This window comes from Algibacter marinivivus (genome assembly GCF_003143755.1).
GTDB lineage: Bacteria > Bacteroidota > Bacteroidia > Flavobacteriales > Flavobacteriaceae > Algibacter_B > Algibacter_B marinivivus.
The window spans coordinates 646,308-703,978 of sequence record NZ_QFRI01000002.1; the positions used below are offsets into that span (position 1 = coordinate 646,308).

Consider the following 57,671-nt stretch of genomic DNA (forward strand, 5'->3'; position numbering starts at 1 on the left):
TTACTGTTATTATGGATAATTTTGATTTCAATTTATTTATTCTTTTTATCTAATTTTTTAATAAAATCATCAACTTTAAAAAAATATTTTTCCACTAATGGTAAATCATCATCACTTAATTCCCACCACTTAATATCTAAAAGCTTCTCTATTTTTTCAGCCTCAAATCTATATTTAATAACATTTATGGGATTACCAACAGCAATAGTATAAGGTGGTATATCTTTAGAAACTACAGCTCCTGCTCCAATAATTGCTCCATCTCCAATTGTAACTCCATCCAAAATAGTAACATTCATTCCTATAAAAACATCATTGCCAATTGTAATTGCTTTAAATTCTTCTATTTTGTTATCATCGCTTAAAGTTATTCCATTTTGTTTTGCTGTTGAATAAAACATGGGGTGTGTAGAAAGACCTTGAGTAGGATGCATACCTCTACCTGCCATAAAATTAGCTCCTATAGAGCAAAATTTACCTATAGTAGTATTATTGATTACCGAATTTTCGGAAATGTAGGTGTAGTTACCTATTATCGTATCAGACAATCTTGAAGGCGGATATACTTTACTATTATCGCCTAAGTATGTTTTTGTTTGTACAATTTTATGGCTGTATTTTAATACTTTTCTCAAATCTGGAAATATTAAAAAAACCAGACTCCTAAGTTTATTTTTAATACTTCTTTTCATATTATTTTTAATTGGTTTTTCTTTAACCTTTTTATAGAAATCTTTAATTATTAAACCAGCACTTTTATGTTCTTCTAAAGTTATTGGTTCAACCTCTACATTATCTATTAATTCTGTATGATTGAATTCTGTATGTATACCATTATGAACGCCAGTATTATCAAACCCAAAATTTTGCACTAAAGACTTTTTAGGATACAAAGTATAACCATTTTTTAATAAAACTGATGCATGCCATTTAATAAACCAAGTGTTTAGTTTTCCGGAAACATTATCTGCCAATTGATTAGTTAAATAATCACCACCAAATTTATCAAAGACATTTGATAGACCTTTTCTTTTTAATTCATTCCAAAGGAAAATGGAATCATTATTAAAAGCCTGCCAAGATTTAGCCCAAGTTGCCCAACCCCAACAAAGTGGTACATTAAAAAAAAACGTTTCGGGTAAATTAGCATTATTAGGGTACATATAACCAGAAATATGCATAACCTCATCTTTATCTTGATAAAATGCTAATGCATCATTCATATATTTTAAAAACCCAAGAGAAGTCTCAATATCATCTTCAAGCACAATAACACTAGCATACTTATCTACTATTTCTGTTACACCATTAATTATAGATTGAGCTAAACCTTTGTTTTTATTGCTAATTCTTACTTCTACTCGTTTAAAGCGTTGTTCCGTATTTGCAATATTAATAACCTGATTGATGTTTTTTAGATCATCTTCAGTAGCATTGTTTTTTGCTCCATCGCAAAAAATGTATAAATCACTATTTGCTGCTTCAGGGTTTAAAGCAAGTGCGTCCAAAGTTCTTTGTGTATGTATTGGCCTATTATAGGCAAAAAGAACAATTGGTGAAAAACTCATAAAATGTTATTGTTTATACAAAAATGGGAAAAGTTTCTGTCTAAGCCTAACCACTGGAAAGTATTTTATACTCAGTTTTGTAAACAATAATCTTGGATTACTAAAAAATAAGTAAAACCAGTATGATGTATTCTTTATCAAACTATTCCTCTCCTGATATTTATTAAGCCACAATACATTAAGAATATGATCAATCTTTTCAAAAGCAATTTTATTTTTCAAAGACCACTTAATCAATAATTCATAAATATTGATTTTAGTTTTATTATATAATTTTTCATTATTAAAAACATTCTCTTCATGAACACCCCGCATTGCCAAGGGCCTATCAATCACACCTGTTTTTAAATTATATTTTAATGCCAATCGGTAAAACAGTTCAGTATCTTCTGCAACTTTTAACTTCTTACTAAAACCATCAAAGGAATCAAAAACCGAACGCTTAAGTGTTAGACCATCAATTGAAAAATGTCCTTTTCTGTAATAGAGTAAAGTTTCAAACAACTCTTCAGGTTCTACAACAGTTGTAATTGTAGTTATCTTAAGTTTTTCCGCTTCCTCTTTAGAGGCCTCTCTATAAAAATGAGCTCCAATAGCATTATAAACGCCATCAATATCTTTATTCTCATGAAAAAGATATGCGTCATTTTTAAATCTATCTTCTAAATAAAAATCGTCAGCATCTAAAAAAGCTATATAATCTGTTTTTGCTTTTTCTATTCCTAAATTCCTACTTTCAGAACGTCCTTTATTTTGATGATTTTTATGGTTATATATTTGAATTCTTGAGTTCTGCGATTGAAGATTTTCAACAATATTCAATGTGTTATCAGTACTTCCATCATTAACAATAACAACTTCGGAAACCTCAGGTTGTTGTAATGCCGACTGAATAGCCTTTTCTATAAAGCGCTCACCATTATAAACCGGAATTATTACAGATACTGAAAATTTCATATACTTTAAGAATGAAAAACACTTAACTCAAAACTCATGTATTAAACCTAATTTAACAAGTAGTTTTATTGTTTTTGATTTTCGTAAGTTACGCAGATTTCTTTCCAATTTATATCGCTCTTTTACATCAACAAAAAAGGCTGAAAATTCTGCATTTAAAACTTGCTCTCTTTCAAATTTAATTAAAGATTGACTTTCTTCTTTAGAACTTAACCCATCTGCATAATATATTGAAAACACATCTTCTATATACTTATAACTTGCTTGATGTTTACAGATTGCTAAAATTAAAAATTTCCAATCTGAAACAATTTTTAAATTTTCATCATAATATCCTAAAGACTCAAATAAACTCTTTTTAATAAACGTAGCTTGGTGTGCTGGCAAATCTTGATGCAAAAATTGAAATGATAATTGTTTTGGGCATTTTTTAATTCTAACTCCTTTCTTCTCAACAACTTTAATATCAAAATAAACAACATCTTTTTCAGTTAAATGTGCATTTATTTTTTCTAAAGCATTATAATTATCAAAATGATCTCCACTATTTAAAAAATATAAGTATTCGCCTTTAGCAACTTTAATCCCTTTATTCATGGCATGATAAATACCATTATCTGGCTCACTAACCCAAAAATCTAACTTCTCAGTATTTAATTCGATTATCTCTTTACTTCCATCAGATGAGCCTCCATCAATTACAATAAATTCAAAATTAGAGTAGGTTTGATTTTGCACACTTCTTATAGTGCGCTCTAATCCTAATTTGTCATTATAATTTATTGTGATAATAGATATTAACATCATTATTTTACTTAACTAAACTTTCAAATAATTTAATATAATTTTTAGCTTGAACTTTTTCATCATACTTATTCACAGCATCTTTTCTTATATCTTCAATGGAATAAGACACTCCGTTTTTTAAAAAGTCTGATATCGATTCTACTAAAGCATCTACACTAACTTCTTTTGCTAACAAACCATTCTTATTATGATTTATAATCTCTAGAATACCTCCCACAGGGAAACCAATTACAGGTGTACCACAAAGTAAAGATTCTAAAACTGTATTTGGTAAATTGTCCATTAATGATGGTATAACAAAAGCATCAGCAGCAGAATATACAGAACTTAACAATTCTTCATCATACACCTTCCCGTATTGGATAATGTTCTTAAAACGGTTTAAATCTTCATTTTTATTTCCTATTACAAATAATTGAATATTGGTTTGTTCTAATCTTTCAATAGCGCGGACTAAAAAATTTAAACCTTTTCTGTTTGCATCAATTAAATCTGCAACAAACAATATTACTTTTTTTTCTTGTGGAATATTTAAAAGCTCTCTAGAACTTGATTTGTCTCTAATTCTAAAAATATTAGAGTCAATTCCATTTGGTATTTTATGAATTAGAAATTTTTCGAAAAAATCATTTTGTTTCAATTGATTAGTCATCCAATTACATAGTGTTACAAAATGGAGATTATCAACGTTTGATAATGCTTCCATTTTTAAGTTTAAAACACTTTTAAATGTTGATACTTCTTCATCTAGAAAAACTCTTTTAATAGGAAACCCTTTTTTATCTATACCCAAATATTTTTCTTCATAATGCTCTCCTCCTGAAAAAGGATTCATATCGTGTAGCGTCCAAACTACTGGTTTCGTGTTTTTTTTAAAAAAAGATTGGTAATCTATAAAATCAGAAACCCAATGTAAATTTATTACATCTGCTTGTTTGTAGAGTTCGGACTCTGTTATATCATAATTTGAATTAGGAAAAGAAAATTTCTCTAAACCTTTAATTCTATTTTTTATGAATAGTTCTTCTTGAGTTTTTTTTGAAGGTTTTAAAAGTTTAATCCTTCTTAAAACACTAAGAACCTTGTTTTCTATTTTAAAGAATAAGGAATTATTGGTTTTTTGATGAAGCACATAAGACGCTTTGAAATTTGACATTTTCTTAGCCAATAGCAATTTGGAATCTACTTCCATATTTAGCAAACCAAGATGTAATCTTGCACATGCTTTTCCTGCACCTCCTACATCGCTTGTATTAACCAATAACACCTTCATTTATTAAATATTAATTTTTCATCTCCTCCTTTAATGCATAAATACACAAACCTGAAGAAAGCCCCAATAACTGTAATATCTTTCTAAAAATTAGATTAAAGTAATCAAAAATCTCTCTTATACCTTTTTTAAAGTTAAACTTCATTATACTAAATAGGGCACTTTTAATACTAGGTGATGGTATATTAGGCCAATAATAAGGATGTCCTAACCTATAATGAATTTTTTTATAAGGCATTATATTATGCGCAGATAAAAGGTCAGATAAGTTATTCATCCTAAATGCATACAAATGCCTTGGCGGATCTAAGGCGAAAGGACGCTTCTTTAACAACTCAATAAATGACACATTTTTAAAGTTATCCTTATATAGCTTTAAATAAAAATTTCTAACGTTTTTGGTTAATATAAGTTCAATACCTGCATTGTTATCCGTTTCTATAATTAAAACTCCATTATTTTTTAAAACTGAAGAAATACCATGTATTACCTCAGAAGGGTTTGTAACGTGTTCGATTACATGTCTAAAAAAAACAATATCATATTGCTTTTTATTATTAAGAAAAAACTCATTTAGGTCTTGCTTCACAATCTGGTTTAGTCCCAATTTATCCATTGCAAAACTAACAGAAACAGGATCTTTCTCAACCAAAATTGATTCAAGTCCGAATGTATTTGCTGCTTTTGAATAATAACCTAGTCCACCACCTAAATCAAGAAAAGATTTACCCTCCAGAGAATCAAACTTTAAATTAAGTTTTTCAACATACTCTTTCATAGAATGCAAAGCCCAATCCATTTTTTTTTCATCAAAAGCAACAGCTATGTCTTTATACATGCCGTTATAATAATTATTTAACTCACTAAAACTTGGCTGCTCATTTACAAAAGCTACTTTACAATAATTACATCTAAATATATGGTTAACATTATTCTTATTTTCAAGAACTAAATAAGGCACATTTTGAGTATTGCATACTTTACAAATCATTATTCAATTGTATTAATTCCTTTATTGACATTCCTCTATTTTCAACATTATTGTCTTTAAGATACGCTTCTATTTTACCACCCATAGTATAATCTAAAGCTAAAAAATTAGTATTTAAGGTGTCAGCAAATAAAACAGAATGAAATCGCATACAGATATTTAATTCGGATTGCTGCATGCTTTTTGCAATAGAGTCAACAGTTGATAATTTTTTATCATAACTCACTCTTAAGTCCTTCTCAAAATATGTTTTAATAAAGCGCCTTGAAAAGTCTCTATCATCACCCCCTAAAACAAAATTATGCATGTGATTAAATACTATTTTATCTACTTTAAACTCTTCAGCTTTCTTTTTAATTAAGTATGCCAATGCGTCTTCAAATTCTTTTTTAACTGAAACAAATTCTGTTTCAGACATATCTCCTCTTGCATAAAGGTATTCCCAATCTCGAAGATATAAGGATAATACTTTTTCTTGTTTAAGCGGTGTTGATTTTGGGAAACGCTTTAAATAAGATTTTGCGGGGTCTCCTATCATTTCAGTATTAGGTAAATTAAAATGCTTAGAAGCATAAACTTGACTCTTCTTATCTCTTAACTTAATCTCGTTAGAAAGCTTTAGTATTTTATGAATGGCTGATTTATATTTATCATGATTTATTGGCCCCAATCCACAACCATAAACCGTTCTTTTTTTATTATATTTTTTTGCAGTAGTAAATGATAATAAAGGGACATACAACTCATTCAAATCCATTAAAGGCCCGCCACCCATAATAACCTCATCACATGTTTTGCAATATCTTATAAACTCCAAATTACTAGTATTAACAACTGTAGCTTCAATTTGAAGTTCTTTTATAGTTTGATGGGTTATAAAAGGGTATAAACTACCAATAATTACATTTAAACTATCACCATATTTCTGCTTATAAGCTTCAACAATACTTCCTAAAATAGCTTTATCTCCAACTGTCTCTGTTCCATACCAACCAACAATCAATATACTATATTTGTTTTTTGGTAGTTTTGGTGTTCTTAAAAAACTAGATAGTTTTAAAACCTTATTCTCATTATGTAACTTTAAAAATTTCTTTTGAAATTTATCTTTATAAACTTCAACCTGTTCTTTATAAGTAATTTCAGCGTGATAATCATGAATACAATCATCGCACTCATTTAATATTATTCTCTTTTTTTCTTCAAGATTAGACTTATAAATTACAGAGGATGCTATTTCTATACCATTACCAATAGTTTTAGATTTTGGTGCACAATAAGCTAACTCTCCTTTGGCATTAATATTTATTCCTTTTTTATGATATGGACAACCTGTAGTTCTCTTACCTCCCAATAAAATATTTTGAATACTAGAATACGTTCGTTTATAAGTCTTATTTGTTTCATAAGCTCTTTTAAGTTTCTCAAAAAATAAGGCTAAATGATAACTTTCATCTGATGTAAAATTTCGGATAACCTCTTCTCTGTCTTCATTATATAAACGTTTAATAAACTCTGCCACTCTAAAACGTCCATAAATATTATTTGTTTTTGCAAAATCCAACAGCTCATCAATTTCCCAAACATTCTCTTTTGAAATTGTTGCTCCAAAAGAAATTGGAATTTTTAAATCATACTTTACATAATTTATAACTTCTATAGCTGTTTTAAAATTTCCTTCTCTACCTCTAATTTTATCATGTATCTCACCATAACCATCTAAAGACACCATAACACTAAAATTTATATTATGTTCTTTACATAATTTGTTTATTGCTTGTAGTTGTTGCTTCACCTCATCAACTTTAATACAATTGGTAATTATACTTAAGTATTTTAATTTAGGAAGGAAATCTATACACGCTTTATATAAATCAACTAAATCATTTCTCAAAGTTGGCTCACCGCCAGTAATACCTACTCCAGTTATTTCTGAATAAAGTCGATCAGAAAAAATGACTTTTAAGTCATCATAAGTTATTTCTTTATCCTGCTTATTCTTCCAAATATTACACATGGTACATTTGGAATTACAAATATCATTAGCATTAAGGTTTATGAGAACTGGCTTTTCTGTGTTGCTAATAAAATTTATTTCATTAAGTTTTAAACGCAGTAGCGTTTTTAGCTTTTGAAATATTTTTTTTATTTTTTTCCACATAGAAAATTTATCTGTAGAGACAATATATTTAGTTATTTAATCGGATTTAATACTCCATTTACAATCTAGTGCAACGCAACCAAAATCTACACCCTTATATTTATGAAACATACTACCTGTTTCTTCAATCCTAAAGTTTATAATATCAAATAAGCTTCTTATTTTCTTTTTATTTGGAATATGATATCCTACTATAACTCGATATTCACTAGGTAATAATACCGATTTAGGGAATTTAATATTTGAAAAATAGACTCCCTCTTTTTCTATGAAATTATTTAAATCTTCTACCGAAGAAAACACAGTCCTTTCGTTTTGATCTTTAATTCTAAAACCTATGGAACCGTATTCAATAATATCTTCAGTAACTCTTAGTTTCACTTGTAAAGTTATTTGATCTTCAAAACCAAACAAACCTGAAATATTATTGTCTTTGTCTCGCATTGATACTTCCAATATATCAGCGCCTTCATTTGGATTATCGTTTACATAGTGTGCAATATCATTAGCTACATCACTTTTTAAATAAAAATCTACGGCATCATTAGTATTACCCTCAAAAACAGTAGTTCCGTGTTGTAAAACTATAGCTTTAGTACATAAACTCTTTACAGCTGCCATATTATGGCTTACGAATAACACAGTTCTGCCATCACTATTACTGATGTCTTGCATTTTACCTATGGCTTTCTTTTGAAATTCAGAATCTCCTACTGCAAGTACTTCATCAATCACCAAAATATCTGGGTCTAAGTGCGCTGCAACTGCAAATGCTAAGCGCACTGTCATACCTGATGAATAACGTTTCACAGGTGTATCTATATAGCGTTCACAACCCGAAAATTCAACAATTTCTTTTAACTTTGATTGAATCTCCCTTTTAGTCATTCCTAAAATAGCTCCATTCAAAAACACATTTTCCTTTCCTGTCATTTCTGGATGAAAACCTGTTCCAACTTCTAATAATGATGCTATTCGTCCTTTAGTTTTAATTTCTCCAGTGGTTGGACCGGTTACCTTAGAAAGAATTTTAAGTAATGTAGATTTACCTGCTCCATTTTTTCCAATAATACCTACAACTTCTCCTCTCAGAACTTCAAAATTAATATCCTTTAATGCCCAAACATACTCTGAATCTCCTTTAATACTTCTATCGTTGCTTTCTCCTATTTTTAAATACGGATCTTCCTTTCCTCTAATTCTGCTCCACCATCTATTTAAATCATGACCAAGTGTACCTGTTCCAACTAAACCTAAACGGTATTGTTTTGAAAGATTTTCTACTTTTAAAATGATATCTTTTTCCATTAGATAGTATCTATAAAACTCTTTTCGGTTTTATTAAAAATGATTATCCCTATCAGAAAAAGTAAGATGCTTACTAGAGCTGTATACATCATTTTTGATAGTGAATAATCTCCAACTCCTAAAGTCATGTATCTAAAAGCTTCAATTATGGTCGTCATAGGATTGAACTCAACCACCCAAGAAATATTTGGTAATTTTTGTTTAAAATACGATAATGGGTACATGACTGCAGAACCATACATAAGCAATTGAACACCAAAACTTATTAAGAATTTTAAATCTCTATATTTGGTGGTCATTGAAGATATAATCATTCCTAGACCTAAACCCAATAACCCCATGAAGAATATTAACAATGGTAAAAAAATCATGGCTTTTTGTGGACTAGATTGTGCTGCTTTATCAGTAAAAAAAACATAGTAAATATAGAATCCAATAAAAACTAATATTTGAATTCCATATTTAACCAAGTTTGTAAAAACCACAGATAGTGGTACGATAACTCTTGGGAAATACACTTTCCCAAACAAGCTTTGGTTTTGCCCAAATGTATCACTAGTTCCTGTTAGACACTCTTTAAAATAATTCCAACATGTAATACCTGCCAGGTTGAATAAAAATGACGGCACCCCTTCTCCAGTTGGAATATTAGCCATGTTATTAAATATCAATGTGAAAATTACCGAAGTAAAAAGTGGTTGAATAAAATACCACAGCGGACCGAGAATAGTTTGCTTATAAACTGTAATGACATTACGTTTTACAAACAAGAAAAGCAAATCTCTATAAAACCAAATCTCTTTAAGATTTATGTCAATTAGTTTTTGCTTAGGGGAAATGGTATAAAGCCAATTTTCGTTTTTATTAATCAATTTGTAATTAAATTTTTAAATTTTAAAAAAAGATTTAATATGTGACATAAATGTCTTTTTAACATCATCGTCATTGTAGCCATTACCATAACTTCCATAACCGTAGCCGTAGCCGTAGCCGTAGCCGTAGCCGTAGCCATATTTACCTTTTTGGTCATAACCATTGTAAACAAAGCTTAAGTTCTGTATTTCTCCTTTGTTATATTTTGTATTAATAAGGTTTATCATACCTTTTTTAGTATAATCTTGCCTAACAACATAAATAGTAGCGTCTGCATATTCTGTAAGCTCTAGAGCGTCAGCAACAAGACCAATAGGCGGGGTATCTAATACTATATACTCGTAAGTTTTTTTGAGTTCTACAATTAAATCACCCATTCTTTCTCCAATTAATAATTCCGAAGGGTTTGGAGGTATAGGCCCCGAAGTAATAACATCTAAATTTGGAACTTTAGTACTTTGTTTAACACCTTCAATATCTTTTTGTCCAATTAAATAGTTAACAACACCAATATCATTTTTTATATCAAAATCACCAAATATCTTTGGTTTTCTTAGGTCTAAACCAACTAAAATTGTTTTCTTACCACTCATTGCAAAAACTGTTGCAATATTTATGGAACAAAATGTTTTACCCTCACCACTTACAGAAGAAGTAACCATGACAGTTTTTGTCCCTTCTAGATTATGCTTTTTATAAAAGTATTGTAAACTGGATCGAATAGATCTAAAGGCCTCTGCTATAGTAGATTTTGGTTTTAAATGTACAGCAAGGTTATTATTTAAATTATTTTTACCAACAACACCTAACAAAGGTATAGAGGACAACTTTTCTAACACTTGAGGGTTATGTAATTTGTTATCTAAATAAGTCAAAAGAAACGCTAATAATAACGGTGGCAATAACCCTCCAATTATAGCAAACAAATACCGAGAACTTAATTTTAAATCTATTGGGGTTGCTCCAGTATCTTTTGCAGGATCAATAACAAATATATCTGAAACACTAGCAGACTTTATAATATCGGCTTCTCCTCTTTTTGCCAAAAACACATTATATGTTTTTTCACTCAAAGCGTATTGCCTTTGAATATCAAATAATTTTTGTTGAGCTTCAGGCAACTTTCTTATTTTAGCATCCTCTACAGCTATTTTATTGTTAATTAATTGTCGCTCTCTTTTTAACTCATTTGTTACTGAGCTTATGTTTTCCAAAAGCACTATTTTTAAGCCCTCAATTTGCCTATTTAAGTCAGCAAAAATTGTAGCATCTTTTCTAACTGTTGAGCCGTATTTAGATTTCTGAACAGATAATTCGTTAATTCTAGATACATTTGAAAGTATATTTCCCTCATCGATTCCAGAAACAGCAGGAGCAGGAACTTCCGTAAAACTATTACTGGTTTCCAAGTAATTTTTCAAACTTGAATAATAAGCTAATTTTCTATTTATCTCTTCTTTACTTGATTCTAAATCTGTTAGCTTAGTATTAATTGCTAGACTTTTATCATCTAAATTAAAAATCCTATTTTTCTGCCTGTAATTATTTAAAGAATCAGCATTCTCACTAAGTTGCGTTTTCACTCTATTTAGTTGATTATCAATAAACTCAATTGTATTTGTTACAAATTGATTTTTCTTATTTAACTGATCGTCACTTAAAACCTTTACAGTTTCATTTAAATAATCAACAATTTTTGCTTTATTAACATCCACCATACTCAGATTTAATATGGCAGAATTTCTAGGGTTATTTATATTTAATTTACTTCTATATTTAGCAACTACTGCATCAAAATCATTAAACTGAATAAAAAACTCTTGATTTTCTGAAACACTTCGGTCTTCGGCTATATAAACAACTCCACTTATATATGGCGAATTAATTGTATCACCCAAAGTAAGTACTTTTCTATATTCACCTACAGGGATATTTAAATTTTCTTTTTTGTATGTAGAAAAATTTTGAGTCCTATGTTGAGTGGTTTCAAAATTTATAAATAATTCATATTTTCCTTCTTTAAGAAACGTTATTCTTACAGGTATATTTAATATTTGATTTGTATCTGGTATCAGGTTAATTCTAAAAGGTGCACCTGTATAAATATCATCTTTTCTAAATCTTGCTTGTTTTAAGTAAGTAATGTAGTATTCAAGATTATTTACTACTTTTTCATGAACAGAACGCGACCTTAATGAAGTCATCATGGTTTGTACTTTACCAGAAACACCGCCCCAATTAAAAGTTAAACTAGTATTGGATGTAAATAACGGGTTTGATTCTTCCTCAACTGAAATCTGAGTACTTAACCTGTACGATTGTTGCTTTCTGATATTTTGTTGGTAAACAATAAATATTCCAATAATTATAAACAAAAGAAACAATTTCCAATAGCTAAATATTCGAAATAAAAAAGCTTTGATATCAAATGAAGGTTGCTGTGACTGTGATTCTGAAATTTCAAATTCTTCTTCCATCTGTTAAGATTATAAATTTCGAGTTAAGAAATAGGTAGACACTAAAACAGACAGAATTGATGAAATAGTTGTAATATTTTGAATAGCTGTTTGTCCAGCACCAATTGATTTACGTTTTAGTGGTTTTACTAAAATAATATCATTTGGTTGTATAAAGTAAAACGGAGATTTCATAGCTTTAATATCTGTTAAATCAATATGATGTATTTTTTGTCCGTCAGGATATTGTCTAATTACTAAAACATCTTTTCTATCACCAGTCTGAGATATATCCCCTGCATTCGCAAGAGCTTCAATAATATTTACACGATCTTGAAATAAAGTATAGACACCTGTACCACCGACTTCTCCAGTAACAGTATAGCGGAGACCAGACAACTTAACCGTAACAAAAATTTCTGCAGTTTCTTTAAAGTATTGCTTTAAAAGTTCACTTTCAACTTTAGTTTCAATTTCGTCAATCGTAAAACCTAGTACGTTTATCTCTCCAAGAATAGGAAATTCTATATTACCGTGTAAATCAACAGTAAATCCATTAAAATAAAGTCCAGCGTCATTTTGCATATTATTATTCGCACTTTCAACAGGATTAAAAATACCAACAAGTTCTTTATCTAACGCTTTAACGTTTATACTTAAAATATCACTTACTTGGACCTTGTAAGGTTTTGGCAATTCATTAAGAATTAAAGAAGACTCAGTACCATCTCCTTTATCTTGCAAATAAACGAGATCCTTATTAGTTATACATGAATTTAGCAAGACACCTATAACCAGTAAAATTACAAGAAAATAACGCTTCATATTGAGGCAGATTGATTTATCACAAATATAAGTTTTCGTTATGAACAATAAAACTTATAACGTGTTTTTTGGTTTTTTGTGCGTTATTTGCAAAAAATACTTGCTTTTGAATTATTTAACAGTTGAAAACATATCAAAATCTTACGGAGAACTTACACTTTTTAAGAATATTTCTTTTAGTGTCCATAAAGATCAAAAAATAGCTTTTGTTGCCAAAAACGGAACTGGTAAAACCTCTATTTTAAATATTCTTTCTGGTGATGATGCAGCAGACTCTGGTGATGTTATTTATAGAAAAGACATTAAAGTATCTTTCTTATCACAAAACCCAAAATTTGATAATGCTTTAACTGTTGAAGAATCTATTTTTGCTAGCGACAATCCTATCTTAAAAATTATTTCAAATTACGAAAATGCACTTTTAAACCCCGAAGACACTGAGGCATATCAAGCCGCATTTGATGCCATGGAACATCATCAAGCATGGGATTTTGAAACACTTTACAAACAAATACTTTTTAAATTAAAACTTGATACTTTAGAACAAAAAGTCAGTACACTTTCTGGCGGGCAAAAAAAGCGATTAGCTTTAGCTAATGCGTTAATTAACAAACCCGATTTATTAATTCTAGATGAGCCAACTAATCATTTGGACTTAGAAATGATTGAATGGCTAGAAGCATTTTTTGCCAAAGAAAATATCACCCTTTTTATGGTAACTCACGATCGTTATTTCCTAGAGCGTGTGTGTAATGAGATTATTGAATTAGATGAAGGCGAACTTTACAACTATAAAGGAAACTACTCCTATTATCTAGAAAAGCGAGAAGCAAGAATAGAACGCGAAGCTGTGGAAACAGGAAAAGCGAAACAATTATTTAAAAAAGAATTGGCTTGGATGCGTCGACAACCTAAAGCAAGAACTACAAAATCTAAATCTAGAATTGATGATTTTGCAGATATCAAACACAGAGCGCACCAACGTAGAAATGACCATGAAGTACAGTTAGAATTAAATATGGAACGACTTGGAAGTAAAATTCTAGAGTTCCATAAAGTATCAAAAGCTTTTAAGAATAAAACAATATTAAATAATTTTGAATACACTTTTAAAAAAGGCGAACGTGTTGGTATAATTGGTAAAAACGGAACTGGAAAAACTACTTTTTTAAATATTTTAACTCAAATTGCTCAACCCGATTCTGGCAAAGTGGTCAAAGGAGATACCGTGAAGTTTGGTTATTACACTCAAAACGGAATTACCATAAAACCAGAACAAAAAGTTATTGATGTTATCAAAGAGTTTGGTGACTATATTCCCTTAAAAAAAGGACGTCAAATATCCGCTCAACAACTTTTAGAACGGTTTTTATTTAGCAGAAAAAAGCAATATGATTTTGTTGAAAAACTTAGTGGCGGAGAACGTAAACGTTTGTACTTATGCACCGTTTTAATTCAAAATCCTAATTTTTTAATTCTTGATGAACCAACAAATGATTTAGATATTGTTACACTTAATGTTCTAGAAAGTTTTCTTTTAGATTTCCCAGGATGTGTTATTGTTGTAACACACGATCGTTATTTTATGGATAAAGTGATTGACCATTTATTCGTATTTAAAGGTGAAGGTATTATTGAAGATTTTCCAGGAAATTATTCTGATTATCGAGTTTATGAAGATAGCCAACCAGTAATTTCAAACACCGTTGATGTTGAAGATAAAAAAGAAAAACAATCTTGGAAACAAAATGAAGTTTCAAAACTATCTTTCAATGAAGAAAAGGAATTGCGGAATATAGAAAGCAAATTGAATTCATTAGCGTTTGATAAGAAAGAATTAGAAAGTAAATTCAATAATCCTGATTTAACTCAAGATAACATTAATAAACTCTCAGAGGAACTTCAACTAATTATTGATACCATTGAAGCTAAAGAAGAACGTTGGTTTGAATTATCTTCTAAATTAGAAGGTTAATAATATCTCATTGAGGGCAGTCGAGAGGTTATAAATACGTAGAAAAGGTCTCAACTGTGTTCAACCAAATAGAAATATGTTTTATCAAGTTATTCAATACATAAAATTTCTTTTAAAAAGTAGCAACCAACATGGTGTACATTCTCCATTTGTTTATAATTTGGTCACTAAATGTTTTTATGATAAAACGGCATATGGAGCTTACAACCATCTTTTAAATTACCGTAAATCTTTAATTGAAAATCATACTAAAATTAAAGTTACTGATTTAGGAGCTGGCTCTCAAGCAATGAAGCAACAAGAACGTTCAGTTTCTGAAATTGCAAAAAACGCTGGTACAACACATAAAAGAGCTAAACTTTTATACAGACTTACTAATTATTTTAAGCCTGAAAGCATTTTAGAACTTGGTACTTCTTTAGGTATTGCATCCTATGCTATAAGATTAGGGAATCCAGAGGCTAATATTACTTCTATTGAAGGTTGTCCAGAAACTTCAAAATTCTCAAAACATCAATTACAAAAACATCAAATTGAAAATATTTCAATTCTAAATGGTGATTTTATTAATGAAATAGATAAGATAAGCTTAAAAAATTACGACCTCATTTTCTTTGATGGCAACCACCAAAAAGGAGCAACTTTAAAATATTTTGAAACTTTATTAAAAACAGCAACGAATAATTCTGTATTCATTTTTGATGATATTTATTGGTCAGAAGAAATGACTGAAGCGTGGGAGATTATAAAAAAACACCCTAAAGTAACCGTTACTATTGATACTTTTTTCTGGGGTTTTGTTTTTTTTAGAAAAGAACAAGAAACAGAACACTTCAAAATAAGAGTTTAATTTATGTTTGTCATTCCTGCTAAGGCAGGAATCAAAAAAAAGCTCAATATTAATTAATACTGAGCTTTTAAATATTATTAAATAAGATTTTCTATTTCACTAAGTTAATTTCAACTCTTCTATTTTGTGCTCTACCCGCTTTATACATATTAGTTGCAATTGGTCTTCTTTCTCCATATCCAATAGCTGACAACCTAGTAGAATCTACTCCATTTTTAACCAAAAAGTCTTTAACAGCATTAGCTCTAGCATCTGATAAGCTTTGGTTTAGCTCATAACTTCCAATACTATCAGTATGCCCTTCAACTGTAAACTTAGCATTAGGATATTCTTCTAAAACTGTTATAATATCTGATAACACTTGATTAGATTCTGCTTTAATTGAAGCAGTTCCCGAATTGAATAAAATAGTTTTAGCATAATCATTCAATGTTTTTTGAAGCTTTTGGATAACTGCTTCTGGGCAACCATTATTAGCAACTGTACCAGGTTCATCAATACAATCATCATCTTTATCTAAAACACCATCACCGTCATTATCTGGCCATGGGCAGCCTTTATTTATAGAAGACCCTGCTTCTTCAGGACAAGCATCATCTTTATCTAAAACACCATCCTCATCTTTATCTTGCCATGGGCAGCCTTTGTTTTCTTCTGGACCAGCAACTTCTGGACATTCATCATCAGTATCAAGTACTCCATCTTCATCTTGATCTTCAACAGGGCAACCATTATTTGAAATTGGACCAGCAACTTTAGGGCAATCATCTAGCTTATCAAAAATGCCATCACCATCTCTATCCTTTGGAGCATTCTGATATATTGGTATTTTCAATCCTGCATAAACATCTGCTTGCCTATTATTATCACTACCAAACGCTGAAGAAATAGATCCGGAACCTACATATAAAGGACCCGCTCTTAATCCATACCCTACTCTAAAACCATTATCCTCTATAACGCTTAAAGGCATATAAAAACTAAACCATTTAGTTTCTAGACGTGGCGTTAAGGAAACCATATTTGACACACGATTTGCAGTTATTCTGTCTTTAGACATTAATGAAAAATCTGTATTTAGATTTAAATATACTTTTCCATTAATATTCCAATCTGCATTTATGTGTAATGCTGTTGGTAAATCAACTTTATAACCTGTAGCAGTATTAGTTCTTGTATAAAAAGTATTTAAAAAATCGCCAATATTGTCTGTTCCATCAAAATCATCTTCACTTACATCTGTGTTAGTAATATTATATGCTTCTTTTATTCCATCCTTATAATCAATAAAACCAATATCTGTAACAGAAATTCCAATTTTTAATTTGTATTTATTTAGATGTTTAAATCTGTAAGGACTGGAATCTTTCACTTTATAATCTTTGTGTTTTGGCCTCCACTCATACACAAAACCTAAATCTACACCAAAACCACTGGCATCAGGTGTTTCATAATCGTAATCATCGGTATCAAAATCAGTAAATCGTGCATAAGTTATGTTCCCACTTGTGGTTATACTCCCCGTAGTTTCTCCTCCACCAAGGTCAGTTCCATCAGCATCATAATTTAAAGAAACATTTTCTCCTGATGCATAAGTATTCGCTAGTCCTTTTAGGTATTTTAAAGACGCACCACCTTTTACAAAATGCTGCTCTTTATTAAGTAGTGTTCTGGCATAAGTAACACCTACCTCAGCCCAAGAATGTGCCAAGAGATTCATACTTCCTTCATCAAAATTATAATCATCTGTATCATCATCATCAATTGATTCAATGGACGAACCATTAATTTCATTAGCATTAACAAAAGCTCGTGCTCTTGTAAATATGGCTATTGAGCTATTTTTAGTTAAGTTAAACATAAACGATGGCCCTAAAACATCTACATTAATTGCTGCACTATTACCATCTTTAGCATTTGTTTTTGCTTCTAAATCAAAACTATAACCATCTCTTGTTGCGTCCCATACGTTAATACCATAATAATCATTACTTCCAAATACACTTGCACCAGCAAGATTTATATCTGCTTTAAAACGAGAATCGGCAATATTTGCAGGGTTAGAAATAACACCATGTACACCACTATAATTATCTGTAAGAAACCCGATATGAGATTGTGCTTTTAAGCAAAAAGGCACTAAAAGTATTACGATTAATAATGTAATTTTTTTCATTATTCTAATTTGGTTTTCGGGATAAAAGTAATAGTTTTCTGTTAAAACACTATAGATTTTTATTGATGTAATATACTGAATTACATAGTTTTCAATAATTCATTTGAAAAATAAAGAATTTTTAAATGAATTGCTATAAAGATTACTTTTTATAATTAAATGCTTGATGAAACAACAGATAAATTCTTTGAACATTCTTTTTTAATTAAATTGCATACATCAAATAATGATTAACAGTGATACCTATTCTTATAATTATAGTTGTAATAATTACCTTTTCTGTAGGTAGTACAAGAGGAAAAACAAGAGACTTCAAAAAGAATTATAAGATTAAAAAGGAAAGAAACAAATTTCATAAAAAATAATCAATGGGAACTTATTGGTTAATCACAGCTATTATACTAGGAGCTATTTTTACCTATCTAAATAATCAGAAAAAGTTTGTCGATAGTTTTTATAAAAACCTAACGGATGAGCAATTATACAAGGAAACAATTATAATTTTAAATAAAATTTTAGCTCTTCATGATAAAAATTCTGATTTTATTTATTCTGGATTAGAAGATTACGATGATTTAAAGCAAACTATTTCTGTTTATAAAGAATCGTTAATTAAGTATAATTTTGAAACTATTTTAAAATTAAGAAGTGATTTTGCTCCAACAGGTTTGTTTCAAGAATTATCCATACAAAATGAATGGACTGAAGCTTATACTGAATTAGTAGATAAATTTAACATCATCTATAATACAATTGAAGAAAGATTAAAGAATTATTCATGAATTCGTAGCAAATCATTTTGACTTTTACCTTTATAACTTTTACCTTTATATCATGAAAATCTACACAAAAACAGGCGATAAAGGCACCACTGCTTTATTTGGTGGCACCCGCGTCCCGAAGCATCATATTAGAATTGAAAGTTATGGAACGGTTGATGAATTGAACTCGCATTTGGGGTTAATTCGCGACCAAGATATTAATTCGCATTATCAAGAGTTATTAATGACTATTCAAGACAAACTCTTTACTGTCGGGGCTATTTTAGCTACTGATCCTGAAAAGGCTGTTTTAAAAAATGGTAAAGAACGTTTGAATATTGAAAAAATTTCTGCAAAAGATATTGAACTTTTAGAGCAAGAAATGGATACTATGAATGAGGCTTTACCACCAATGACGCATTTTGTACTTCCTGGTGGGCATCAAACGGTGTCATTCTGTCACATAGCGCGTTGTGTATGCCGTAGAGCGGAACGTTTAGCTTCTGCACTGAATGATTTAGAACCTTTTGAGGCAAATGCTTTAACCTACTTAAACCGTCTTTCTGACTACCTTTTTGTATTGGCACGAAAGTTGTCTTCTGATTTACAAGCAAATGAAATTAAGTGGATTCCTGAGAAGAAGTAAAATAGCTTGAATACGGAAAACAGGAGCTTGAAATTAGGGTTTGAAGTAGCAAAAAACAAATGTTTTTTGACTGAATACTGACGACTACGGACTAGCCCGCGTTAGGGATTGCAGTAGAAAGCCCACAGCCTGACGAAGGAAGTGCGAGGACTTGTAACGAAACATTTATGTTCATGAATTCCAAAATTTAAAATAGAATGCATGAATAAAAGCCCGACCCCTTTTGGGGTAACGCCCAAATTATTATTCGATTTTATTTGCGACATTATTATTAACCCGCAGGAATAATTGCAGGTGTTTAGAGTACAAAAAGATACGTTCTTATAATTAATGATTAAATATTTCATTTTTTTCTTGTGTGTTTAAACTAAAAAATTATTTTTGCAAAAAATTAAACATTAAGAAATGTATTGGACTTTAGAATTAGCATCGTATTTAAGTGATGCGCCATGGCCAGCAACAAAAGATGAATTAATAGATTACGCTATTAGAACAGGAGCCCCTTTGGAGGTTGTTGAGAATTTGCAATCTATTGAGGATGAAGGAGACTCTTATGACTCTATTGAGGAAATCTGGTCTGATTATCCTACCGATGAGGATTACCTCTGGAATGAAGATGAATATTAAAAAAGCATAAAAGAATATTAAAAAGTCTCGATTTGAGGCTTTTTTTTTGTTCTATTTTTAAAATAAAAGCTTAACAAAATGTATCTTTGAATGCCTTTTGAAAGGGCGAAATTAATAACGACGAAAACCTAGGGTAATCCTAGATAAAACATATAAAATTAGACTCATGAGTTTTTTAAATTCTGTATTAAAAATATTTGTTGGCGACAAGTCTAAACAAGACGTAAAAGCCATATCTCCATATGTTGATAAAATTAAAGCTTTTGAAGCTGCTTTGGAAGCCTTATCTCATGATGAGTTAAGAGCTAAAACCACTGAGTTTAAAGCTAAAATTGCCGAGGCTAATGCAGATATTGACAAGAAAATTGCTGACTTAACACAAGAAGCAGATACCACTGAAGATATTGATAAGCGCGAGGATATTTATGAAGAAATTGATCGCTTAAAGGATGAGGCTTACAAAATAACCGAAGGTGTTTTAGATGCTATTTTACCTGAAGCTTTTGCTGTGGTTAAAGAAACTGCAAAACGTTTTGTACATAATACCTCTATTACTGTAACTGCAAATGAATTTGACAGAAGTGTTTCTGGCGAAAAAGATTATGTGGTTTTAGATGGCGATAAAGCGGTTTGGGCAAACTCTTGGGATGCTGCAGGAAAACCAATTACTTGGGACATGATACATTATGATGTACAGTTAATTGGTGGTGTTGCCATGCACCAAGGTAAAATTGCCGAAATGCAAACTGGTGAGGGTAAAACCTTAGTGGCTACATTACCTGTTTATTTAAATGCTTTGGCTGGAAAAGGGGTACACTTAGTAACAGTAAATGACTACTTAGCAAAACGTGATAGTGCGTGGATGGCTCCTATTTTTCAGTTCCATGGTATGAGTGTGGATTGTATTGATTACCATCAACCAAACTCTGAAGCTAGAAGAAAAGCCTATAATGCTGATATTACTTATGGTACAAATAACGAATTTGGTTTTGATTATTTGCGTGATAATATGGCACACTCCATTGATGATTTGGTACAACGCCCACACCACTACGGAATTATTGATGAAGTAGATTCTGTTTTAGTTGATGATGCACGTACACCATTAATTATCTCTGGCCCTATCCCGAAAGGCGACCGCCATGAGTTTACAGAATTAAAACCTAAAGTAGAAGATATTGTTTCGGTACAGCGTAAATACTTAACAGGTGTTTTAGCAGAAGCTAAAAAACTAATTGCGTCTGGAGATACTAAAGAAGGTGGTTTAAAATTACTACGTGTATATCGTGGTATTCCAAAAAACAAAGCACTTATCAAGTTTTTATCTGAAGAAGGTGTTAAGCAGTTACTCCAAAAAACTGAGAACTTTTACATGCAAGACAACAACCGCGAAATGCCAACGGTTGATGCAGAATTATACTATGTGATTGAAGAGAAAAACAATCAAGTTGAGTTAACTGATAAAGGTGTTGAATACATTTCTGGAAAGGATAATCCAGATTTCTTTATATTACCAGAAATAGGAATTGAAGTTGCTAAAATTGAAGGGCAAGGACTTCCAGCTGAAGAAGAAGCAACACTTAAAGAAGAGTTATTTAAAGAATTTGGAGTTAAATCTGAACGTATACACACATTAAGTCAACTATTAAAAGCTTATGCTTTATTTGAAAAAGACACACAATACGTGGTGATGGAGAATAAAGTAATGATTGTTGATGAGCAAACGGGTCGTATTATGGATGGTCGTCGTTATTCTGACGGATTACATCAAGCGATTGAAGCAAAAGAAAATGTAAAAATTGAAGATGCTACGCAAACATTTGCAACAGTAACATTACAAAATTACTTTAGAATGTACCGTAAACTGTCTGGTATGACGGGTACTGCATTAACTGAAGCTGGTGAATTTTGGGAAATCTACAAATTAGATGTTCTTGAAACACCAACTAACCGCCCCATTGCACGTGATGATAGAGAAGATTTAGTTTATAAAACGAAGCGTGAAAAGTATAATGCGGTTATTGATGAAGTTACAAAACTATCTCAAGCTGGTCGTCCGGTATTGATTGGTACAACATCTGTTGAGATTTCTGAATTACTTGGTAAAATGTTAAGCATTCGTAAAATACCTCATAACGTATTGAATGCGAAACAGCATAAACGTGAAGCTGATATAGTTGCTGAAGCGGGTAATGCAGGACAAGTAACTATTGCAACCAATATGGCTGGTCGTGGTACCGATATTAAATTATCTGAAGAAGTTAAAGCTGCTGGTGGTTTAGCTATTGTAGGTACAGAACGTCATGATTCTCGTCGTGTAGATAGACAGCTGCGTGGTCGTGCTGGTCGTCAAGGAGATCCAGGAAGCTCTCAATTTTACGTATCTCTTGAAGATAACTTAATGCGTTTATTTGGTTCTGAGCGTATTGCTAAAATGATGGATAAAATGGGATTGAAGGAAGGTGAAGTCATTCAGCATTCTATGATTTCAAAATCTATTGAGCGCGCACAAAAGAAAGTTGAAGAAAACCAGTTTGGAGTTCGTAAGCGATTGTTAGAATATGATGATGTAATGAATGCGCAACGTGAGGTGGTTTACAAACGTCGTTACAACGCGTTAAACGGAGAACGTTTACGTGTTGATTTAGCCAACATGATTTTTGATACTTCGGAAGGTATAGCTGAAACCAATAAAGGTGCTAACGATTATAAAAACTTTGAGTTTGAATTGATTCGTTATTTCTCAATGAGCTCGCCAATTACTGAAGAAGAGTTCGGGAAGCTTTCAGCTCAAGAGATTACATCAAAAATATATAAAGCTGCTTTTGAACATTATAGAGATAAAATGGCTCGTAATGCTGATATTGCGTTCCCTGTAATTAAAAATGTTTATGAAACGCAACGCGATAAATTCAAACGTATTGTAGTACCATTTACTGATGGTGTTAAGAGTTTAAATGTGGTTACTGACCTTGAAAAAGCCTACGAAACCAATGGTAAACAATTAATTACTGATTTTGAAAAGAACATTACTTTAGCCATCATTGATGATGCATGGAAAACCCATTTACGCAAAATGGATGAATTAAAGCAGTCAGTTCAATTAGCAGTACATGAGCAAAAAGATCCGCTTTTAATTTACAAATTTGAAGCTTTTGAATTGTTTAAAGCAATGATTGATCAAGTGAATAAAGATGTGATTTCATTCTTATTTAAAGGAGAATTACCTCAAGAAACACAAAATACTATTCAGGAAGCTAGAGCCAGAAAGAAAGAAAAACTTAACGTACAGAAAGACGAGATTCCTAATTTAGATGAACGTTCTGCACAAAATAGAGCTGCAGGAAATACACAACGTAATCAAGACGTTGTAGAAACCATTGTGCGTGATAAACCAAAAATTGGACGCAATGATCGTGTTACTATAAAACACGTAATGAATGGTGAAAATAAAACTTTAAAATACAAACAAGCTGAACCTTTAATAGCTAAAGGTGAATGGGTTTTGATAGAGGAATCATAAAAACCGTCGTTACGAGGAGTTTCGATTATTATCGAATAGCGTGGTAATCTCATAAATTGAAAGCTAGAACTTTTAACAAACAGATTGCTACATCACCCACAAAAGTGTGATTCACAATTGCATGTAATATTAAAATCTCGGTAGTATCTGTAGTATCTATCGAGATTTTTTGTTATAAGCTATCCAACGGACTTTTTATTTTAGACATGTGCCCATGAGATACTTTGGTATAAATCTGAGTGGTTTTAATTGAGTGATGCCCTAACAATTCCTGGAATGCTTTGTGATGTTGCTTGTTTGAAATTTCATTACCTCGTTTTTCCGAAATTGACAATTGAACAGTCAATAGTACTAGGGCTTGGATATTATGGGCATACGTAATCGTATTGCTTGTTGGGTAATTAAAAGTAGAAATAAAAACGGCACAGAACAATAAATATAAATAATGCGGGCTGATTTTCTTAATTTGAACATTAAAGCATTTAATAAAAAAGTAGCAGTTTGATAATGAAGTGCCTTGAAAACCCGTACTATGCATATTCGGAACGTTGGTATGTAATTGCCAGCGGCACGTAGAATCGCGTTTTGCAAACGCTGCCTTTCTACTAATTACATATCAACGTCCACTGTTTGTCGCACCTCGCCAATTTTGTGTATATTTAGTCGAGTCTACGAGAACTCCTCACGAAACTACACACAACATAGTGTATAGCGAATGAGGCGCAACAATGGCTTCCCGTGAGGCGCGCCTCACTACGCCATACACAGTGGACGTTGTAATACAACTTTATGTTAAAAATCATCGATTTAAATTTAAATTTCTCAAAAGTAAAGCTAAGTCATATATCTCATGATTTAAGAATTGTGAAAAAATCTATTGACATGTTTTATATTCAAAATCCAAATATTTTATAAATACAGATAGTTAAATACATGGAAATTACACCAAAAAAAGGCTTCAAAGGTTTAATTGAAAATTGGCAAAGTGATTTAATTGCAGCGGTGAGTGTATCACTTATTGCTCTACCTCTTTCCTTGGGTATTGCTTTGGCAGCAGGTGCACCTGCAATGTCTGGAATCATCTCAGCAATTGTTGGCGGTGTTGTAACAACCCTTTATCGAGGCGGTCATATATCAGTCAACGGACCTGCAAAAGGAGTTATTGCAGTTATACTTTTAGGTATTGTATTGATGGATGATGGTTCTGGGCAAGCATTTAATTATGTATTGGCAGCAGTAGTTGTTTCTGGTGCAATTCAAGTAGTATTGGGATTATTGAAACTGGGGCGATTAGCCGATATATTCCATTCTTCCGTAATTCACGGTATTTTGGCAGCCATCGGAATTATCATCTTCGCTAAACAAATTCATGTTGCCTTAGGCACGCATTCAGATAGTCCAAGTATCATACAAAATCTTGTTGATGCGTTTCTATTCCTACCGCAAGCGAATCCTTTTGTAGTGATTATTGCTTTGGTTGGCTTACTTTTATTATTATTTCATTCCAAAATCAGTAATCGGTTTTTCCATATTTTACCTACGCCAATGTGGGTCGTCGCCCTTTCCATTCCTTTTGTTTATTTTTTCAATTTCTTTGACCAACATACGCTTTCATTCTTTGGAAAGGCATACGAAGTAGGACCTAATCTACTGTTGGATATCCCAGATAATATTATGGATTCAATAATGCATCCAAATTTTAGTAAAATTAATACAATAGAATTCTGGACAACTGTAGTATCTATTTTAATCATAACAAGTATTGAATCATTAGCCATTGCTAAAGCTGTTGACAAAATTGACCCTTATAAACGAAAGACGGATTTGAATAAAGATTTAACAGGCATTGGATTAAGCACTATAGCAGCCGGTATGATAGGAGGCTTGCCAATTATTGCTGTAATTATTCGAAGTACAGTCAATATTCATAATGGTGCAAAGACAAAGTGGTCTAATATGTATCAAGGACTTTTATTGTTGATTTTTATTATGTTATTGAGTCCTATAATGAGGCAAGTACCGCTTTGTGCTTTTGCTATTTTACTTGTTTATACAGGATTTAAATTAGCTTCACCTGCCGTCTTTAAACAAATTTATAATCAAGGAATCGAGCAATTAATATTTTTTGTTGGCACAATGGTTTTAACACTTTACACCAATTTATTAATTGGTTTACTCGGAGGGTTATTATTGGCACTGGTCATTCACATGTTATTAGCAAGGGTATCTATTCCTCGATTTTTTAAAATGGTTTATAAGTCGCGTACAAAATTGATGAAACAACCAGATGGCAGTTTCGATTTAAAGATTAGAGGTATTGCGAATTTTTTAGGCATTATTAAAGTCGATAAACTAGTGGCTCAAATTCCTTCTGGAGCAGATGTCAATATTGATTTATCTGAAACAAGATTGGTAGGCATTACCTATATGGACTACCTAGTGGACTACCTAAACATCCAAAGGGCTACAGGCGGTAAGGTATTTATATCAGGATTGGATTCTCATGTTTCATCCTCTACCTATAATAGAGCTTTAAAAATTAATTTCTCTGGTTCTGGCGCTAAACTATCGCAAAGGCAAAAACGATTACGAAATTTAGCAACTGAGAAAAATTATCAATACGCAAGTCAAGCTGATTGGAATACAGATTATTTAAAGAAGTTCCACTTTTTTGAAATTAGACCTATTGAACGCAAATACAATTGTCTCAAAGGAACATTTAAAGATTTGAATGTGTCTTGGGAAATTGCAGATGTAACATTCAATGAAGGACAGGCTTTTACAGCTGAGACGTTTAATACTACTCTAATAGTATTAAAATTGAATAAAAAAATTCCCGTTTTTACTATGGAAAAAGAAGCTGTATTAGAAAAAATATTTGACAGGGTGATGGCATTTACGGGCTATAAGGACATTGATTTTGAGATGTATCCTGATTTTTCTAAAAAATTCTTGCTTATGGGGAATAATGAATCTGAGATTAGGTCATTTTTTACAGATGAAATCATTCGCTTTTTCGAAAGTCATCAGATTTATCATATCGAAAGTAATGGTGAAGCGCTTATCATTTTTGATAAAATCAAATTGGCGAGGACAGATGAAACCATTGCATTTATAGATTATAGTAAAGAATTAGCCAAACTCATAGAAATAATAGATTAGGATACTGAAATATAATAAAATTAAAAACAGGAAGAACACCATTCGGAAGTTATTGAAAAAGAATTTAGTGTAAGCTCAATAAAAATATGGCTCTGGATAATCGCCATTAACAGAAACATCGCCTAAAGTGGGCTATTTTATAGTATTAGTAAGAATGAATTACACTTCTAAAATAATACTCGTTTTTGAAGCACCATATTCAGCAATTTTTTCAAGAAAGGAAATAAGATGCTTATTGTTTTTAAAATAACCCAAAACACATAAGCAATCATCTCCAGTAATTCTATCACAACTTTGCACCTCTTCCATGGCTAATATTTGTTTTTGAGCATCAGATGCTACTTTTGGTCCTCGATGAATGACTAATGTTATATACGCTTTGGTCTCAATACCTAACTTTTCATGATTTACTTTTAAAGCATAGCCTTCTATTATACCTTCTTCTTCCATTTGCCTTACACGCTTGCCTATGGCAGGAGCAGACAACCCAACTTCTTTTCCAATATTAGCGAAGCTTTCTCTGGCATTAATTTTTAGCATTTCAAGTATCTTTTTATCAAATACATCCATTTTAAATCAAAATTATATTAATACTTTTTCGATATAATCGAACGTAAATATACTATAATAAATTTGATTATAAAGTAAAAATGAAATATTGCATTCTATATTTGTTACATTGATTTTAATTAAAACAACTACTAACATAAATTATTCTAATAGAAAAAATAAAGTATGAATCCATTTTTAATTGATTGTATTGGTTACGGTGGTTTAGTAATAAACTTATATTCAATGTCTACTAAAGGTGAATATAAACTAAGGCTAATATCACTAATTGCTAATGTAATTTACATTTTATACGGCGCATTAATTATTGCAACTCCAATAATTGTGGGATGTACTATTGCTGTATTTCTGCATGGATACCATCTAAGACGATTAAACATTAAAAAGAACATTAATGATTAAAATACAAATAGCCAAAGAAACAGATACAACAATTCTAGCACTTTTAGCTAGAGTAACATGGGCTGAATCTCATGGGCATTATATAGATGATAAAAACAATCTATTGAAGTATCTGAACAATAATTTTTCAGTTTCAAAAACAAAACAAGATATAAACAATCCTAAAAATCTTTTCTATATTATATATGTTGATGATTTGCCTGTTGGTTATGCAAAATTAGTATTAAACGCCATAAACGAAAGTGTTGCCTCTCAAAACAATTGTCGTCTTGAAAGGATCTTCATCCAAAAGGAATTTATACCCTTAAAAATTGGGCAACAACTTTTAAACTTTGTTGAAGAAAAAGCTAAAGAATTACAGTTAGATACGATGTGGCTTTCCGTTTATATAAAAAATAACAGAGCTATTAGATTCTATGAAAGAAATGAATTTAAAAACGTAGGTGATTTAAATTTTCCTGTCAATGGAAAACTATATGAAAATATAGTTTTTTCAAAAAAAATATAAAGAGGTGTAACTATACAAAATCTTGTCATCGAAGTGAAAATTATTAGTAAAACTTAGGTAGTTAATAGTTTGTTCTTTATGTCCTCATAAAAAAATGCGGATTTTCCTCTGGTGTGTTTTCTTTTGCTAACTTAGCACTAACTGTAAACGAATACACTAACAATAGTTATGAAAAAAAGCATTGCTCTAATTGTTATTTCACTCATAGTTTGTCAGGTCATTTTTTCACAAAACGAAGCACTTTTCAGTAGGCTTCGAGCAATACATAACAGTGGAACAACATTTTATAATGTTGATGGAATAGATTTTACTAAAGAAACAATTTCTTCTGATTTCAACACTAAAAATCTCAAAAAAGCTTACCGAAAAAACAAAATCAAAAAAGAGGATGTAAAAGAAATTGACAAGGAATTAAATTTTGAAAACTACAGAGTTGTCAAACGAGAACAGTTTGATAATGGGTTGATTTCAGTTAGCATAAATTATTTCGTTAAGAATAAAAACAATCGGATTTCTGTTTTTTGGTTTAGTTATTATGATAAAAATAATCCTGAGTTTGAAAGAAAAATGATTGAATTGATTTTAAATGACAAAATACCTAAAAGTTGTTTTAGCTCTTTAAAAACAGAAAAAATCAATTTTGCGGGTAGAGAAATTGAATTAGGAGGAAATTGCAATTGGATGAATATTAATAACATCCAGTGTCCATATTACGGACAAATGAATTGGTCTGTACATAAAACTAAACAAAGTGCTGAATTATCAATAGAAAATCAATTAAAAGCAACTAAAATAAAAAATGGCGGAAAAGTGCTTTCTGAGGAAGAAGTTGAGATTGTATTTGAAGACGTAAAAACAAAAGCAAAAAAAGTCTTGTATGATTTTACAGGAGTTACCTCTCTTTTGGCATCTATGTCTGGTGGAAAAAATTTGACTATTTATTATGTCTCAGAAAAAATACGAGACAATTATGTAAGCTGTGTATTGAGTTTTTGGAATAATGATAACATTAACCCAAGCGGATTACCACCGTTATTGGAAGAAGTTATGAGTATTGATAATGACTAACTATGAATAATTACTTACTAGAACTCTGCATACTCGAAAAATTCCATATATTTTTCTTGTTTATTTTCTTTTCACTAACTTAAATAACTATAAATAAACACGTTATACACCATTTTAAAAGACCAAAAACACAAATGATAAGAGGACTTTACGAAACACACTTATTTGTTGAAAATCTTGAGCGCTCAATCGATTTTTATAAAAATACTCTCAAACTAAAACAATGCCGTTTCAATAATGAACGTAGAACATCTTTTTTCTGGATTGGAGAGGATAAAAAATTTATGTTAGGATTATGGGAAAAACCTAAAGAAGAAATTGATATTAGACATTTTGCATTTGAGTGCGAGCCAGATTGGATTCAAAACGAATCAGTGAATTTTTTAAAATCCCATAATATTAAATACTGGAATTTTTTGAATGATGGAAATGAAGGACCTATGGTTTTTGTTTGGGTGCCAGCTATATCAATATATTTTAATGATCCTGATGGACATGAACTTGAATTTATTGGAATTTTAAATGGCAAATCTAAATCTGATAACGAAAAAAGAGTAGTTACTTACAAAGAATGGTTAACAATAAAAGATGAATAATATTATACATGAATTTTTACTCTAAAAACTATATGTAAAAACTAAGTAAAAAATTAAATAAATAAAATGAGATGGATTAGACTTTTAATGGCAATGTTAAGTGCAAAGTTTAAGAAAAAGCTAATTGGCACTGAAACGGTTTCTAAATCATTTAGAGTTTGGATTACAGATATAGATGTTTCAGTTATGAATCATGCGGCTATAATGACCGTTTTAGAAACTGGTCGTATAGATTTAATGGTAAGGTCAAACTTTTTTAAAGTAGCCTCTAAAAACAAATGGTTTTTTCCGAGTCAAGCTATCAGTATTCAGTTTTACAGGCCACTCAAAATATTTCAAAAAGCACAAATATTAACTCGGATTTCATATGTAGATGAAAAGTGGATTTACGTAGAGCAAAAAATTGAAAGAAAAGGTAAAATTATAGCTGCTTGTATAGTCAAAAATACAATCAAAAAAGGGAGAGAAACAATTCCAACCTCTGAAATAATGAAAGCCCTTAAAATTGAAAAAGTGCCCACGTTTAAATATGATTTAATTAAAACATGCGAACTAGAAAATATTCAAATGAATGAAAAATTAGTTGATAAATGGGATAGTTAAAACCTATACGTTTCTTGAGGCATTAGGTGTTATATATAACACTAGTTGACAACCTCTCCATACAAATCAAAGTCTTCAGCTTCAATAATTTTAACGGTAGTATATTCACCTGTTTTTAAATAGGTTTTAGTAGCATCAATTAAAACTTCATTATCTACATCCGGAGAATCAAATTCTGTTCTTCCAATAAAATAATTACCTTCTTTTCTATCAATAACCACTTTAAACTCCTGCCCTATTTTTTGCTGGTTTAATTCCCAAGAAATCTGAGATTGAATTTCCATAATTTGGTTGGCTCTTTCAATTTTAACATCCTCAGGGACATCGTCTTCCAAATTATAAGCATGAGTATTTTCCTCATGAGAATAAGTAAAACAACCTAGGCGCTCAAAACGCATATCAGTAACCCATTGTTTTAATTCTTGGAAGTTTTCTTCAGTTTCTCCAGGATAACCAACAATTAGCGTCGTTCTTATAGTCATTTCAGGAACCGCTTCTCTAAACTGACTAATTAACTTGGTTGTTTTTTCTTTTGTAGTACCACGACGCATACTTTTCAAAATAGAATCTGATATATGCTGTAATGGGATATCTAAATAATTACAAATTTTAGGTTCTCGCTTCATAACATCTAAAACATCCAAAGGAAATCCTGTTGGAAACGCGTAATGCAATCTAATCCACTCAACGCCTTCTACTTTTACTAAAGCTTCAAGTAATTCTGCTAGGTTTCTTTTTTTATATAAATCGAGTCCGTAATAGGTTAAATCTTGAGCAATAAGAATGAGTTCTTTAACACCATTTGCGGCTAATTTTTCAGCTTCAATAACAATCTCTTCAATAGGAGTACTTCTGTGCTTTCCTCGCATGATTGGAATGGCACAAAACGAACACGGTCTATCACAACCCTCAGCAATTTTTAAATACGCATAGTTTTTTGGTGTGGTGGTTAAACGTTCGCCTATAAGTTCGTGTTTATAATCTGCACCTAAAGCTTTTAATAATCCTGGTAATTCAGTGGTACCAAAATATTCATCAACATTTGGAATTTCTTTTACTAAATCTGGTTTATAACGCTCACTTAAACATCCTGTAACAAATACTTTATCTACTTCCCCATCATTCTTTTTCTGAACGTATTCTAAAATGGTATTCACACTTTCTTCTTTGGCATTATTTATAAAACCACAAGTGTTAATGACTACAATATTGCCTTCCTCTTCGTGTGCTACATCTTTCCCATTGGCTTTTAATTGCCCCATCAACACTTCGCTATCGTAAACATTTTTACTACAACCAAGAGTTACAACATTTATCTTGTTTTTCTTAAGAGTTTTTGTACGCATACCATCTATAAATCAGGGCGCAAAGATACAACTTAATTAAACCTTTTATATATTTGAGTGTCCAAATTTGAAAAACCTAACTTATGAAAAAGCTAACTTATTTATTACTTGTTACTATAATTCCCCTATTAAGTTGCTCTTCTGATGACTCGACTGAAGAAGTAGTCCCCATTCCAAACACCTCTTATTTCCCACCTTTAAATTCTGATACTTGGGAAACAACTTCCATTTCAGATTTGGGATGGAATGTAAATGAATTGCAACTGTTATTAAATTTTCTTGAAGACAAAAACACCAAGAGTTTTATAATACTCCAAGATGGAAAGATTGCTGTAGAAGCTTATATGAATGGACACGATTCTGAAAAATCTTGGTATTGGGCAAGTGCCGGAAAAACATTAACTACTACTATTGCTGGTATTGCACAGGAAGAAGGTTTTATCAATATAAACAACAAAGTTTCTGATTATTTAGGAACAGGTTGGACGAGTGCGACCATAGAAAAAGAAAACTTAATTACTTGCAAAAATTTATTGTCTATGGACTCTGGTTTGGATGATAGTTTAGGTGATAACGTTTCAAAAGAAAATCTTCAATATAAAGCTGATTCAGGTTCTCGTTGGGCTTACCACAATGTATATGTAAAAATGCAAGATGTTATTTCTGAAGCTACAAATATGACCTGGAGCAACTACTTTAACTCTAAGCTAAAAAATAAAATAGGAATGACTGGTGCTTGGATTAATAATAATGACTTTAGTGTGTATTGGAGCAATACTAGAAGTATGGCACGTTTTGGTTTAATGATTTCTGCTAAAGGAAAATGGGAAGACACTCAAATAGTTTCTGAAGCTTTTTTAAATGAAGCTACAAATACCTCACAAAATATTAATCAAGCTTATGGGTATTTATGGTGGCTTAATGGGAAATCAAGCTATCATTTACCAGCTAGTCAACTTGAATTTAATGGCAAGTTAGTCCCGAATGCTCCAGATGACATGTATGCTGCTTTAGGAAAGAACGATCAGAAAATCTACGTTGTACCTAGTAAAAATTTAGTGATTATTAGAATGGGAAATTCAGCTGATTTAGAAAATTTCGCATTATCGTCTTTTGATAATGATTTGTGGGAGAAAATTAATGCGCTTATTGATTAATTTCGTTCTTCAAAAGGAATAATTATCCCTTTTTCTAAATAATTTTTTAAGCCATTTAAAAGCATTGCCCAACAAAAAGATGAGTGTTTAAAATGATGATTAGCTTCTAGCCAGTTTACATGACTAAATTTTAGCATGGTTCCATCTTCTATAGACTCTAAATCGAAACCAAAAGTTGTAGGGTTCCAATCTTTATCTGATTTGGTCATTTTTAAATGAAAGGTTCTGTTTAGTTCTACTTTTGAAACTTTACAATACCAATTGTATTCATCAGTAAAGTTCAGATTGTATTCTGAGTCTAGTTTTGGTGTCCCTGAAGATTTTAATGTCCACCAATTATTAAGATGCTCTGGTTGAGATACGGCATCAAAAACTTCATTAACTGAAGCTTTAATTTTAAGATTATGGTAAATATTATAACTCATGATTTTATAAATCTACGAATTATTGACCACAAGGGTTAAACAAAAGTTTTTCTAAATTTATTTAAATGATTTCTGCCTTTGTAGGAATGACAAATTATTTAAAAAAGGAATCTACAAACTCATACTTATTAAAAACTTGAAGGTCTTCAATACCCTCTCCCACACCAATGTATTTTACAGGTATTTGAAATTGATCTGAAATACCTATAACAACACCACCTTTAGCTGTTCCATCTAGTTTAGTTACAGCCAAAGAAGTTACTTCGGTTGCTGCTGTAAATTGTTTAGCTTGCTCAAATGCATTTTGACCTGTTGAGCCATCTAAAACTAACAAAACATCATGTGGAGCATCGCCAACTACTTTTTGCATCACACGTTTTACCTTAGTAAGCTCGTTCATTAAGTTTATTTTGTTGTGTAAACGACCAGCTGTATCTATAATAATAACATCGGCGTCTTGGTTTACTCCAGATTCTAAAGCATCAAAAGCTACAGATGCTGGATCACTTCCCATATCTTGACGTACCATGGGTACATCTACACGATCTGCCCAAACTTGAAGTTGATCTATGGCTGCTGCTCTAAACGTATCAGCTGCCCCTAAAACGACTTTTAAACCTTGCTTTTTAAATTGATAGGCTAGTTTTCCAATGGTTGTTGTTTTTCCAACTCCATTTACCCCAACTACCATAAGTACATAAGGTGTTTTAGTTCCGTTTTCTTGTTTTGGTAATTCTGGGATAGTGTATTCGGTTTCCTCTCCAGAATTGGTTTCGCTTAAAAGTGCAGCAATCTCCTCACGAAGGATTTGATTCAATTCATCAGTTCCTAAATATTTGTCTTTTGAAACACGCTCTTCTATACGCTCAATAACTTTTAATGTGGTATTTACGCCTACATCACTGGTTACTAAAACTTCTTCAAGGTTATCTAAAACTTCATCGTCTACTTTAGATTTTCCAGCTACTGCCTTACTTAGCTTACCAAAAAAACTGGACTTTGACTTTTCTAGTCCTTTATCTAGGGTTTCCTTTTTTTCTGAGGAAAATATTTTTTTTAAAAAACTCATTTTAATTCTTGGTTGGGTTTTTAATTTTAACTCTACTTTGCGTTAAGGATTATGGCCGTTCGTCTATCCCTCGATAGTCTTAACCTTTTGCCTTTGCAAAAGATACAGCAAAAAGCCCGACCATTGTGGTAACGTCAAAATTTAATAGTCAATTATCTTACCATTTTGAACAACCTGTTATTATGGCAGATAAATATAAAATAAAAAAAGCCGCTTTCAGAAGAAAGCAGCTTATAATATCTTTAGAACGAAACTTTTTATTTATTTAAAAAGTCATTTACTTGATCTGGACTCATGATAGATTCAACAAACATGTAAGCTCCTGTTTTTGGAGACTTTACCATTTTTATTGCTTTTGTTAATCTTTTAGATCCTGTTTGTAATGATGCTACTGATTTCTTTGCCATGACCTATACTTTATAAGGTTATTTTGAGATTTCTATAAAACCTCTAATTTGAATTATTTGAGATTTCTATAAATCTCTAATTATTATTTAATTTCTTTATGAACTGTCATACGCTTAAGGATAGGATTAAATTTTTTAATCTCCATTCTATCTGGCGTATTCTTTTTGTTTTTTGTTGTAATGTATCTTGAAGTTCCTGGTTGTCCAGTAGCTTTGTGCTCTGTGCACTCTAAGATTACTTGTATTCTATTACCTTTCTTTGCCATGTCTTATACTTTTAAATACAGCTATTATTTTAAAAATCCTTTAGATTTTGCTTCCTTAATTGCTGCAGATATACCTATTTTGTTGATAGTTTTTAAAGCAGATGTAGAAACTTTTAAAGTTATCCAGCTATCTTCTTCTGGAATGTAAAAACGTTTCTTAACTAAATTCGCGTGAAATTTGCGTTTAGTTTTGTTCATCGCATGAGACACGTTGTTACCAACCATTGCCTTTTTCCCTGTAAGTTCACAAACTCTTGACATTCTATATAACTTTAAATTCTTTGTTGCTTAAAATCGAGGTGCAAATATATAAAATCTTATTATTATGACAACCTAAATTTTATCAATTTTTAAAAATTTCTTTTTGCAACATTTCTAGGGCTTTATTTACGGCCTTCTGTATAACTTTTAGCCTTGAATTTCCGAAGTTAAATTCCTGCGAATAAACGTCATTATTATTAGCAATAGCAATATGTACCGTACCAACCTCTGCATCAGAATCGCCTTTTGTAGGTCCTGCATTTCCGGTAGTTGCCACAGCGTAATCTGACTGAAATAATTGTTGTGCATTTTTTGCCATAGCCTCTACCACTTGAGAACTTACTACGGAATGCGCATCAATATCAGCTTTTGAGATGTTTAAAACATTAATTTTTGACTCGGTTGCATAGGTTACTAGTCCGCCTTTAAAAAATGCTGATGCTCCAGAATGTGATGTAAAACGCTCTGCAACAGCACCACCTGTACAACTTTCGGCAATTGCCAGAGTGCTTCCTAATTTGGTAAGTTGTTTAGCTATAACAACTTCTACTGAGCCTTCTTCGTCTTCTAAACCAGCGTACTCTTCTTCTATTAAAGGGATTACTTTATCTATTTGATCTTGTACTTCTTGTCTTAATTTTACTTCATCAAAGCCTTTAGTAGATAATCGTAAGCGCATTTTACCTAAATTGGGCAAATATGCTAACTTAATGTGTTTTGGTAATGCGTCTTCCCAAGCCTCTATCCTATCTGCCAAAGCACTCTCTCCCAAACCATAAACTATCATAGTTTTATGTAATATAAATGGGAAATTATATTTATCTTTTAATTGTGGCACCACCTGATACTCAATTAAAGCCTTCATCTCATAAGGTACACCAGGTAACGAAATAAAAACTTTATCGCCTTTCTCAATCCACATACCTGGGGCAGTTCCTAATTTATTCATTAAAGGTTTTGACTTTGAAGGAATCAAAGCCTGATCTTTATTTACTTGAAGTAGTTTTGTTCTAATATGCTGCTTCCAAATGTGTTCTATGTTTTCTAAAACAGCATCGTTTTTAACTAAAATATCGTTAAAATATTCCGCAATCGTTTTTTTGGTAATATCGTCTTTAGTTGGCCCTAAACCACCTGTACAAATAATAATATCTACACGGTTTTCAGCATCTTCTAAAGCTTGAAGAATATGTTGTTTATCATCTTGAATGGAAGTGATTTGATAAACAGAAACACCAATTTTATTAAGTTGTTTAGCAATAAATGCAGAATTTGTATCTACAACTTGCCCAATAAGAAGTTCGTCACCTATAGTGATGATTTCTGCTAACATTACAAACCAAAATCTGACTTAATCTCTGCGGTAGCATTCTCTACAGCAGCGATAACAATATTAAAAGATTCGGTAATATCCATATCCGTTTTCGTGAATTTACCCCAATCTTGAACCTCAATTAAATCTTGAAGTACGCCCAATTCAAACAAATCAATGGTTGGTTTCATTTTATGAGCCGCTTGGTAAGCCTCGTTATAATCCTTTTCAGCAACTGCTTTTTTTAAACGCTCAGCATCCTCAGGCACTTCTTCTATAAAAGTGGCAGCCAAAGCCATAACAAAATCCTCATCGTTATCTGCTAACTCACGTACTCTAAATAATTTATAATGTTGTTCCATTTTACTTAACTGTTATTGAAAACATTTCTCTGTCTTCTATAAATCCTTTTAATTTATCGTTAGCAATAACTTTGCCAACTCCTGCCGGTGTGCCTGTAAATATAATATCTCCAATCTTTAAAGTAAAATATTTCGACACATATTCTATTAATTCATCAATTTTCCAAAGCATATGGCTTGTATTTCCGTTTTGCACAATATCACCGTTCTTTTTTAACAAAAACGCAATATTATCAATATTTTCCAATTCACTTTTATCAATCCACTTCCCTATTACTGCTGCTCCATCAAAGGCTTTAGCTTTCTCCCAGGGCAATCCTTTAGCTTTTAATTCACTTTGCAAATCACGTGCTGTAAAGTCAATTCCAAGCCCTAACTCATTATAATATTTATGCGCAAATTTTTTATCAATATGCTTCCCTACTCTATTAATTTTTACCAAAACCTCAACCTCATAATGCACATCATCCGAAAAATCTGGAATAAAAAACGGTTGCTTTTTTAACAAAATAGACGTGTCAGGTTTTAAAAATACTACTGGATCAGTCGGTTTTTCGTTTTGCAATTCTTTTATATGTTCGGTGTAATTCCTACCGATGCAAATCAATTTCATGTACTGTTAATTTTTTTTGGGCGTTACCACAAGGGTCGGGCTTTATGTTACTAGTCCTCGCACCTCTCCCGATAGCTATCGGGATCAGGCTGTGGGCTATCCACTTCAATCCCTAACGCAACCTTCTGTCAAAGCCTGTGACTGAGACTGAAAACTGCGACTCGATTTAACCCAACTTATTATTAAAACTTCTCAATTTAATAGCAGTCAAAACCTTTTTGGTGTAAAGCGGAAAATCAGCATTTAGTAACCATCCAAAGTATCCAGGTTCTTTCTCTAAAACCTCCGTTACTAATTTTCCTTTATGTTTCCCAAAAGAAAAACACTCTACACCTTCTTTATTATAAGATATAAAACCTGCAAAATCAGCAAACTTTCTACGCGAGCTAAATTCTGCTAAAAATTTAGTGTCGTTTTCCAAGTCTTCGTATTTATCTAATTGTGCTTTTAAAACCTCATAAGTGGCTTTTGTATCAGCCTCAGCGCTATGTGCATTATCTAAACTTTCATCACAATAAAACTTGTAAGCTGCACTTAGCGTGCGTTGTTCCATTTTATGAAAAATAGTCTGCACATCAACTGCTACTCTACTTTTCATGTCAAAATCTATATCTGCACGTAACATTTCTTCTGCCAATAGCGGAATATCAAAACGGTTAGAATTAAACCCTCCTAAATCAGAATCTTTAATCATATTATGTATATCTTTTGCTAACTCTTTAAATGTAGGTTCATTAGCTACTTTTTCATTAGTAATACCATGAATTTCTATCACCTCTTTCGGAATAGTCATTTCTGGGTTTACCAACCATGTTTTACTCTCTTCAGTACCATTAGGAAATACTTTTAATACTGAAATTTCAACAATTCTGTCGTGAGTTATATTAATTCCTGTTGTTTCTAAATCAAAAAAACAGATGGGTTTTGTTAGGTTTAATTGCATTAACTTATATTGATTGTTACAATGTTATTTCACAAAAATAAAAAACCCAACCGTTTTAAGGTCAGGTTTTAAATATTGTTTCTATTTAATTTTTATATTTCTCTATTTATATCCCAAGCCTCAAGATAATCAGTAACAGCTTTTACAAACTGCCCACCTAAAGCACCATTAACCACTCGATGATCATATGAATGTGATAAAAACATTTTATAACGAATACCAATAAAATCGCCATCAGGTGTTTCAATTACTGCAGGTACTTTTCTAATAGCACCAAGTGCTAAAATTCCAACTTGTGGTTGGTTTATTATAGGTGTTCCCATTATGCTTCCAAAAGTCCCCACGTTAGTAACGGTGTATGTCCCGCCTTGTGTATCATCTGGTTTTAGTTTACCAATTCTTGCTCGATTAGCCAAATCGTTAACTTGCTTAGTCATTCCAACCAAGTTAAGTTGGTCTGCATTTTTTATAACTGGTACAATTAAATTTCCATCTGGCAAAGCCGCAGCCATACCCAAATTAATATTTTTCTTTTTGACTATAGTATTCCCTTGCAAAGAGATGTTCATCATCGGGAAATCACGTAACGCTTTTGCAATAGCCTCCATGAAAATTGGTGTGAATGTTAAGTTTTCACCTTCGCGCTTCATGAATTCTGCTTTAACTTTCTTTCTCCAATTCCAAATATTGGTAACATCGGCTTCAATAAAACTTTGTACATGTGCTGAAGTTTGAACAGACTCAACCATATGATGGGCAATCAATTTGCCCATTCTGGTCATTTCTATAATTTCATCTTCACCACTTGAAACCACAACTGGCTTTTCAACTTTAGAAGTCTCAACTGTTTTTGTTGGCGCAACAGGTGTTTCCAACTTAGTTGCAACAGGTTGTTGTTTATTGTCTTTATTTTTAATGTAATTTAAAATATCGTTTTTAGTAACACGTCCGTCTTTACCTGTACCAAAAACGCCATCAAGTTCTGCTTGTGAAATACCTTCAGCTTTGGCTATATTTTTAACTAATGGTGAGTAAAAACGCTCTCCACTAGAAACTACAGGAGTAACTATCTCTTTAGCTTGAGTTATAGTTTGTTCTAATTCTTGAACCGTTTCATTTTTAGTTTCCTCAACTTCAATGGTAGCAGTTTCTGTTGAATCATTACTTGAATCATCATCACCTTCAGTTTCTATAATTGCTAAAACTTGCCCTACTTGAACCACATCATCAACGTTAAAAAAACGCTCTATCAACACACCATCAACCTCACTAGGCACCTCGCTATCAACTTTATCTGTAGCAATCTCTAAAACAGGATCATCCATTTCAATAGTATCGCCAACGTCTTTCAACCAAGATGTAATAGTTGCCTCTGCAACGCTTTCTCCCATTTTTGGTAATTTCAGCTCAAACTTTGCCATATCAATAATGTAACACTTGTTTTTTAAAATTATTTTGCAAAATTAATAAAAATATTGCTATTTTATTTTATTATTCACAATAAACTAATCAAATTTTATAACCTCACCTCTACTTACAGCATCATCACTTCCAATAGCAAAATTGGATTTTCTAGGTAAAATTTTAAAAGTCACCGAAGCATCTAGGTGATTAGTTTCCATAAATTTAATAATGTTTTTATAACTAAACACATTTGCATCAAAAATAACTTCTGATTCTTTTTCTATATTTTTTATGTCTGATTGCAAAACAACTTTTTTATCAATAACATTTTCTAAACGTTTATTCATATCGTCAGAAATAAAAATATATTTATTAACTGATTTAATCTTTTTTGTATGTTTTTTTCTGAAAAAGTAAACAAATCGGATACCTCCCCAAACAAATAGATCAAAAAACAGATTCTTCTTAAAATGCTTTTTGTAAAAAATTTGCATTGCGCCATAAAAGCGACGTGCATAATTTTTATCTCTAAGAGTACTTTCTCCTTTAAAATGAACTATTGTTGTCTCTCCAAAATAATAATTATTATAACCTTGTTTTAATGATTTATAAGATATATCAATATCCTCACCATACATAAAGTAATCTTCATCAAAACCATTTATATTATTATAGACCTCTTTTTTTAAAAACATAAAAGCACCAACTAATATATCAACTTCTCCAACAGCGCCTTCCTTTAAATTGTTAGCATAATAATCCTCTGAATTCCCTATTAGTTTTTTAAAAGCAGTATTTATGTAAGGAATCTTTCTTTTGCTTTCTGGTAAAAAATCACCTCTACCGTCTATTAGTTTACATCCAACAATACCAAGTTTTTCTTTATTTTCAGAAAACTCTAATAGTTTTAAAAATGTATCTTCAGCAACAACGGTATCAGGATTTAAAATGCATAAATACTCACCTTTAGCTTGTAAAACACCTATATTATTTCCTTTGGAAAATCCTGAATTCTCTTTGTTTTCTATCAGTTTAACTTCGGGAAAAAGGCTTTTAACCATCTGGCAACTCCCATCTTCAGAACTATTATCAACAACAATAATTTCAGCATCAATATTTGAAATTGCAGCTTCAACACTTCTTAGACATAATTCTAAGAAATATTGAACATTATAATTTAATATAACTACTGATAGTTTCAAATTTTGTGTTTTAAAGTTTTATGGAAGATTCAAACGGAATCCTATTAGTAATACTTCTGCCCAAAGTAATTTCATCTGCATACTCCAATTCGTCACCAACTGAAATCCCTCTAGCAATAGTTGAAGTTGTTATATTGCAATCTTTAATTTGCTTGTAAATGTAAAAGTTTGTTGTATCCCCTTCCATAGTTGAACTTAAAGCAAAAATAAGTTCTGAAACGTGTCCCGCTTTAACTTTATGTACTAATGACTCAATATTCAAATCGTGCGGACCAATACCATCCATAGGAGATATTTTACCTCCTAACACATGATACAACCCTCTAAAAGAGCTTGTGTTTTCTATAGCCATAACATCTCTAACATCTTCAACCACACAAATTATTGTTTCATTCCGTTTTGGGTTTGAACAAATTTCACACAGCTCAACATCACTTATATTATGGCAAGATTTACAAAACTTCACTTCATTTCGCATGCTTTGTAATGCTTCAGACAATGCCAAAGTTTGCTCTTTTGGTTGTCTTAACATATACAATACTAAACGCAATGCGGTACGCTTACCAATTCCTGGTAATTGCGACATCTCATTAACAGCGCGCTCCAATAATTTTGAAGAAAATTCCATAGTCTGCGAAATTACTATTTAGACACGAATTTCACTAATTTAAAGTTATCCTTTTAAAATACCTATTCCATTTGGCATTTGGTTTCTATTATTTGTACTTTCAAACCTTAAAAATTAGTTTTTTATGGCAGCTACTCAAATCATGCTACTTATAGCAGCTTACTTTGTTGTTTTAATTTTAATATCTTATTTCACTGGAAAAGAAGATAGTAACGATGCTTTTTTCAAGGCTAATAAATCTGCACCATGGTATTTAGTAGCTTTCGGGATGATTGGTGCATCACTTTCTGGTGTTACTTTTATCTCTGTACCAGGCGCTGTTGAAGCTAAACAGTTTGGCTATTTACAAGTCGTATTTGGTTACTTTTTTGGTTATTTAGTTATTGCTTACGTTTTACTACCCATTTATTACAAGCTAAATTTAACTTCAATTTACACCTATTTAAAAGACCGTTTTGGAAATGTAAGTTACAAAACTGGATCTGTGGCATTTTTAATTTCTCGTGTTGTTGGAGCTTCTTTTAGATTGTTTTTAGTTGCCAAAGTATTGCAGCTTTTAATTTTTGACCAATATGGCATCCCGTTTACAGTTACCGTAATTATTACAATTGCACTTATTTGGCTTTATACTTTTAAAGGTGGTATTAAAACTATCATTTTCACTGATACACTACAAACGCTTTTTATGTTAATTTCAGTAGTTGTAACTATTGTTTTTCTAGCATCTGCTTTAGACTTAAACAGTATTTCTGAAGTTTACACCAATGTAAAAGAAAGCGCTATGAGCAAAACATTTTTCTTTAACGATGTAAATGATGCACAATATTTTGTAAAAAGCTTTCTTGCTGGTATGTTTATTACTATTACCATGACTGGTTTAGATCAGGATATGATGCAAAAAAACTTGACATGCAAAAATTTAAAGGAAGCGCAAAAAAATATGGTTTCATTTAGCGTGGTTTTAATTTTTGTGAACATCTTGTTTCTAGTTTTAGGCTTAATGCTTACCCAATATGCCAATCAAAATGGGATAACAGCCAAAAAAGATGACTTATTCCCTACCATAGCCATGTTACCTGAAATTGGGGTTTTAACTTCGGCATTCTTCTTATTAGGTCTTATTGCTGCTGCCTATTCAAGTGCAGATTCGGCATTAACTTCTTTAACAACCTCGTTTTGTATTGATATTATTGAATTGGATAAAAAACCAAAAGCATCTCAAAAAAGAATACGAAAACAAACACATATTTTTATCAGTATTCTATTAGTTATTGTTATTGTTTTATTTGATGCTATTTTTAAAGATGTCTCAGTTATTTGGGAGTTATTCAAGGCTGCAGGATATACCTATGGGCCTTTACTGGGGCTATTTGCTTTTGGTATTTATACAAAAGCACAACTTAAAGATAAATACGTGTGGATAGTAGCTATTATAGCACCAATTGTTTCGTACTTTATTAATAAATATTCAGTTGACTTATTAAGCGGTTATCAAATAGGGTTTGAAATACTTATTATAAACGGTATCCTTACTTTTTTAGGTTTAATATTGATTCGTAGAAAGCAACACTAAAGTACAAGCGGCTTCAAACTCAATATTATTTTTTTTTAGAATGGTATAAAATTCTTGATTTTCCGTCCCTGGATTAAAAATAACGCGTTTAGGTTTTAAAGACACTACATAATCATAATACGCTTGTTGTCTTTTTGGGTTTAAGTATAGCGTTACTGTATCAATATTTTGATAAGGTAATAATGCTGTATCTATTTTTATACCTGCTACTTCTCCTGCTCTTAATCCAAATGCAACTAAATCAACATTATTAGCAACTAAGCGTTGTATGGCGTAGTTTGAGTATCTATTTGGTTTTAATGATGCACCAAGTACTAAAGTTTTTTTATTCATATTATATTTTTGTAAAATTTTATCAATTACAATGAAACTTTGAGAGTCATAATTATGTTAAAATGCTGTTAATCCTTGCAAGATATAGTAACATAAATCCAAATTTTGCGTCTCCTTAGTAATATCAATCAAAAAATCAAACTAATCAAAATGAGAAAATTACTCTTTTTGTGCGCTATTTTATTTTCAATCTCTACAGTGCACGCAATTAATCCCGATTCCAAATTAGACAAAACCGGAACTATATCTGGTAAAGTTTTAGACGCAAACTTAAAACAACCCTTACCATACGTTAATGTAATTATTAAAAATACTGCTGGTAAAACACTTACTGGAGGAATTACTTTAGATGACGGCTCTTTTACTATAAGCAAAGTTGAAGAAGGAAATGTGGTGGTTAGCATCCAGTACATTGGTTATAAAACGGCTGATAAAAATGTATCTATAGGTAAAGGTAATTACAAAGTCAATTTAGGTAATATTTTTCTCGAAGAAGAAGCTGAAGGTTTAGACGCAGTTACTGTAGTAGCCGAAGTTTCTACAATTCAACAAAAAGTAGACAGAAAAGTAATAACAGTAGGAAAAGATCTTACTACCGCTGGTGCTAGTGCTAGTGATATTATGAACAACATACCATCTGTAAGTGTTGATCAACAAACTGGGAACATTAGCCTTCGTGGAAACGAAAATGTACGAGTTATGGTAGATGGTAAATTAAGTAATGTTCCAATCGCTCAACTTTTAAAACAAATACCTTCTACGTCAATAAAACAAATAGAATTAATTACCAACCCTTCTGCTAAATATAATCCAGAAGGTATGAGTGGTATTATCAATATAAAACTCCATAAAAACACACAAATTGGATTTAATGGTAATTTTAATGTTGGTGTAACTAATGAAGTATTTGCTAAATTCAATAGCTCTATTGATATGAACTATAGAAATGGTAAGTTCAACTTTTATGGTAACTACGGGAATAATATTGGAAAGTACGACAATTTTGGTGGTATTGATAGATTAGATGATAATTCTCGTCAAGACTTTAAATTTGGTAACGATAACAAATCCCATTTATATAAAGTTGGTGTTGATTTTTATATGAATGACAAAAACACCATTTCATTTTTCACAAATCAAAACATATTTAATGGAAAAGGATTTGGAAGTACATTTATAAGTTTTGACAATCTTTCACAAGCACAATTATTCAATAACGTTTCTGAAAATTCATCGGGTCAATATAATCTTGCTTACAGACATGAGTTTACCGATGAGAATGAAACTTTAGATATTGAAATTGATTATAACGATTTTGAAAATATGGAAGTTGCTAACTTCGATTTCCTAAACTTTGGTTTTCCTCCTAATTATATTGATAATGTTGATACTAAAAGAAACCAAACTACAGTTAACGTAGACTATGTAAAACCAGTTAACGAGAAAACTAAAATTGAAGCTGGGTTACAAGCCTTACTTTTTGATTCGGATATTGATTATATGTCTTCTGGTCAGACATTTTCTAGTGATGGTGATATTATTTCAACTCCTAGTACTGATTTTGAGTATAATAGAGATATTTATTCTGCTTATTTTACCTACGGAAAGACTCTAGAAAAATGGAATTATCAAATAGGTGTTAGAGCTGAACAAGTAAATGTTACAGCAGATGCTTTAAGAATTTTTGAGGATAATAGCACAGAATTAATTCCTTTTGAAAATGATTATTTTCAAATATATCCTTCAGCTTTTTTAACCTATAACCCGTCTGAAAAGAATTCCTATCAATTAAGTTTTAGTCGTCGTGTAGATCGTCCTGGTTTACAACAAGTAAATCCCATTAGAGAATGGAGTACACCTCGTGTTTCCTCTTTTGGAAACTCTGAGTTAGTACCACAGTTTACAAACTCTATTGAGACTAATTATACTAGGCAACTTAAAAAAGGAAGCATTACCGCTGGCGTTTTTTATAGAATTATTGAGGATAATATTAACAGATTTGTTTTTATCGATAGAACTGATGTTACTGCAGGGAATGCTATTTTATCTTATGATAATTTTGACAACACTACAGCTTATGGAATTGAGTTATCCGCAAATTACAGGCCAACCAAATGGTGGAGCTTAAATGCCAGTTTTGATTTATACTCGCAAACACAACGTGGAATAACAGAAGTTATTGATAACCCAGATATACAAAATGCTACTGTTGATGATATTATTAGGGTTGATACTGAAGTAGACAACGTGATTTGGAACTTAAGAGCATTCAACAATTTTAAAGCTACTAAAAAATTAAGTTTTTCTGTATTTGCAATGTATCGTGGTGAAGAGAAAGGTATACAGTTTACAAGAAAACCTATGTTTATGCTAAATACTGGTATGCGTTATAACTTTTTGGAGGATAACAGAGCAACATTCAGTTTTAATTACAGCGATATTTTAAACACCATGAAATTTGAATTTGAAGGCTCTACCCCATATCCTTCTGAAGGTGCTTTTAATTGGGAAAGCAACACATGGAATATTGCTCTTTCTTACAGATTTGGTGGTGGTAAATACCAAGCTTTAAAAAGAAAACGAAGAGACAACAACACCAAATCTGGCAGTGGTGGATTTATATAAAAAATTTGATAGCCTGCATAATATTTGATGGTTAGTGTTACTGTAGGGTTATTAAATAAGAAACCCCTAAACAAGAGTTTAGGGGTTTTGCTTTTTATTATATTTTATGCTTATTTATATCAAAATGTTAAAAATTATGTTAAATTTTGACAATTAACACAATAACACATAATAATCTACGTTAAACGTATAATACAACATCTAACCAAAAACGAAGTCGTAATTATTTAGAGTTAGTCGTCTACAAAAAACATTTTCGTAAAATAAGATTTGTATAATTAAAAAACTCGAAACCTGTTTCGAGTTTTTTCTTAACATTAAAGTACTAATAGCATTTGAAATTTTATTAGACTTTTTCGTCTAATAAGTTAAGATTCTTCACATTAGTGTTAGTTGAAGTTGATTAATAGCTAGAAAATCCCGAAACCTAAACGTTTCGGGATTTTTGTTTACTTATTAATTATAAATCAATGTTTTTAATTAAGCCCATTTTATTATAGCACTTGCCCAAGTAAATCCACTACCAAAAGCTGCTAAAACCACATTATCTCCTGACTTAATTTTACCTTCTTCCCATGCCTCTGTTAATGCTATAATAACTGAAGCCGCAGTGGTGTTACCGTATTTCATTATGTTATTAAACACTTGATCGTCTCGTAAACCAAATTTCTTTTGAATAAATTGTGCTATTCTTAAGTTGGCTTGATGCGGGATTAGCATATCTATATTTTCTTTTTGCAGGCCATTTTTTGTAAGACCTTCCACAATGACTTCGCTAAAACGAACAACTGCGTGTTTAAAAACAAATGTACCATCCATATATGGGAAATATGATAAATCTTCTTCGCCTGCTTCAATAATTTCTGGAACCCAATGTGCTATACTTGGCCCTTCTACTATAAGTTTATCGGCGTATTTACCTTCACTATGTAAGTGTGTTGATAGGATACCTTTTGTGTTATCTTCTTCCCTAGAGAGTATACAGGCTCCTGCTCCATCACCAAAAATAACAGTTACACCACGTCCTCTGGTAGATTTATCTAATCCGTTACTGTGGTATTCTGCGCCTATTACTAAAATGTTTTTATACATACCCGTTTTTATAAACTGGTCTGCTACAGATATGGCATAGACAAATCCAGAACATTGATTTCTAACATCCAAAGCGCCTACGGTTGGCATATCTAATATGTCTTGAATTTGAACGCCACAGCCAGGGAAATAATAATCTGGACTTAGCGTTGCGAATACAATAAAATCTATATCGTCTTTTGATAACCCTGAACGTTCTATGGCAATTCTTGCTGCCTTGGCACCCATTACTGCTGATGTATCTTCTGATCCTTCAGGAATCCATCTACGTTCTTTTATTCCAGTACGTTCTTGAATCCATTCATCATTGGTATCCATCATTTTAGATAAATCGTGATTTGTTACCACGTTTTCTGGCACATATTTACCTAAGCCGGTTATTTTTGAATTGTACATAGTCTTAATTCATTAGAATAAGCAAAATACAAAATTTAATCAGCTTTTATCAAATTCTAAAACACAAAAAAACTGTGTCAGTTTGTCATATTTAATCAATTGGCATTTTTGTTGTCTATTATTGAAGCGAAGTAAAAAACAACAAAACACAATATATTATGACAAAAGGAAACATTAATGTATCGGTAGAAAACATCTTCCCACTCATTAAAAAATTCTTGTATAGCGACCACGAAATCTTTTTACGTGAGTTAATAAGTAACGCTACTGATGCCACTTTAAAGCTAAAACATTTAACTAATGTTGGTGATGCCAAAGTGGAATATGGCAACCCTCAAATAGAAGTTAAAATTGATAAAGATGGAAAGAAGCTTCATATCTCTGACCAAGGTTTAGGTATGACAGCTGATGAAGTTGAAAAATACATCAACCAAGTGGCTTTTTCTGGAGCTGAAGAGTTTTTAGATAAGTACAAAGATTCGGCTAAAGACTCTGGAATTATTGGTCATTTTGGGCTAGGTTTCTACTCAGCATTTATGGTTGCTGATAAAGTAGAAATTATTACAAAATCTTTTAAAGATGAACCTGCTGCACATTGGACATGTGACGGTTCTCCTGAGTTTACTTTAGAAGCTTCAGACAAAACAGAAAGAGGTACAGAAATTATACTTCATATTGCTGAAGATTCAACTGAATTTCTTGAAGAAACTCGTATCCGTGAGTTATTAAATAAGTACAACAAGTTTATGCCTATTCCAATTAAATTTGGAACTAAGGAAGTTAACGACCCAGAGCATGAGCCAAAAACTACTAAAGATAAAGACGGTAAGGAAACTACAGAACCGCACAAACAAATTACTGTTGATGACATCATTAACAATCCAAATCCAGCTTGGACAAAACAACCAGCTGATTTAAAAGATGAGGATTATAGTGGTTTCTACAGAGAATTGTATCCCATGCAATTTGAAGAGCCGTTATTCAACATTCACTTAAACGTAGATTACCCGTTTAACTTAACAGGTATTTTATACTTCCCAAAAATGTCTAACGACATGCAAATGCAGAAGGATAAAATCCAACTATACCAAAACCAAGTTTTTGTAACTGATAATGTTGAAGGTATTGTTCCTGAATTTTTAACCATGCTTCGTGGAGTTATTGATTCTCCAGATATTCCATTAAACGTATCACGTTCTTATTTACAAGCTGATGGTGCGGTTAAAAAGATATCATCTTACATCACTAGAAAAGTTGCAGATAAATTAAAATCGTTATTCAATAATAACCGCGAAGATTTTGAAGCAAAATGGAACGATATTAAAATCGTGATTGAATATGGTATGCTTTCTGAAGAAAAATTCTTCGAAAAAGCCGATGCTTTTGCTTTATACCCAACAGTTGATGGAACTTACTACACTTATGAAGAGTTGTTCAACAAAATTAAAGCAAAACAAACCGATAAAGATGATAAATTAGTGATTCTTTACGCTTCTGATAAAGATGCACAACATAGCTATATAGAATCGGCTAAAGCTAAAGATTACGAGGTGCTGTTATTAGACTCTCCTATAGTTTCGCATTTAATTCAAAAATTAGAAAGCACTAAAGAAAACATTACGTTTGCTCGTGTTGATGGTGATCATATTAATAATTTAATTAAGAAAGATGAAAACACCATTTCTAAATTAGATGAAGATCAAACCAAAGCTTTAGATGAATTATTGAAAGAAGTTATTCCTTCTGAAAAATTCACAGTACAACTTGAAGCTATGGATAGTAACGAATCGCCTTTCACGATAACGCAACCAGAATTTATGCGCAGAATGAAAGAAATGCAAGCTACTGGTGGTGGCGGAATGAATATGTTTGGCAACATGCCAGAAATGTTTAACCTAGTTGTAAATACAAACTCTGAATTGGTTGGTGAAATTCTTGGAACCAAAACCAAAAAGAAACAAGAGCGACTAATTAACCAAAGTTTAGACTTGGCAAGATTATCTCAAGGTTTACTTAAAGGTGAAGAGTTAACAAACTTCATCAAACGTAGCTACGAGATGATAAAATAGTTGACACGCTGAAAACTATTCGGCATCCTATTATATATTAGAACCACTTTGTAAAAACAAGGTGGTTTTTTTGTTGTTATAACATAAGCTCTAATTATATTTGCCTTTTAAAAATCTATGTTATGAAAAATATACTTACTGCATTAAGCTTAATTCTTTTTATGTCTTGTTCTTCAGATGATAAAAAAACAACCATTGATTTTAGAGCTCAAAACGAAGAAGACATTTTAGCATATATAAGCGCAAATAATTTAAACGCAGAAAAGAGTAATTCTGGATTATACTATGTAATTAACGAACCTGGAACGGGAGCACAACCAACAGCCACAGATAACGTTACTGTTGCATACAAAGGCTATTATACAAATGGAAGCGTTTTTGATGAAAGCAGTGCATCAGGAATTGCATTTGGCTTACAGCAAGTTATTCCTGGTTGGACTGAAGGTATTACATATTTTAAAGAAGGCGGAAACGGAATTTTATTGGTTCCTTCTCACTTAGGGTACGGTAGCAATGACTTTAGAGGAATCCCAGGAGGATCAGTTCTTATTTTTGATGTAGAACTTATTTCTGTTAATTAAAAAACATTCTTTTAACTTATAATTGAAAAACCACTTTGTGAAACAGGGTGGTTATTTTGTTTAAAGACTATCTTGACTTTGTCAGAAAAAAAACATAACTTCGTTTGACGTCGGATATAAGTCATTAAAACGACGCATATCCGTAAAAACCGTTGTAGGTAATTAAAAAAAGAATATGCAATCAAAAATTGAAGTAACAAATTTAATTTCACCAATAATAAGTATTTATAAAGCTTTAAACGATGAATGGAAAAATTTACTCGATGAAGGTCTATACACATACACTCATAGTCAATTATCTAAATATTATTACGTAAATACGTTTTTACATAGATGGGAAAAAATCAAATTTACTGAGGTTTATTATCCTATTAAATCTAAATACAAAGAATTGGAAACCGATTTTACTGATTTAGATGATTTATTTAAGGAATACCAGTATTTTTCTTTAGTTGGAAAGGCTGGCAGCGGAAAGAGTACATTGGTAAAGCATATCTTCATTCAATGTCTAAAACAAAAATTAAAACTACCAATATTAATTGAACTGAGAAACCTTAATAAATCTGACTCAAAAAGCTTAAAAGAATATGTTTCAAAAAAAATATTACTTAATAATGTTAAACCAAATCAAAATATTTTGGAAAGAGCATTGTTCGAAGGCAAATTTCTATTTATTCTAGACGGATATGATGAATTGTTTTCAGATTCCAAACATGAAATTAGAACTGAAATTGAAGAATTTATTGATTTATACTTCGACAATTGTTTCATCATCACATCTAGACCTGGAGCTGGAATTGAAAATTTTCCAAGATTTCATGAATTTCGAGTACTTGATATTGAGTCTGATGAGATTCCTTCATTCATAAAAAAAATGAAAATTGATAAAGAGCGAGAAGAAAGAATTATTGATGCTATATCAGGTAATCTTGATGGGAGTTTAACTTCATATTTAAGAAATCCCTTACTTCTTTCAATGTTTATTTTATCATTTGAAAATCACCCTGAAATACCAAGTAAAAAAAGCGCATTTTACAGAAATGTATTTGACACTTTATATTCAAAACACGATGGAATAACTAAAAGTAGTTTTCCAAGAGAAAAAATTTCAAATCTAGATAGGGAGGAATTTGAAGAACTACTTCAATATTTCTCTTATATCACCTTTTTTAATGGTGAATATACATTTACTGAATCAAGAATAATTGATATACTAAAGATAATCAAGAAAAAAGTCTCTGATCTCAATTTTGATTCCAAAAAAGTACTTTTTGACTTAAAGGTACCTATATCGATTCTTATTAAAGATGGTTATGAATTAAAATTTCCTCACAGATCTATGCAAGAATACTTTGCTGCTAAATTTATTTCATTGTTGAAACCAGATCAGAAAGAAACAGCATATAATAGATATAACAACTTGCTAGAGCAAAGTAAAGATACTGGTTTTGGATTTTGGGATATTTCTTATGAAATAGATAAATATTCATTCACAAAATATTTCTTAATACCGAAAGCAAAAAAAATAATTACTGAATTTTCTAAAGTAAATAGTTTGGAAAATTTTAAACATTTTGGAGAAACGTTGAGCTTAAGTTTTAGCTTTAGTAAAAACAAAAAAGGTGAAATCCAAAATATTAGTCCCGATTCGGGTTTTGGCAATAATTATATAGAAGAATTTAAAATTTTCTCTTTACTAGGTGATGAACAAATAATTCATGACACAATTTCATTCATTTATAAACAGTTTCCTAAAGAACTTAAACAGAAATATTACAAATATATTATAGATATTTTTGACTTAAATAAGATTAAAGATTATACTAAAGTTTCTAGTTATTCAGCTACATTAGAGGAAATGATAAATGACAATTTATTTGATTTATTAGTGGAAAAAGGCGCTCTTAAAAAAATAGAAGAAATGTGTATAGGTTTAAGAAAATCAATAGAACAAATACATAAATCAATAGAAAATCAAAACCAAAATATTTCAGACTTACTTGAATTTTAATATTAACTACCTACAACAACGTATATAAAAAATAGCGGTAGATGTTTAAAAGAATTGTTTTTCCTACTTTTAAAAAAACAATAATCAAATCTGAAAAGTCCGAACACTCAAAACCGCCACTTTTCATATACAAAACCGTTAAACGAACCATTTGAAAATTACCTCAACAAACATAGCAAAACCAACAACCATCATTTGGAATGGGAAAGAAGAACTTACAGGCATTTATAAAAAGTCAGTAAACCAATTTATTTTTTTAGGAAACGAAAACGTTAAAGATGATGAAATCTCAGACAGAAAGCATCATGGTGGTGAGTTTAAAGCTTGCTATCTGTTTTCTGCTGACCATTATGACTACTGGAAAAAGCTATATCCAAATTTAAATTGGGAATATGGTATGTTTGGAGAAAATCTCACTGTTTCTGGATTAAATGAAAAAGAGATTCATATTGGTGATGTTTACAAAATAGGTTCGGCTTTAGTTCAAATAACACAACCTAGAGAACCTTGCTTTAAATTTGGTGTAAAATTTGGCACTCAAAACGTACTAAAGCAGTTTATTGAACATGGATACCCAGGAACTTATATTAGAGTTTTAGAAGAAGGTTATGTTAAAACAGGAGACACATTAGAGTTAGTTGAAAAAGCTAAGAATAGTATCAGCACCTGGGATTTATTCAATTTATTATACAACCAAGAAAAAAATCAAGGCCACATCAAACTAATCATGGATAATAATGCCTTACCTAAACGAAAAAGAGATAAACTGAAATCTTTTTTAAGATAGGATTCTTTAGCTTTAGTATATCTTTGCATCAAACTTTTACAGATGTCTTTTAAAGATTTAAAAATAAGCAAACCTATTTTACGTGCTGTTGCAGAAGCAGGATACGACAACCCTACTCTAGTTCAAGAAAAAACCATTCCGCTTATTTTAAATAAAAAAGATGTAATTGTTTCAGCACAAACAGGTACAGGAAAAACAGCTGCTTTTGCACTACCTATTTTGCAATCGTTATTAGACCAACAAGATGCTCCTAAAAAAGGTAAAACCATAAAAGCACTAATTGTAAGTCCAACCCGAGAATTGGCCATACAAATTGAAGATAATTTTAAAACATACAACACTTACACAAACCTTAGATCAACAGTCGTTTATGGAGGTACTTCTATTGAACCTCAAAAAGATGTTTTGAAAAAAGGCGTAGATATTTTAATTGCCACTCCTGGGCGTTTATTGGATTTACATAAACAAGACATTATCAATCTAGATTATGTTGAAACGTTAGTCTTAGATGAAGCAGATTTAATGTTAGACATGGGTTTTATTGATGATGTTAGAAAGATTGAACGCTTATGTACCCGAGAAAAACAGATTCTTTTATTTTCTGCAACTATCCCTCATAAAGTTGAACAACTAGGTAATTCTATTTTAAAAACTCCTGAACGTGTTGAAGTCGCTCAAAATTCTTCGACTTCAAAAAACGTGGCTCAACTTTTATATTATGTTCCAAAACGTAATAAAATTGAATTGTGTCTCCACTTGCTCAGAAACACTATTAAAGGAAATATCATCATTTTTAGACGCACTAAATTTGGTGTAGATAAATTAGAGAAAACTCTATTAAAAAATGGCTATAAAGTTGATAGCATTCATGGAGATAAAAGTCAGACTGCAAGACAAGATGCTCTAAAAAAATTCAAAAAAGGCGATGTTAATATTTTAATTGCCACAGATGTTGCTGCGCGTGGTATTGATATTACAGATTTGGATGCTGTTATAAATTTTGATTTACCAAACGTACCTGAAACTTATGTGCACCGTATAGGAAGAACTGCTAGAGCAGGAAGCAAAGGAATGGCATATTCGTTTTGTTCTGCAGACGAAAAAAATTACATAAAAACCATCCAACAACTTATTCAACTTCAACTAGATATTATAGAAGACCATCCTTATCCTCTAGATCCAAAGGCTAAACCTATTGTTCATAAATCTAATAAAACAGGTAGTAAACATAGAAAAGGGCGAAAAAGTCAGGCTTCAAAAAAGAAAAAGAAACGTTGGTACTAGTTTAGGCTATCAGAAAATTATATTATTTCTTAAGTTTCAAATCGTTTATTAAAATGATTTTTAAGTAATGGAATTTGAATACAAATCATCAATCCTAAAAGCATAATAGCGTAGGTAAATGTTTTGGATAATGATAAACTAGGCATAATATCCATATTTATATTTTGAAGTACATTTAAATCTATAGATTGCATCCAACTTGTAGTTTCTGTATCACTTCCAAAAAAGAATATATACAATACCAATCCTAAAACTCCAAAACCAATTAAAACCCAAGACTTCTTTGAAATAAGTGGCTTATAAACCGTTACTGTGCTTTTTTCTAAAGCATTGACTTGAGACATTACAGTATCTGTAAAGTTAAAAGAAGGACGCTCTATTGTCTCTTTTCCTAAAACTTTTTTTGATAAATGTTCTAAATATTTAGTTTGTTTCTCCTCCATAATGTTCAATAATTTCTGGTTCTAACTGAGCTTTCATAATTGTTGCCAATTTCTTTCTACTTCTAAACAACTTCACTTTAACATTATTTGGTGTTAACCCAATAACTTTTGAAATTTCATCTAAAGATTGGTCTTCAAAATAATATAAAGTTAATATAAATGCATCATCACTTGGTAGTTGCGTTATACATTTTTGAATGGCTTGGTTTCGCTCTTCATTTTCTAATTGACTTAAAGCATTATCGATTGTTTTTACTTGATGTTCTGTAAATTCATCAATAGCTACATCATTAAAATGTTTTCGATTCTTTTTTAACCGATCCAAACTTGTGTTGTATGCTATTCTATATATCCATGTTGAGAATTTCGAATCGCCTTTAAATCTACCTAAAGATTTATAAGCTTTTATGAAAGTATCTTGTGCAACTTCTTCAGCTTCTTCCCTATTCTTCAACATTCGTCTCGTTAACGTATATACTAGATCTTTATAACGGTCAACCAAAATAGCAAATGCATTGGTATCTCCATTAATAATCAGGTCAATATAATGTTGGTCATCGATGGTCATTTTGAAAGTAAGACGACAATATATTATATAAGGTTACACAACATCTTAAAAAAAAATCAATTAAAAGTGTAACCTAAAATAAAAACATATCGTCATAGGCTATGAACACATTAAAAATAATCAATTAAAAACGAACAATTATGGGATCAGAATTAATCATTATACCAATTATATTTGGTGCAATCTTCGGAGTATTTTATTTATATTTTTCTACAAGAAATAAAGAGCGTTTAGCACTTATAGAAAAAGGAGCAGATGCTAGTATTTTTGTAAAAGGCAAAGGGTATACAGCACCTATATGGAAAATACTTATTTTAAACCTTGCCTTATTATTAATGGGTATTGGTATAGGCGTATTTACAGCTTCAGTATTAGAACAATACACTACTCTTGATGAAGATGCTGTCTATCCAGCTACTATCTTTTTAATGGCAGGTATAGGTCTATTTATAGGTTTTAATATGACTAAAAACTTAGATAAAGAATAAGCTAAAACTACTTATTAACTAAACTAAATAAAACTGCTTTCAATTTTGAAGGCAGTTTTTTTATCATTAACAGTAATATGAAAAATATTAACTTAAAACATAGTATTGAACTTGCTGCAAGAATTTATGTATGGTTTATACTTAGTTCTTACGGTTTAGGAAAAATAGTTGGTGGTCAATTTCATCGTCGTGGAAAACTAACTGAAGATGTTGCGGTGCAAACCCTAGATAATGCAACTGCTTTTGATTTAGCTTGGACATTTATGGGATACTCACAAGCATATATAACATTTATTGGCATGTCTCAAATAATTGGTGCATTTCTATTACTATTTAATAAAACGAAATTTTTAGGAATTATAATTTTAGTACCAATTCTGTTAAACATAATTATATTTGATATAATTTTTCTTCCAGATTATGGAGCATTAGCTAGCGCAACTATATATTTTTCATTATTGATTTTAGTGCTTTATCTTAATAAAGAACGATTAATAAATGCCTATAAGTCCTTTATTACGGTTAATCCAAACGAAGCTAAACTATACAACATTAAAATAATAATAATTACAGTAACTATAATTGCTATAATATTTGGTTTAGATCAGGCTAGTATTTATTTTTTAGATAAATCAGGATTATTTTAGGTAATATCTTAATCATTTTAAGCACATTTACTTCACAGGAAAATCAAAGTAAGTATCTCGAAATGGCTCTCCACGAAGTGTAAAATGCCACCATTCTTTGGGGTAATTTCTAAATCCAAATTTCAACATAAAGGTTTGAAGTAATTGTCTATTATATTTCTGTTTCTCAGTTATATTTTCATAATTAACCCAAGATTCTTGCCCAAAAAAATCATAAGCACTTCCCATATCCAATGGGACTCCAGTGTTACCATCAATAATAGTTAAATCAACAGTGCTACCTCTACTATGTCCAGACCTTGAAGCTATATATTCTTCTTTAAAAAGATTTCTTTTTTTAACATTAGGATAAAACTTGTGCTTGTTAATCGTATCATTTAAATCTTTTGCCCAAGTTATAAAATGATTAACCGCCCGTTGGGGTCTATAACCGTCATAAACTTTTAAACATAAATTCTGTTCTTGCAGTGCTTCATGAATCTTCTTTAGAGCATTAGTAGCTTGTAGGGTTAAAATAAGTTTATTGGATTGATAACCTTCAATTGGTTTACCTACAAAATTATTTGGAGTATAATAACGTAATTCAACATCTAAATCAGGAATTACATCTTCAACATACACAAAACCTTTTTCCAATTGGGCATATAAACTTGTACAAATGAAAAAAATGAAAAAAGTTAGACGATACTCCAT

The 57,671-nt window shown here is 31.2% G+C and carries 54 protein-coding genes (1 of these 54 only partly in view); 23 read left to right on the forward strand and 31 right to left on the reverse strand.

Annotated features, from left to right (window positions below; genetic code table 11):
- The 11 genes in view from DIS18_RS11300 to DIS18_RS11350 are tightly spaced (at most 36 nt apart) and all read right to left on the reverse strand, a layout consistent with a single transcriptional unit that may run on beyond the window.
- Window positions 1-31, reverse strand: the 5' end (the start) of a protein-coding gene (locus DIS18_RS11300; RefSeq protein ID WP_181364037.1) for a glycosyltransferase family 2 protein. It extends 752 nt beyond the left edge of the window; the window shows 31 of its 783 coding nt (coding positions 1-31); it begins with the start codon at window positions 29-31; its stop codon lies beyond the left edge, outside the window.
- Window position 32: 1 nt separating this feature from the next.
- A complete protein-coding gene (locus tag DIS18_RS15010; protein WP_219930763.1) occupies window positions 33-1,568 on the reverse strand; it encodes a DapH/DapD/GlmU-related protein in 1,536 nt (511 codons plus the stop codon).
- A 6-nt stretch (window positions 1,569-1,574) separates the two neighbouring features.
- Window positions 1,575-2,525 carry a glycosyltransferase family 2 protein gene (locus DIS18_RS11310; RefSeq protein WP_109353164.1) on the reverse strand — a complete coding sequence of 317 codons (951 nt, stop codon included), beginning with the start codon at window positions 2,523-2,525 and terminating at the stop codon, window positions 1,575-1,577.
- Between the two features lie 27 nt (window positions 2,526-2,552).
- Window positions 2,553-3,332, reverse strand: coding sequence for a glycosyltransferase family 2 protein (locus tag DIS18_RS11315; RefSeq protein ID WP_109353165.1), 780 nt, complete (start codon window positions 3,330-3,332; stop codon window positions 2,553-2,555).
- Window positions 3,333-3,336: 4 nt separating this feature from the next.
- Window positions 3,337-4,605 (reverse strand): glycosyltransferase, encoded by a 1,269-nt coding sequence (locus DIS18_RS11320; RefSeq protein ID WP_109353166.1) that lies wholly within the window; start codon window positions 4,603-4,605, stop codon window positions 3,337-3,339.
- 10 nt (window positions 4,606-4,615) lie between these two features.
- The gene (locus DIS18_RS11325; RefSeq protein WP_109353167.1) at window positions 4,616-5,596 is read right to left on the reverse strand and encodes a class I SAM-dependent methyltransferase; all 981 of its coding nucleotides are present in this window, start codon (window positions 5,594-5,596) and stop codon (window positions 4,616-4,618) included.
- The gene (locus DIS18_RS11330) at window positions 5,586-7,757 is read right to left on the reverse strand and encodes a polysaccharide pyruvyl transferase family protein (protein WP_109353168.1); all 2,172 of its coding nucleotides are present in this window, start codon (window positions 7,755-7,757) and stop codon (window positions 5,586-5,588) included. Before DIS18_RS11330 ends, DIS18_RS11325 begins: the two co-directional genes overlap by 11 nt.
- A gap of 36 nt (window positions 7,758-7,793) precedes the next feature.
- Entirely contained in the window at window positions 7,794-9,065 is a 1,272-nt protein-coding gene (locus DIS18_RS11335) for an ABC transporter ATP-binding protein (RefSeq protein ID WP_109353169.1), read from the reverse strand.
- Window positions 9,065-9,937: an ABC transporter permease gene (locus DIS18_RS11340; protein WP_109353170.1), complete on the reverse strand. Its 873-nt coding sequence runs from the start codon at window positions 9,935-9,937 to the stop codon at window positions 9,065-9,067. The genes DIS18_RS11335 and DIS18_RS11340 overlap by 1 nt, the downstream gene beginning before the upstream one ends.
- A 15-nt stretch (window positions 9,938-9,952) precedes the next feature.
- Window positions 9,953-12,415, reverse strand: coding sequence for an exopolysaccharide transport family protein (locus DIS18_RS11345; protein ID WP_109353171.1), 2,463 nt, complete (start codon window positions 12,413-12,415; stop codon window positions 9,953-9,955).
- 9 nt (window positions 12,416-12,424) lie between these two features.
- A complete protein-coding gene (locus DIS18_RS11350; protein ID WP_109353172.1) occupies window positions 12,425-13,219 on the reverse strand; it encodes a polysaccharide biosynthesis/export family protein in 795 nt (264 codons plus the stop codon).
- 106 nt (window positions 13,220-13,325) lie between these two features.
- On the opposite strand from DIS18_RS11350, the gene DIS18_RS11355 reads away from it, so the two are divergent.
- Both DIS18_RS11355 and DIS18_RS11360 read left to right on the forward strand, forming a co-directional pair.
- Window positions 13,326-15,194 carry an ABC-F family ATP-binding cassette domain-containing protein gene (locus tag DIS18_RS11355; protein ID WP_109353251.1) on the forward strand — a complete coding sequence of 623 codons (1,869 nt, stop codon included), beginning with the start codon at window positions 13,326-13,328 and terminating at the stop codon, window positions 15,192-15,194.
- Window positions 15,195-15,270: 76 nt separating this feature from the next.
- Window positions 15,271-16,044 (forward strand): O-methyltransferase, encoded by a 774-nt coding sequence (locus DIS18_RS11360; RefSeq protein WP_109353173.1) that lies wholly within the window; start codon window positions 15,271-15,273, stop codon window positions 16,042-16,044.
- 91 nt (window positions 16,045-16,135) lie between these two features.
- Here DIS18_RS11360 and DIS18_RS11365 read toward each other — a convergent pair whose 3' ends face one another.
- A complete protein-coding gene (locus tag DIS18_RS11365; protein ID WP_109353174.1) occupies window positions 16,136-18,220 on the reverse strand; it encodes a DUF5723 family protein in 2,085 nt (694 codons plus the stop codon).
- Window positions 18,221-18,588: 368 nt separating this feature from the next.
- Here DIS18_RS11365 and DIS18_RS11370 point away from each other — a divergent pair, with 368 nt between their 5' ends.
- From DIS18_RS11370 to DIS18_RS11395, 6 genes are all read left to right on the forward strand, one after another.
- Window positions 18,589-19,002, forward strand: coding sequence for a hypothetical protein (locus DIS18_RS11370; protein ID WP_109353175.1), 414 nt, complete (start codon window positions 18,589-18,591; stop codon window positions 19,000-19,002).
- Window positions 19,003-19,054: 52 nt separating this feature from the next.
- Window positions 19,055-19,627: a cob(I)yrinic acid a,c-diamide adenosyltransferase gene (locus DIS18_RS11375; RefSeq protein WP_109353176.1), complete on the forward strand. Its 573-nt coding sequence runs from the start codon at window positions 19,055-19,057 to the stop codon at window positions 19,625-19,627.
- Window positions 19,628-20,032: 405 nt separating this feature from the next.
- A complete protein-coding gene (locus tag DIS18_RS11380) occupies window positions 20,033-20,254 on the forward strand; it encodes a DUF2795 domain-containing protein (RefSeq protein WP_019387375.1) in 222 nt (73 codons plus the stop codon).
- 166 nt (window positions 20,255-20,420) lie between these two features.
- Window positions 20,421-23,777, forward strand: coding sequence for a preprotein translocase subunit SecA (gene secA, locus DIS18_RS11385; protein WP_109353177.1), 3,357 nt, complete (start codon window positions 20,421-20,423; stop codon window positions 23,775-23,777).
- Between the two features lie 276 nt (window positions 23,778-24,053).
- Window positions 24,054-24,158, forward strand: a complete 105-nt coding sequence (locus tag DIS18_RS15150) for a hypothetical protein (protein WP_425428180.1) — start codon at window positions 24,054-24,056, stop codon at window positions 24,156-24,158.
- A 552-nt stretch (window positions 24,159-24,710) separates the two neighbouring features.
- Window positions 24,711-26,939 (forward strand): SulP family inorganic anion transporter, encoded by a 2,229-nt coding sequence (locus tag DIS18_RS11395; protein ID WP_109353179.1) that lies wholly within the window; start codon window positions 24,711-24,713, stop codon window positions 26,937-26,939.
- 159 nt (window positions 26,940-27,098) lie between these two features.
- Here DIS18_RS11395 and DIS18_RS11400 read toward each other — a convergent pair whose 3' ends face one another.
- Complete coding sequence (locus DIS18_RS11400) at window positions 27,099-27,509, reverse strand: Lrp/AsnC family transcriptional regulator (protein WP_109353180.1); 411 nt, start codon at window positions 27,507-27,509, stop codon at window positions 27,099-27,101.
- A gap of 165 nt (window positions 27,510-27,674) precedes the next feature.
- Here DIS18_RS11400 and DIS18_RS11405 point away from each other — a divergent pair, with 165 nt between their 5' ends.
- The 5 genes from DIS18_RS11405 to DIS18_RS11425 all read left to right on the forward strand — a co-directional run bounded on the left by DIS18_RS11405 (window position 27,675) and on the right by DIS18_RS11425 (window position 30,686).
- Window positions 27,675-27,911 (forward strand): hypothetical protein, encoded by a 237-nt coding sequence (locus tag DIS18_RS11405; RefSeq protein WP_109353181.1) that lies wholly within the window; start codon window positions 27,675-27,677, stop codon window positions 27,909-27,911.
- Window positions 27,904-28,419, forward strand: coding sequence for a GNAT family N-acetyltransferase (locus DIS18_RS11410; protein WP_109353182.1), 516 nt, complete (start codon window positions 27,904-27,906; stop codon window positions 28,417-28,419). Before DIS18_RS11405 ends, DIS18_RS11410 begins: the two co-directional genes overlap by 8 nt.
- A 168-nt stretch (window positions 28,420-28,587) precedes the next feature.
- Entirely contained in the window at window positions 28,588-29,487 is a 900-nt protein-coding gene (locus tag DIS18_RS11415) for a hypothetical protein (protein WP_109353183.1), read from the forward strand.
- Between the two features lie 134 nt (window positions 29,488-29,621).
- The gene (locus DIS18_RS11420; RefSeq protein WP_109353184.1) at window positions 29,622-30,083 is read left to right on the forward strand and encodes a VOC family protein; all 462 of its coding nucleotides are present in this window, start codon (window positions 29,622-29,624) and stop codon (window positions 30,081-30,083) included.
- A gap of 66 nt (window positions 30,084-30,149) precedes the next feature.
- On the forward strand, window positions 30,150-30,686 hold the full coding sequence (locus DIS18_RS11425; RefSeq protein WP_109353185.1) for an acyl-CoA thioesterase: 537 nt from the start codon (window positions 30,150-30,152) through the stop codon (window positions 30,684-30,686).
- 41 nt (window positions 30,687-30,727) lie between these two features.
- On the opposite strand, the gene rimO is transcribed toward DIS18_RS11425, so the two are convergent.
- The gene (gene rimO / locus DIS18_RS11430) at window positions 30,728-32,032 is read right to left on the reverse strand and encodes a 30S ribosomal protein S12 methylthiotransferase RimO (protein ID WP_109353186.1); all 1,305 of its coding nucleotides are present in this window, start codon (window positions 32,030-32,032) and stop codon (window positions 30,728-30,730) included.
- 83 nt (window positions 32,033-32,115) lie between these two features.
- Between rimO and DIS18_RS11435 the strand changes: the two genes are divergently transcribed.
- On the forward strand, window positions 32,116-33,189 hold the full coding sequence (locus DIS18_RS11435) for a serine hydrolase domain-containing protein (RefSeq protein ID WP_109353187.1): 1,074 nt from the start codon (window positions 32,116-32,118) through the stop codon (window positions 33,187-33,189).
- Here DIS18_RS11435 and DIS18_RS11440 read toward each other — a convergent pair.
- The 12 genes from DIS18_RS11440 to recR all read right to left on the reverse strand — a co-directional run bounded on the left by DIS18_RS11440 (window position 33,186) and on the right by recR (window position 42,081).
- On the reverse strand, window positions 33,186-33,614 hold the full coding sequence (locus DIS18_RS11440; RefSeq protein WP_109353188.1) for an SRPBCC family protein: 429 nt from the start codon (window positions 33,612-33,614) through the stop codon (window positions 33,186-33,188). The two genes, DIS18_RS11435 and DIS18_RS11440, sit on opposite strands and share 4 nt — an antisense overlap.
- Window positions 33,615-33,708: 94 nt before the next feature.
- On the reverse strand, window positions 33,709-34,683 hold the full coding sequence (gene ftsY, locus DIS18_RS11445; protein WP_109353189.1) for a signal recognition particle-docking protein FtsY: 975 nt from the start codon (window positions 34,681-34,683) through the stop codon (window positions 33,709-33,711).
- Between the two features lie 257 nt (window positions 34,684-34,940).
- Window positions 34,941-35,090 carry a DUF4295 domain-containing protein gene (locus DIS18_RS11450; RefSeq protein ID WP_109353190.1) on the reverse strand — a complete coding sequence of 50 codons (150 nt, stop codon included), beginning with the start codon at window positions 35,088-35,090 and terminating at the stop codon, window positions 34,941-34,943.
- An 83-nt stretch (window positions 35,091-35,173) separates the two neighbouring features.
- Window positions 35,174-35,356: a 50S ribosomal protein L33 gene (gene rpmG / locus DIS18_RS11455; RefSeq protein ID WP_109353191.1), complete on the reverse strand. Its 183-nt coding sequence runs from the start codon at window positions 35,354-35,356 to the stop codon at window positions 35,174-35,176.
- Between the two features lie 24 nt (window positions 35,357-35,380).
- A complete protein-coding gene (gene rpmB / locus DIS18_RS11460) occupies window positions 35,381-35,617 on the reverse strand; it encodes a 50S ribosomal protein L28 (RefSeq protein ID WP_109353192.1) in 237 nt (78 codons plus the stop codon).
- Between the two features lie 82 nt (window positions 35,618-35,699).
- Window positions 35,700-36,950, reverse strand: coding sequence for a competence/damage-inducible protein A (locus DIS18_RS11465; protein ID WP_109353193.1), 1,251 nt, complete (start codon window positions 36,948-36,950; stop codon window positions 35,700-35,702).
- A complete protein-coding gene (locus tag DIS18_RS11470; protein WP_109353194.1) occupies window positions 36,950-37,291 on the reverse strand; it encodes an Hpt domain-containing protein in 342 nt (113 codons plus the stop codon). Before DIS18_RS11470 ends, DIS18_RS11465 begins: the two co-directional genes overlap by 1 nt.
- A 1-nt stretch (window position 37,292) precedes the next feature.
- A complete protein-coding gene (locus DIS18_RS11475; RefSeq protein ID WP_109353195.1) occupies window positions 37,293-37,904 on the reverse strand; it encodes a fumarylacetoacetate hydrolase family protein in 612 nt (203 codons plus the stop codon).
- Window positions 37,905-38,070: 166 nt separating this feature from the next.
- Window positions 38,071-38,847, reverse strand: a complete 777-nt coding sequence (locus DIS18_RS11480) for a 3'-5' exonuclease (RefSeq protein WP_109353196.1) — start codon at window positions 38,845-38,847, stop codon at window positions 38,071-38,073.
- Between the two features lie 92 nt (window positions 38,848-38,939).
- A complete protein-coding gene (locus DIS18_RS11485; protein ID WP_109353197.1) occupies window positions 38,940-40,268 on the reverse strand; it encodes a dihydrolipoamide acetyltransferase family protein in 1,329 nt (442 codons plus the stop codon).
- An 84-nt stretch (window positions 40,269-40,352) separates the two neighbouring features.
- Complete coding sequence (locus tag DIS18_RS11490; protein WP_109353198.1) at window positions 40,353-41,453, reverse strand: glycosyltransferase family 2 protein; 1,101 nt, start codon at window positions 41,451-41,453, stop codon at window positions 40,353-40,355.
- 10 nt (window positions 41,454-41,463) lie between these two features.
- Complete coding sequence (gene recR, locus DIS18_RS11495; protein WP_109353199.1) at window positions 41,464-42,081, reverse strand: recombination mediator RecR; 618 nt, start codon at window positions 42,079-42,081, stop codon at window positions 41,464-41,466.
- Window positions 42,082-42,205: 124 nt separating this feature from the next.
- Between recR and DIS18_RS11500 the strand changes: the two genes are divergently transcribed.
- On the forward strand, window positions 42,206-43,654 hold the full coding sequence (locus tag DIS18_RS11500; protein ID WP_109353200.1) for a sodium:solute symporter: 1,449 nt from the start codon (window positions 42,206-42,208) through the stop codon (window positions 43,652-43,654).
- Here the strand turns inward: DIS18_RS11500 and DIS18_RS11505 are convergent.
- Complete coding sequence (locus tag DIS18_RS11505; protein ID WP_109353201.1) at window positions 43,625-43,987, reverse strand: CoA-binding protein; 363 nt, start codon at window positions 43,985-43,987, stop codon at window positions 43,625-43,627. The two genes, DIS18_RS11500 and DIS18_RS11505, sit on opposite strands and share 30 nt — an antisense overlap.
- Window positions 43,988-44,137: 150 nt before the next feature.
- Here DIS18_RS11505 and DIS18_RS11510 point away from each other — a divergent pair, with 150 nt between their 5' ends.
- Entirely contained in the window at window positions 44,138-46,612 is a 2,475-nt protein-coding gene (locus DIS18_RS11510) for a TonB-dependent receptor (RefSeq protein ID WP_109353202.1), read from the forward strand.
- A 480-nt stretch (window positions 46,613-47,092) separates the two neighbouring features.
- Here the strand turns inward: DIS18_RS11510 and DIS18_RS11515 are convergent, their stop codons facing one another.
- Complete coding sequence (locus tag DIS18_RS11515; RefSeq protein WP_109353203.1) at window positions 47,093-48,100, reverse strand: 3-oxoacyl-ACP synthase III family protein; 1,008 nt, start codon at window positions 48,098-48,100, stop codon at window positions 47,093-47,095.
- A 158-nt stretch (window positions 48,101-48,258) separates the two neighbouring features.
- On the opposite strand from DIS18_RS11515, the gene htpG reads away from it, so the two are divergent.
- From htpG to DIS18_RS11540, 5 genes are all read left to right on the forward strand, one after another.
- The gene (htpG, locus tag DIS18_RS11520) at window positions 48,259-50,169 is read left to right on the forward strand and encodes a molecular chaperone HtpG (RefSeq protein ID WP_109353204.1); all 1,911 of its coding nucleotides are present in this window, start codon (window positions 48,259-48,261) and stop codon (window positions 50,167-50,169) included.
- Window positions 50,170-50,291: 122 nt separating this feature from the next.
- Window positions 50,292-50,750, forward strand: a complete 459-nt coding sequence (locus DIS18_RS11525) for an FKBP-type peptidyl-prolyl cis-trans isomerase (RefSeq protein ID WP_109353205.1) — start codon at window positions 50,292-50,294, stop codon at window positions 50,748-50,750.
- Between the two features lie 175 nt (window positions 50,751-50,925).
- Window positions 50,926-52,761: an NACHT domain-containing protein gene (locus DIS18_RS11530; RefSeq protein WP_109353206.1), complete on the forward strand. Its 1,836-nt coding sequence runs from the start codon at window positions 50,926-50,928 to the stop codon at window positions 52,759-52,761.
- Window positions 52,762-52,912: 151 nt separating this feature from the next.
- Window positions 52,913-53,548, forward strand: coding sequence for an MOSC domain-containing protein (locus DIS18_RS11535; RefSeq protein ID WP_109353207.1), 636 nt, complete (start codon window positions 52,913-52,915; stop codon window positions 53,546-53,548).
- Between the two features lie 42 nt (window positions 53,549-53,590).
- Complete coding sequence (locus DIS18_RS11540) at window positions 53,591-54,832, forward strand: DEAD/DEAH box helicase (protein ID WP_109353208.1); 1,242 nt, start codon at window positions 53,591-53,593, stop codon at window positions 54,830-54,832.
- A gap of 29 nt (window positions 54,833-54,861) precedes the next feature.
- Here the strand turns inward: DIS18_RS11540 and DIS18_RS11545 are convergent, their stop codons facing one another.
- Window positions 54,862-55,275: a hypothetical protein gene (locus tag DIS18_RS11545; RefSeq protein WP_109353209.1), complete on the reverse strand. Its 414-nt coding sequence runs from the start codon at window positions 55,273-55,275 to the stop codon at window positions 54,862-54,864.
- Entirely contained in the window at window positions 55,256-55,843 is a 588-nt protein-coding gene (locus tag DIS18_RS11550) for an RNA polymerase sigma factor (protein ID WP_109353210.1), read from the reverse strand. Before DIS18_RS11550 ends, DIS18_RS11545 begins: the two co-directional genes overlap by 20 nt.
- Before the next feature lie 140 nt (window positions 55,844-55,983).
- On the opposite strand from DIS18_RS11550, the gene DIS18_RS11555 reads away from it, so the two are divergent.
- Window positions 55,984-56,331, forward strand: a complete 348-nt coding sequence (locus tag DIS18_RS11555; protein ID WP_109353211.1) for a DUF6249 domain-containing protein — start codon at window positions 55,984-55,986, stop codon at window positions 56,329-56,331.
- Between the two features lie 77 nt (window positions 56,332-56,408).
- Window positions 56,409-56,978, forward strand: coding sequence for a hypothetical protein (locus tag DIS18_RS11560; protein ID WP_109353212.1), 570 nt, complete (start codon window positions 56,409-56,411; stop codon window positions 56,976-56,978).
- Window positions 56,979-57,005: 27 nt separating this feature from the next.
- Here the strand turns inward: DIS18_RS11560 and DIS18_RS11565 are convergent, their stop codons facing one another.
- On the reverse strand, window positions 57,006-57,671 hold the full coding sequence (locus tag DIS18_RS11565; protein WP_109353213.1) for a M15 family metallopeptidase: 666 nt from the start codon (window positions 57,669-57,671) through the stop codon (window positions 57,006-57,008).

Coding starts and splice junctions, on each gene's coding strand:
- DIS18_RS11450 (WP_109353190.1), bottom strand. CDS start 35,090: ATGGCAAAGAAATCAGTAGCATCATTACAAACAGGATCTAAAAGATTA.
- rpmG (WP_109353191.1), bottom strand. CDS start 35,356: ATGGCAAAGAAAGGTAATAGAATACAAGTAATCTTAGAGTGCACAGAG.
- DIS18_RS11370 (WP_109353175.1), top strand. CDS start 18,589: ATGGGAACTTATTGGTTAATCACAGCTATTATACTAGGAGCTATTTTT.
- DIS18_RS11475 (WP_109353195.1), bottom strand. CDS start 37,904: ATGAAATTGATTTGCATCGGTAGGAATTACACCGAACATATAAAAGAA.
- DIS18_RS11380 (WP_019387375.1), top strand. CDS start 20,033: ATGTATTGGACTTTAGAATTAGCATCGTATTTAAGTGATGCGCCATGG.
- ftsY (WP_109353189.1), bottom strand. CDS start 34,683: ATGAGTTTTTTAAAAAAAATATTTTCCTCAGAAAAAAAGGAAACCCTA.
- DIS18_RS11315 (WP_109353165.1), bottom strand. CDS start 3,332: ATGATGTTAATATCTATTATCACAATAAATTATAATGACAAATTAGGA.
- DIS18_RS11470 (WP_109353194.1), bottom strand. CDS start 37,291: ATGGAACAACATTATAAATTATTTAGAGTACGTGAGTTAGCAGATAAC.
- DIS18_RS11350 (WP_109353172.1), bottom strand. CDS start 13,219: ATGAAGCGTTATTTTCTTGTAATTTTACTGGTTATAGGTGTCTTGCTA.
- DIS18_RS11330 (WP_109353168.1), bottom strand. CDS start 7,757: ATGTGGAAAAAAATAAAAAAAATATTTCAAAAGCTAAAAACGCTACTG.
- DIS18_RS11565 (WP_109353213.1), bottom strand. CDS start 57,671: ATGGAGTATCGTCTAACTTTTTTCATTTTTTTCATTTGTACAAGTTTA.
- DIS18_RS11325 (WP_109353167.1), bottom strand. CDS start 5,596: ATGATTTGTAAAGTATGCAATACTCAAAATGTGCCTTATTTAGTTCTT.
- DIS18_RS11320 (WP_109353166.1), bottom strand. CDS start 4,605: ATGAAGGTGTTATTGGTTAATACAAGCGATGTAGGAGGTGCAGGAAAA.
- DIS18_RS11420 (WP_109353184.1), top strand. CDS start 29,622: ATGATAAGAGGACTTTACGAAACACACTTATTTGTTGAAAATCTTGAG.
- DIS18_RS11510 (WP_109353202.1), top strand. CDS start 44,138: ATGAGAAAATTACTCTTTTTGTGCGCTATTTTATTTTCAATCTCTACA.
- DIS18_RS11435 (WP_109353187.1), top strand. CDS start 32,116: ATGAAAAAGCTAACTTATTTATTACTTGTTACTATAATTCCCCTATTA.
- DIS18_RS11480 (WP_109353196.1), bottom strand. CDS start 38,847: ATGCAATTAAACCTAACAAAACCCATCTGTTTTTTTGATTTAGAAACA.
- htpG (WP_109353204.1), top strand. CDS start 48,259: ATGACAAAAGGAAACATTAATGTATCGGTAGAAAACATCTTCCCACTC.
- DIS18_RS11360 (WP_109353173.1), top strand. CDS start 15,271: ATGTTTTATCAAGTTATTCAATACATAAAATTTCTTTTAAAAAGTAGC.
- DIS18_RS11365 (WP_109353174.1), bottom strand. CDS start 18,220: ATGAAAAAAATTACATTATTAATCGTAATACTTTTAGTGCCTTTTTGC.
- DIS18_RS11505 (WP_109353201.1), bottom strand. CDS start 43,987: ATGAATAAAAAAACTTTAGTACTTGGTGCATCATTAAAACCAAATAGA.
- DIS18_RS11485 (WP_109353197.1), bottom strand. CDS start 40,268: ATGGCAAAGTTTGAGCTGAAATTACCAAAAATGGGAGAAAGCGTTGCA.
- DIS18_RS11425 (WP_109353185.1), top strand. CDS start 30,150: ATGAGATGGATTAGACTTTTAATGGCAATGTTAAGTGCAAAGTTTAAG.
- DIS18_RS11550 (WP_109353210.1), bottom strand. CDS start 55,843: ATGACCATCGATGACCAACATTATATTGACCTGATTATTAATGGAGAT.
- DIS18_RS11515 (WP_109353203.1), bottom strand. CDS start 48,100: ATGTACAATTCAAAAATAACCGGCTTAGGTAAATATGTGCCAGAAAAC.
- DIS18_RS11415 (WP_109353183.1), top strand. CDS start 28,588: ATGAAAAAAAGCATTGCTCTAATTGTTATTTCACTCATAGTTTGTCAG.
- DIS18_RS11440 (WP_109353188.1), bottom strand. CDS start 33,614: ATGAGTTATAATATTTACCATAATCTTAAAATTAAAGCTTCAGTTAAT.
- DIS18_RS11410 (WP_109353182.1), top strand. CDS start 27,904: ATGATTAAAATACAAATAGCCAAAGAAACAGATACAACAATTCTAGCA.
- DIS18_RS11465 (WP_109353193.1), bottom strand. CDS start 36,950: ATGTTAGCAGAAATCATCACTATAGGTGACGAACTTCTTATTGGGCAA.
- DIS18_RS11400 (WP_109353180.1), bottom strand. CDS start 27,509: ATGGATGTATTTGATAAAAAGATACTTGAAATGCTAAAAATTAATGCC.
- rpmB (WP_109353192.1), bottom strand. CDS start 35,617: ATGTCAAGAGTTTGTGAACTTACAGGGAAAAAGGCAATGGTTGGTAAC.
- DIS18_RS11555 (WP_109353211.1), top strand. CDS start 55,984: ATGGGATCAGAATTAATCATTATACCAATTATATTTGGTGCAATCTTC.
- DIS18_RS11375 (WP_109353176.1), top strand. CDS start 19,055: ATGAAAATCTACACAAAAACAGGCGATAAAGGCACCACTGCTTTATTT.
- DIS18_RS11540 (WP_109353208.1), top strand. CDS start 53,591: ATGTCTTTTAAAGATTTAAAAATAAGCAAACCTATTTTACGTGCTGTT.
- DIS18_RS11405 (WP_109353181.1), top strand. CDS start 27,675: ATGAATCCATTTTTAATTGATTGTATTGGTTACGGTGGTTTAGTAATA.
- DIS18_RS11335 (WP_109353169.1), bottom strand. CDS start 9,065: ATGGAAAAAGATATCATTTTAAAAGTAGAAAATCTTTCAAAACAATAC.
- DIS18_RS11530 (WP_109353206.1), top strand. CDS start 50,926: ATGCAATCAAAAATTGAAGTAACAAATTTAATTTCACCAATAATAAGT.
- DIS18_RS11500 (WP_109353200.1), top strand. CDS start 42,206: ATGGCAGCTACTCAAATCATGCTACTTATAGCAGCTTACTTTGTTGTT.
- rimO (WP_109353186.1), bottom strand. CDS start 32,032: ATGCGTACAAAAACTCTTAAGAAAAACAAGATAAATGTTGTAACTCTT.
- DIS18_RS11545 (WP_109353209.1), bottom strand. CDS start 55,275: ATGGAGGAGAAACAAACTAAATATTTAGAACATTTATCAAAAAAAGTT.
- DIS18_RS11395 (WP_109353179.1), top strand. CDS start 24,711: ATGGAAATTACACCAAAAAAAGGCTTCAAAGGTTTAATTGAAAATTGG.
- DIS18_RS15150 (WP_425428180.1), top strand. CDS start 24,054: ATGCTTTGTGATGTTGCTTGTTTGAAATTTCATTACCTCGTTTTTCCG.
- secA (WP_109353177.1), top strand. CDS start 20,421: ATGAGTTTTTTAAATTCTGTATTAAAAATATTTGTTGGCGACAAGTCT.
- DIS18_RS11525 (WP_109353205.1), top strand. CDS start 50,292: ATGAAAAATATACTTACTGCATTAAGCTTAATTCTTTTTATGTCTTGT.
- recR (WP_109353199.1), bottom strand. CDS start 42,081: ATGGAATTTTCTTCAAAATTATTGGAGCGCGCTGTTAATGAGATGTCG.
- DIS18_RS11560 (WP_109353212.1), top strand. CDS start 56,409: ATGAAAAATATTAACTTAAAACATAGTATTGAACTTGCTGCAAGAATT.
- DIS18_RS11310 (WP_109353164.1), bottom strand. CDS start 2,525: ATGAAATTTTCAGTATCTGTAATAATTCCGGTTTATAATGGTGAGCGC.
- DIS18_RS15010 (WP_219930763.1), bottom strand. CDS start 1,568: ATGAGTTTTTCACCAATTGTTCTTTTTGCCTATAATAGGCCAATACAT.
- DIS18_RS11345 (WP_109353171.1), bottom strand. CDS start 12,415: ATGGAAGAAGAATTTGAAATTTCAGAATCACAGTCACAGCAACCTTCA.